The following is a 57,671-nucleotide window of genomic DNA, read 5'->3' on the forward strand; positions in this document are numbered from 1 at the left end:
CGACCGCAACCGCCGGCCCCTGACCGGCGGGGCCGGCCGGGCGGCGGGGGACGGGACTGCCGCACCGTCCTCGGGCGGCCTGCTCCAGTCCGCTGACCGCCGCGGCGTCCTCATGGGGCTGCTCACCGCCGGAGCGGCCGTCGTCGTCGGCAGCGTCATCGGCAACCGGGGTCAGGGCGGAACCACCCAGGACGTCACGCCCACCGGCAACACCGTCAACGCCACCATCACGGTGGAGGGCCTGCGGTTCGTGCCGGACACGGTCGATGTCACCCCCGGCGACCGGCTCGTCATCACCCTGGACAACACCGCCGACCAGGTCCACGACCTCGTCCTGGCCACCGGCCAGACCACCGGGCGCATCGCCGCCAGAGCCAAGGGCACCCTCGACGCCGGCATCGTCGCGGGTCCGATCGAGGGCTGGTGCTCCATCGCCGGCCACCGCGCCCAGGGCATGGTCTTCCACGTCACCGCGGGCGGGGCGGCCGCCGGCGCCCACCAGCACGGCGGTGGCCAGAGCAAGCCGGCCGGCTCCGGCAAGGACGCGGTTCCCGACTACTCGGCCCAGCTGCCTGCCGGCTTCAAGGCCTTCGACGCCGCCCTGCCACCGGCCCCCACCAGTCCCGACGGCGGCCCCATGACCCACCGGCACACCTTCACCGTCAAGGAGCAGGTCATGCCGGTCGGCGCCGGCGTCACCCAGCGGCGCCTGACCTTCAACGGGCAGGTCCCCGGCCCCGTCCTGCGCGGCAAGGTGGGGGACACCTTCGAGATCACCCTGGTCAACGACGGCACGATGAGCCACTCCCTGGACTTCCACGCGGGGATCACCCCGCCCGATCAGGCGATGCGCTCGATCAACCCCGGGGAGTCCCTCGTCTACACCTTCAAGGCCCAGCACTCGGGGATCTGGCTTTACCACTGCTCCACCTCGCCGATGAGCCTGCACCTGGCTGCCGGCATGCACGGGGCCGTCATCATCGACCCACCGGGGCTGCCGGCCGTGGACCGCGAGTACGTCATCGTCGCCTCCGAGGTCTACCTCGGCCCCGAGGGCGGCGAGCCCAACACGGACAAGATCGCCGCCAAGACCCCCGACCTCATGACCTTCAACGGGGTGGCCTTCCAGTACCACCAGCAGCCGCTCAAGGCCAAGGTCGGAGAGCGCGTGCGCTTCTGGGTCATGGCCGCCGGCCCCTCTCTTCCGACGTCGTTCCACACCGTCGGCCTGCAGTTCGACCAGGTCTTCTTCGAGGGGGCCTGGACCCTGGGCGGCCCGAACCGGATCGGGGCCGCCTGGTCCGGCGGCTCCCAGGCCCTCGGCCTGCAGCCGGCTCAGGGTGGATTCGTCGAGTGCGTTGCCTCCGAGCCGGGACACTACGTGTTCGTGACGCACTCCTTCGCCGACATGGAGAAGGGCGCTCACGGCGTCCTGGAGGTCAGCGCCTGAACCGTGGGCGCCTCAGACCAGGACTCGTAGCACCACCGAATGCCGCTTCGGCCCCGGGCGACTGTGCCCGGGGCCGAAGCCTTGCGATCTAGAAGTGGTGGACGGGTGGTGTTGTTGGAGCCGCGTGCTCAGGCGACGTCGGCGTGGACGATCTTGAGGTCCGGCTCCGCGTCGACGGGCTGAGCCGAGCTGATCTGGCAGCCGTCAGGACCGTTGGGCAGGAACTTGAGACGCTCGTAGGCGGCCGGGTCGGGGCCGACGACGGCCCGGAGGAAACCCTCGTGCATGGTGCACACCAGGTCGCGCGGCTGGTGGTTGCGGGTGATGAGCGGGCAGGAGCGCAGGACGACGCTGTCTCCGGAGACCTCCGGGGCGAAGCCCATGACCGCCAGGTAGGGGATGAGGGCGGTGACCCGGTCCACCTGCTCGCCGTCGACCGTGGGCTCAGCGATGGTGCCGGGGGTCAGCTCGGCCCACCGGCGACCGATCTCCAGAGCGGTGGCGCGGGCGTCCTCGCCCTCGCCCAGGGTGTCGGCGATCGCGTCGAGCAGCAGCAGGTAGGCGTCGACCATCTGCTGGGGGTCGGGTGCCGTTGAGGCGTAGCGCAGGGCCGGGCGGCCCCGCTTGCCCGTCGGCTTGGTGGACACCGTGACGAAGCCGGCGTCAACCAGGGCGTCGAGGTGCTCACGGACGGTGTTGTGGTGAAGGTTGAGTGCGCTGGCGACCTGAACGGCCGTCATCGCGTCGTTAGAAGCCTCCACGACCTCCAGGACGCGCCGGCGCGCCGCAGAGAGGTTGGCGCGTGCGGACAGGTCGCCCAGGGCGGGACGTGGAAGCGAAGGGGTCGGACGGTTGTGCATGTCCTGAGACTAACGCGCTTTCGCTTGTGGGAACCGTCAAAATCGGTGTGTAGTTGAATCCTGCAACGGCTACGTGATGTGACTTTTAGCACACCGTGTCCAATAGTGGCTCTGGCGGAACGTGAAAAAAGTCAGTATTGACGCCGTTTTTGCCGGGTCGTCGCCCTGTTCCAGGGCAAACGGCTCTCAGGGTTATAGGGCCTACTGTCGACGAAACTGTGACGTGCCCGGAAGGGCTCTGCGCGCCATCGGGAGTGCTTCAGGGGCGGGTGGGGTCCTCGGCCTCCAGTGAGGGGGCCAGCAGTCGGCGGAAGGACTCCACCCTCGCGCGCCGCTCCTCGCGGGCTGCCGAGGCTCCCGGTGCGTTCGGCCCGTCCGCTGCGCCAGTCCAGGCATCCAGGGCGCAGTCGACGACGCCGTCCTCGTGGGTGCACCCGCGCGGACAGTTCTCGGCCACGCGGGCCAGGTCCGGAAAGCCCCTCAGGACGTCGGCGCTGCCGACGTGGGAAACCCCGAAAGAACGCACGCCGGGGGTGTCGATGACCCAGCCGCCCCCGGGCAGTTCGAGGGCCTGAAGGCTGGTGGAGGTGTGGCGGCCCCGGCCGGTGACTTCGTTGACGTGTCCGGTGGCGCGGTCGGCCCCGGGCACGAGTGCGTTGATGAGCGTGGACTTGCCGACCCCGGAGTGGCCCACGAGGACTGAGACGGCGCCGTCGAGCAGCTGGCGGACCGCCTCGACGCCGTCGTCGGGCCGCTCGCCGCCGCTCTGGGAGGGGGCGGCTTCGGGCCCATGGGGGTTCAGTCGCGTGGCCAGGCAGTGCACGCCCAGGGGGCTGTAGAGGTCCGTCAGCGGAGCGGCGTCGGCCAGGTCGGTCTTGGTGAGCACGATGAGCGGCTCCATGCCGGCGTCGTAGGCGGCCACGAGGTATCGGTCGATCATGCGTGGGCGCGGCTCGGGGTCGGCCACGGCGGTGACGATGACGAGCTTGGCGGCGTTGGCGACGATCGCCCTCTCGGTGCCGGCGGCGTCCCCGTCCTCGGCGCTGCGGCGCAGCAGGGTGGTGCGCTCCTCGATGCGGACCATGCGCGCCAGGGTGCCCTTGCGGCCGCTGATGTCCCCGACGACGGCGACCCGGTCGCCGACGACGACCTTGCCCCGCCCCAGCTCGCGGGCCTTCATGGCGGTGATGTTGCCGCTGGAGTCCTCGGTGAGGCTTGGGTCATCCAGGCGGATCCGGTAGTGGCCGCGGTCGATACGGGTGACCAAGCCCAGGGCCGCGTCGGCGTGGCTGGGGCGCTGCTTGGTGCGCGGGCGCGAGCCCCGGCCGGGGCGGACCCTCACGCGCGGGTCGTCGGTGCCGATGTCGCGGCGGGCCATCAGGCACCATCTCCGGGGGTCTCCGGTTCACGGCGCGATGCGGTGGCGAGTCCGCTACCGCCCTCACCGGAGGTGGCCAGCATGGCGGCCCACAGGTCCGTGAAGCCGGGCAGCGTCTTGGAGGTGCACTCGACGTCGTCCAGGCTCACCCCGTCCACACTCAAGCCGATGATGGCGGCGAAGGTCGCCATCCGGTGGTCCGCGTAGGAGCGCAGCGCGGCACCGTGCAGCGGGGCGGGGCGAATGACGAGTCCGTCGTCGCTCTCCTCGGCGTCCCCGCCCAGGAGACGGATCTGGGTGGCCAGGGCCGCCAGACGGTCGGTCTCGTGCCCGCGCAGGTGCGCGATGCCGGTGAGGGTGCTGGTGTGGCCCTGCGCCCCGGCAAGCGCTGCCAGGGCCGCTACCGTGGGGGCCAGCTCGCCGACGTCGGACAGGTCCGTGTGGATCCCGGTCAGCCGCCCGGTGCCGTGGGCCGTGAGCAGTCCGTCGGTGAGTGTCACCTCTCCGCCCAGGCGGGGGAGGAGCTCGCGCCAGGCGTCACCGGCCTGGGTCGTGGCCGCCGGCCAGTGGGGGACGCTGACCCGGCCACCGGCCACGAGGGCGGCCGCCAGGAAGGGACCTGCGTTGGATAGGTCCGGCTCGATGGCCACCTCCCCGCCGCGCGGGCGACCGGGGTGGACCCGCCAGGTGCGCTCGCCGTCACCGGCCCCGAGGGCGGGCTCGTCCACGGCGATGCCCCGCTCGCGCAGCGTCGCCACTGTCATGCCCACGTGCGTCAGTGAGGGCACCGGCCCGGTGGGGGTGAGCTCCAAGCCGCCGGGCAGGAGTGCTCCCAGGAGCAGGAGGGCGGAGACGAACTGGGAGGAGGCCGAGCCATCGACCGCCACCCGGGCGCCCTCGGCTTGTAGGAGGGCGCCGTCGCCGGGGCCGACTCGGAAGGGCAGGAAGCCGGGCTCACCGAGGTGGGTGACGTCCGCGCCCAGGGTGGCCAGCGCGTCGAGCAGAGGCGCCATGGGGCGGCACCGGGCGGCTTCGTCCCCGTCGAAGACGACCGGGGCGTCAGCCAGCGCGGCCAGAGCGGGCACGAAGCGCATGACGGTCCCGGCCAGGCCGACGTCGATGCGTCCGACGCCGTCGGATCCGGTCTGCACGTGCAGCGGCAGGGGAGCCGGCGTGACGCGCAGGCGCGTGCCGGTCTCGTCGAGGTTCTCGAAGCGTGCACCGAGCACGCTCAGGGCAGCGAGCATGAGCTCGGTGTCGCGCGAGCGCAGGAGCCCGGTGAGCGTTGTCGGCGCATCGGCGATGGCGGCCAGCAGCAGGGCCCGCGCGCTCAGCGACTTCGACCCCGGCAGCTCCACGACGGTCTCGAGCGCCCCCGCCGCCACCGGCGCCCGCCAGGCTGCGGACTTGGAGAATGAATCCATATCCTCAGTATGCCAGAAAGGTGTAGTGTGTCAGTGTTCCGTGAAAAAGACTCAAAGGGGTGTCTTGCGTGTCGCTCGAAGATGAAGTCTCCAGGAAGTTGAACTGCATGCGGGAGAAGGAGGAGAAAGACCTTCAAGCCGCAGCTGATAGAAATGCTGCGGAAGCGAAGAGAAGAGGAGAGTTGAGAGGTCCATTAAAGGAGCTTGCTTCCTATTTAAAGAAGATCGAGTTTCCTGACTTACCTCTTTATGTGATGACAGAAAAGCGAAAGGGTTTGTTTGTTGGGGAGTATCGATACTATGAGTGTGTGGGTAATGGGTGGGCGTTCAGTCTACATGAGTATGACGTGGAATATGATTCTTTCAGGTGTGACCAATTCTTGTCTGTGGAAGGGGAGATGTTTACGGGAGGGGAGATGTGGTCGACGGAATTCCACTTCTGTGAGCCCTCGAAAGAGCCTAAGAGGACCGGATTACCTAACTCTATGCATCTCTGCTTCAGCTCTGGGAAGATGGTTGAGTCTCCTCTATGGGATATAGAGACTCTTCTGGGGAGGGGGAGTGACATTATTGCAAAAATAATTCACTCGCGACCTGGCATGCCTCCTGGGTGTAAGCCGGGAGTTCTTGGTTATTTGGGGAGTTACTGAAGCGTTCTTGATGAGCTCTCTCAGGGGTGTTTTGAGATTCCTGGAGGTTTATTTGTGGCGCCGGGTGGAAGGTTATTGTGTGCCTCGAAGGTTTGAGTCGGAGGGCCGAGGTGCGAATGTGGAAGTGGGATAAGAAGGGTCGGCGGGCTCGAATCGTCAGAAGCCTGCGTTATGTCGCCGGCGTGTCCACAGGAATGACATTGGACCCTCAGTCCACAGATTCGATCCAGCAGATCGTTGTGATTCCAACGATCTACCCGCCTGTCGCGCGTCAAGATCCTTCCAATGTTATTTCTGTGGACACCGAAGGGGCGACGCGCTCACCGCAGACCGAGGAATACTGCAGTCATGCAGCAGACAGAGGTGTATTCGCAGCATCTGTCGAAGGCGCTGCGACCTGCGCAGATGCTGGCGTCGGCCAGCTCTGCGAATAAGTCTCCTGATGTTCTTCGAGGGGGATTGAGTGTCCTCGCTGAGCTCGCCACATTTTATTGCAGGGCCTCGATGACCGCGTTGAGGGTGGTTGACGGCCGCATGGCGGCGTCGGTCAGGGCCGCATCCGGGCGGTAGTAGCCGCCGATGTCCACCGGGGAGCCCTGGACGGCCAGCAGCTCGGCCTGGATCGTGTCATTGAAGGCCTCGAGCTGCTGGGCGATCGGGGAGAAGACGGCGGCGAGCTCGGGGCTGGTCTCCTGCGCGGCCAGCTCGCGGGCCCAGTACAGGGCCAGCCAGGCGTGCGAGCCGCGGTTGTCGATCTGTCCCAGGCGGCGTGCCGGGGAGCGGTTCTCCTCCAGCAGCCGGGCCGTGGCGGCCTCCAGGGCGTCGGCCAGGATCTCGGCGCGCTCGTTGCCGCTGACCTGGGCCACGTGGTGGAAGGCCTCCGCCAGGGCCAGGAACTCACCCAGGGAGTCCCAGCGAAGGTAGTCCTCCTCGAGGAGCTGGCGCACGTGCTTGGGGGCCGAGCCCCCGGCGCCGGTCTCATAGAGGCCGCCGCCATTCATCAGCGGCACCACTGAGAGCATCTTGGCGCTCGTGCCCAGCTCGAGGATGGGGAAGAGGTCCGTGTTGTAGTCGCGCAGCACGTTGCCGGTCACCGAGATCGTGTCCTCGCCGCGGCGGGCGCGCTCCAGGGACAGGCGTGTGGCCGCCACCGGGTCCAGGACGCGGATGTCCAGGCCCTCGGTGTCCTCATCTGCCAAGTAACGATTCACCAGGTCGATGAGGACGGCGTCGTGCCCGCGCTCGGGGTCCAGCCAGAAGACGGCAGGGGCGCCGGTGGCCCGGGCCCGCGTGACCGCCAGGTGCACCCAGTCGCGCACGGGAGCGTCCTGCGTGGTGCAGGCCCGCCAGATGTCGCCGGTGGCCACCTCGTGGGACAGCAGCACCGCACCGGGCTCGGCGCCCGCCCCCTCGACCACGACGACCTCCACGGTGCCGTCGGCCGGGATGAGGAAGGTCTTGTCGTGGCTGCCGTACTCCTCGGCCTTGCGGGCCATGAGACCCACATTGGGCACCGAGCCCATGGTGGCCGGGTCCAGAGCCCCGTGGGCGCGGCAGTCATCGATGACGGCCTGGTAGACCCCGGCGTAGGAGGAGTCCGGGATGACGGCGAGCGTGTCCGCGGTCTGGCCGTCCGGCCCCCACAGGTGGCCGCCGGCCCGGATCATGGCGGGCATGGAGGCGTCGATGATGACGTCACTGGGCACGTGCAGGTTCGTGATGCCGCGATCGGAGTCCACCATGGACAGGCGCGGTCCGGCGGCCAGCTCGGCCTCGATGGCGGCGCGGATCTCCTCGCCCTGGGGCAGCGAGTCCAGGCCCGCCAGGATCGAGGCCAGCCCGTCCTCGGCCCGCAGACCCGCCTCGGCCAGGGCCCTCCCGTAGGTGGAGAAGACCCCCGGCAGGGCGGCGCGCACCGCGTGACCGAAGATGATCGGGTCGGAGACCTTCATCATCGTGGCCTTGAGGTGCACCGACAGCAGCAGGTCCTCATCCTTGGCGGCGGACACCTGCTGGGCGAGGAACTCATCCAGGGCGGCGGCACTCATGAAGGTGGCGTCCACGATCTCCCCGGCCGTCACCGGCAGTGACTCCCGCAGAACGATCGGCTCGCCGCCGTCGGCCGGGCGCAACCGGATCTGCAGGGTGCCGGCCTCGGGCACGACGACGCTGCGCTCATTGCGCCGGAAGTCCCCGGCCCCCATCGTGGCCACGCGGGTGCGAGACTGGGGCGACCAGGCTCCCATCGAGTGCGGGTGGGAGCGGGCGTAGGCCTTGACGGCCGCCGGGGCGCGCCGGTCCGAGTTGCCCTCACGCAGGACGGGGTTGACAGCGCTGCCCTTGACGGCGTCGTAGGCGGCGCGCGCCTCGTGCTCGGCGGGCGAAGCCGGGGAATCGGGGTAGTCGGGGATCTCGTGGCCCAGGGCCTGAAGCTCGGCGATGGCGGCCTTGAGCTGGGGCAGGGAGGCCGAGATATTGGGCAGCTTGATGATCGTGGCCGCCGGGGACTGGGTGAGTTCACCCAGGCGAGCCAGGTCGTCGTCGGCCAGGGAGAATGCCGCCAGGATGCGTCCCGCCAGCGAGATGTCCGCCGTGCCCACGCTCACGCCCGCCTGCTGGGCGAAGCCGCGCACGATCGGCAGGAAGGAATGGGTCGCCAGCATCGGGGCCTCATCGGTCCAGGTGTAGATGATGTCGGGCTGGGCGGCCTGCTCCGACTGGGGTGACTGGCTTGCCTGAGCCGGCTGGGCGGACTGGACGGTCATGAGTGCTCCCTAGCGTGTCGATGACGTGTCTGCGCGTGGTGGTCAGTGGTGCGGCGTGTCAGGGCGCCGCGACCGGTCGGAAGTGGACCGGGGCGAGAGTAGCCGCCGCCTGTGACGCCCAGGTGACAGGTGCCGGGGCGCTCCGGAAGGTGACGGTGACGAGCCGACATCGGACCCGTGCCCGGAGCCAACGGGTGACGATCCGGGGTCGACCAGAGTGACTCAGGCAGTCACGTAGCGCTGCTGAACGGCCTCGTTGGCGGCCTGCATCGCCTCGCGCTGCTGGCGGGCGTTGCGCACCTGCCAGGCCAGGGACGGCCTGCCCTGACGGTCGACGGCGGCCAGCGCGAGCCCGGCCCCCAGGGCGGCCCCGCGCAGCAGCCCGGAGAGGGCCTCCTTGCGGGCCTGCGTCCCCTTGACCGCCCAGACGGGGTTGTTGACCACGGTGAGGGGCACATTGAGGGCCGCCAGGATGGTGGCGTTCGTGCGGGGTGCCCGGCCGGTGGCCAGCCCCAGCCCGGCCACGAGGCTCACGGCACCCGAGGCGCGGGTGAGCAGCCGGGCGTCGGAGGCCAGCACGGGCGGCAGACCGACCCGCTCCAGCGTCGGGGCGACCTTCTCAAACTTCTCCACGTGGCGCGAGGGGCGCACCAGGGCGTCGAGTCCATCGACGATGAAGGGCGCGGCGAGCATGGGGCGGGCGAAGGAGCGCAGAATGTTCATGCCCCCATCCTGACCTACGCGGGCGGCTCGGGCCAGCGATATCGCTGCTCGAACGTGGTGCGTGCCTCGCTCAGGGCGGACGGGGAATGAAATCGGGGCGCCATCGTGTTGGCCGGGACATGAGCATCCAGCAGTCGATCGCGTCGCCGACGAGCCGGACCGCCCGCCGGCGGGGCGCACCGCCGAACGGGCCGCGCGGCCGCCGAGAGCGGCCCGACCGACAGGACCGGCGCCGCCTGCGCCGGGATCTGTCGGGAGGACCCGCCCCGATCACGGAGACGATGACCAAGATGATGACCGAGACGATGACCAAGGCTCGTGGCGTCGGTCGGGCCGAAGACTCCCTGGGCACGTTAGGCTCATGGCTGATGACGGACATCGACGACCACACTGATGAGATCACCCTGGATGAGGTGATCGATCCTGACGATGGCGCGCGCGATCTGGACCGGGCGCCGGCCGATGAGGACGAGGCCGCCCGGGCCGCCCGCTTCGAGGCCGAGGCCCTGCCCTACCTTGACCAGCTCTACGGCGCCGCCCTGCGCATGACCCGTAACCGGGCCGATGCCGAGGACCTCGTGCAGGACGCCTACGCCAAGGCCTTCGGCTCCTTCCACCAGTACCGGCCCGGCACCAACCTCAAGGCGTGGCTGTACCGGATCCTGACCAACACCTTCATCAACTCCTACCGCAAGAAGCAGCGTGAGCCGCTCCAGTCCGACGCGGAGACGGTCGAGGACTGGCAGCTGCACCGGGCCGCCTCCCACGACTCGGTGGGGCTGCCCAGCGCGGAGAACCTCGCCCTGGACGCCCTGCCGGACTCCGACATCAAGGACGCCCTGGGCCAGCTCACCGAGGACCGGCGCCTGGCCGTCTACCTGGCGGACGTGGAGGGCTTCTCCTACAAGGAGATCGCCGAGATCATGGACACGCCCATCGGGACCGTCATGTCCCGGCTGCACCGAGGTCGCCGCCAGCTGCGCGAGCTGCTGGCCGACTACGCCCGAGAGTACGGATACGGGGAGGAGGAGAAATGACAGACCGCATGGAATCGGGAACCCCCGGTGACAACAGCGCCGAGCCCACCAAGGACCCCAAGAGCGCGGACGGCTCCCAGGACTGCTCCTGCGCCGAGGCCCGCGCCCACCTGGAGGCCTTCCTCGACCGTGAGTGCACCGCCGACCTGGCCGAGCGCCTCGCCCAGCACGTGGCCACCTGCTCGCACTGCTCCCGCCTCGCTGACGCCGAGACCCACTTGCGGGAGATCCTGCGCTCGCGGTGCGCCGAGCAGGCCCCTCCCGAGCTGCGCGCCCGGGTCCTGGGGCGCCTGTCGGCCCTGCGCGCCACCGCGGTGAGCGTGACGACGACGTCGACCACGACTCGGACCCAGGCCTCCGCCTCCGGGCGGGTCGTGCGCGTCGTGGAGTCCCGGGTCGAGTCCTCCCGGACCGTCCGCTTCGAGCACGACTGAGGGAGCAGCCGGGCCCCGGCTGTGACGTGCGCCGACGTGTGGTCGCCTTCACCGGCTGGTCAGCGGCGCCAGACTGGCCCAGGCGCGCCGCCGTGTGCGAGAATCAGCGGCGTTCCGTGCCCCCTCGTGGGGCGAGTCAAGACACGAGGAGGCAGTGATGAGCAAGCGCGGTCGTAAGCGTCGTGCACGCGCCAAGTCCAGCGCCAACCACGGCAAGCGTCCCAACGCCTGAGCCGGGTAGCGCACTGAGCGCAACGCCCTGAGACATACAGACGTCGGCCGGTCACCACTCACGGTGACCGGCCGACGCCGTTCTTAAGCCGTCCCGCAACCGCCCTGGTCAGGCGCCGGTTCGCGCTCGCAGTTTGGGTCCTATGGCCTTGACGGTGATGAGACGCTGAGGTGTGAGCCACGGAACACGGCCTGATTCGTGGTGAGGGGTACTGTCCATCCTCTCACCGAGGAACCCGGTGGTGTCTCGTAGGTATGGCCTTGCCGGCTCCTCCTCAACGACGGCGGTGTGACATGAACCTGAGGAATCTGACAGCACCAGACCAGTGGACACTCTCTGACAACTCGCTCCTGCGGCGCATCCTCGTGTGCTTCCTGGGGGAGGTGATCACGGCGGTCGGGATCGCGATCTGCCTGGAGGGCAAGAGCGGCGTCGACCCGTTCACTGCCTTCCTGCAGGGCATCTCCCACGTCTCTGGGATCTCCTTCGCGGCGATCGTCCCGATCGTCAACATCATCATGCTGATCCTCGTCTTCCCCTTCGACCGGTCCATCTTCGGTCTGGGGACGGTCATCAACTTCACCGTCGTGGGCGTCCTCGTGGACTATTTCCGCCCGATCTACCGCAGCTTCTTCCACGTCGAGTACTCCGTCGGCAGCATGCTCCTCCACCTGGCGATCGGGCTGCCGCTGTTCTGCCTGGGAGTCTCCATGTACATCACCTGCGACCTGGGCCAGTGCCCCTATGACGGGATCGCTCCCTCGCTCAGGCGGCACTTCCCGCGCTACCGCTACCGCGCCTACCGGCTGGTCCAGGACATCATCACGATCTTCCTGGCCCTGCTCCTGATCAGGTTCGACCTCTCACTGGGCATCGTCGCCCTGGGCACGGTCATCATGGGCTTCTTCATCGGCCCCATCGTCGGTTTCTTCAACAACCACATCTCCAACCGCCTGGTGGGGATCAGCGGCGACATCTTCGCCGCCTCCGAGCCGTCGTCTGACGAAGGCTCCCCGGCGCCTGCCTGACCGGCGGGTATCGAGGCCTCAGGACTCGGGGCGTTCGACGCCGAGCCACTCGTACCAGCCGCGGTGCAGCACCAGCCAGGCCAGCAGACCGTACCCGGCCTGGCCCGGGTGCGTGCCGCCGGCGGCGGCGACGTCGGCTGTCCACTGCTCGTGGTTGCGCAGCGGCTCGAAGGCGTCCACGTAGGGCACGTTGCGCCGCAGGCACACCTCCTCGGCGGCCTGGGACAGCTGGGCGGTGGCGTCGGGGTCGGCCTCCGGCAGGGGAGGGGGCCCGACGACGAAGCACTCGCGGTGGTCGGAGGCGGCAGTGTCGAGGATATTGGCCAGGGCCAGGCGGGAGCGGGCGTAGGAGATGCCGGCGAGCACGTCGGCGACCCCCAGCCCCACGACGAGCCGGTTGATGCCGGTGTGCGTGGAGCGCCGGGCCACCTCGGGCCCCCAGCGGTCGGACATCTGCGCCGTCGTCTCACCGGGAACCGCCAGGGAGGTCCACAGGATGTCGGCGTCCCGGGGCGTGCGGGCCATGACCCGGCCCGTCCATCCCAGGGCGCGCCCGTCACCATGACCGGCCACCAGCTCGTCACCGATGAAGCTCAGCCTCGTCTCACGCATGACAGCGCCTCCTCATGCCTCATGATCCCTCATGCTGTCTTGACATTATCGTGATCTTGCGTTGTAACGGTGGAGGCTGACGGCATTTCGGCGGGGCTGACCCGGGACGGTCTGGTGGACCGGCCTCGTCTCAGTGGCGGGTGAAGGCCTGGCGGAGGATCTCCTCCTGCTGGGCGCGGTGGAGACCGGCGGTGCCCACCGCAGGGGCGGCGGCCTCGGGCCGGGAGACCAGCGTGGGCAGGACGCCACCGGTCAGGTCGGTCGGCAGGTTGAGCGCCAGGTAGGGCCACATGCCCTGGTTGGCGGGCTCGTCCTGGACCCACACGAGCTCGGCCCCGCTGAAGGGGGCCAGTGCCTCGGCGATGGCCGAGCTCTCCAGCGGGTAGAGCTGCTCGAGGCGGACGATGGCCGTTCTCGTGTCCCCGGTCTTGGTCCGGTGGGCCAGCAGGTCGTAGTAGACGCGACCCGAGCACAGCAGCACCCGGTCCACGCCCTGTTTCTGCGCCGAGGCCAGGACGGCGTCGTCGGTCTCCCCGATGACCGGCTGGAAGGTGCCGGAGGTGAAGGCCTCCACCGGGGAGCAGGCGGCCTTCAGACGCAGCAGCTGCTTGGGGGTGAAGACGATGAGCGGGCGGCGCGGGCGGGTGTAGGTGTGCTCGCGCAGCAGGTGGAAGTAGCTGGCGGGCGTGGAGGGCTGGGCCACCAGCATGTTGTCCTGGGCGCACATCTGCAGGTAGCGCTCGATACGGGCCGAGGAGTGGTCGGGTCCCTGCCCCTCCTGGCCGTGGGGGAGCAGCATGACCAGGCCGGAGCGCTGCCCCCACTTCTGGGCGGCGGAGGTGACGTACTCGTCGATGACGGACTGGGCGCCGTTGGCGAAGTCGCCGAACTGGGCCTCCCACATGGTCAGTCCCTCGGGGCGCTCCACGGAGTAGCCGTACTCGAAGGCCAGGGCGGCGTACTCACTGAGCAGGGAGTCGTAGATCTCCAGGGGCGCCTGGTCCGGGGTCAGGAAGCTCAGGGGCGTCCACTCCTGCCCGGAGGTGTGGTCGTGCAGGACGGCGTGGCGCTGGGCGAAGGTGGCGCGGCGGGCGTCCTCGCCGGCCAGTCGGATCGGCACGCCCTCCATGAGCAGGCTCCCCAGGGCGATGAGCTCCCCGAGCCCCCAGTCGATGCCGCCCTCGCGGGTGGCCTCGCGGCGCTTGGAGAGCATGGCCTGGAGCTTGGGGTGGACGGTGAAGGACTCGGGCCAGGCGACCTGGGCGTCGCCGATGCGCTCGACGACGTCGCGCGGCACGGCCGAGGTCCAGCCGAGCATCATGCCGGTACCCGCCCGCTGGGAGTAGGGGATCTCCAGGGAGGACAGGGGCACGCCCACCTTCGTGGGGTCCGATAGGTCCTGTGTGGAGGTGTCGGTGGCGTCCCCGGCGTCGTCGGAGCCCGTGCCCCCGGTGACCTGGATGCGGGCCTCGGTGAAGACCCGCTCCAGCTCGTCCTGGTAGCTCTTGGCGATCTCCTGGGCCTCCTGCGGGGTGATGTCGCCGCGCCCCACGAGGGCGGCGGTGTAGACGCCGCGGGTGGAGTCCAGCGAGTCGATGAGCCGGTACATGAGCGGCTGGGTCATCGAGGGGTCGTCGCCCTCGTTGTGGCCGCGCCGTCGGTAGCAGATGAGGTCGATGATGACGTCCTTGTGGAAGGTGCGTCGGTACTCGTAGGCGTGGCGGGCGGTGCGGGCCACCGTCTCGGGGTCGTCGGCATTGACGTGGAAGATCGGCACCTGCAGGCCCTTGGCCAGGTCGGTGGCGTAGATGGTGGAGCGGGCCGAAGCCGAGCCGGTGGTGAATCCGATCTGGTTGTTGACGACGATGTGGACGGTGCCGCCGGTGCGGTAGGCGGGCAGCTGGCTCATGTTGAGGGTCTCGTAGACCACGCCCTGGCCGGCGAAGGCGGCGTCACCGTGGACGAGGACCGGCATGACCGTGTAACCCTTCTCGCCCAGACCGATGCGGTCCTGCTTGGCACGCACGATGCCCTCGACGACGCCGTCGACCGTCTCCAGGTGGGAGGGGTTGGCGGCCAGGGAGACGCGGGTGGAGACGCCGTCGGTCCCGGAGAAGACGCCCACGGTGCCCAGGTGGTACTTGACGTCGCCGGTGCCGGCGCCCTCGATGACGCCGTTGCCCTCGAACTCGTCGAAGACCTGGCCGTAGGACTTGCCGGCGATGTTGGTGAGCACGTTGAGGCGGCCTCGGTGGGCCATGCCGATGACGACCTCGTCGAGGCCGTCGTGGGCGGCGGCGTCGAGCAGGCGGTCCAGGGCCACGATGAGGGACTCCCCGCCCTCAAGGCTGAAGCGCTTCTGGCCCACGTACTTGGTCTGCAGGAAGGTCTCGAAGGCCTCGGCCTGCTCCAGCTTGGTGAGGATCCGACGGCGCTCCTCGTCGGCGATGTCCTCCCAGTCGCGCTCAAGCCGCTCCTGCCACCAGGCGCGCTGGGCCGGGTCCTGGATGTGCATGTACTCCACGCCCACGGTGCGGCAGTAGGCGTCGCGCAGCATCCTGAGGATCTCGCGCAGGGTGGCCCGGTCGCGCCCGCCCAGGCCCCGGGTGGGGAAGGAGCGGTCCAGGTCCCACAGGCTCAGCCCGTAGGAGGTGATGTCCAGGTCGGGGTGGCGGCGCAGGCGGTAGGTGAGCGGGTCGTTGTCGGCGGCCAGGTGGCCGCGCTGGCGGTAGGCGTGGATGAGCTCGGCCACGCGCGCCGGCTTGCCGGTCTCCAGCTCGGGGTCGTAGGTGGTGTCGCGCACCCACTTGACCGGCTCGAGGGGGATGCGCAGGGACTCGAAGGCCCGGTTCCAGAAGCCGTCCAGTCCCAGGAGCTTGCGCTCCACCAGGCGCAGGAACTCGCCGGAGGCGGCGCCCTGGATGACGCGGTGGTCGTAGGTGGAGGTCAGAGTGACGACCTTGCCAATGGCCTGGCGGGCCAGGGTGTCGGGGCTGGCACCGGCGAAGGCGGCCGGGTAGTCCATGGCGCCGACCCCCACGATGAGCCCCTGGCCGGGCATGAGGCGCGGCACCGAGTGCAGGGTGCCGATCATGCCGGGGTTGGTCAGGGTCACGGTGGTACCGCGGAAGTCGTCAAGGTCCAGCTTGTTCTCGCGGGCCTTGGCCACGAGGGCCTCGTAGGCCTCCACGAACTGGGACAGGTCCATGAGGTCGGCCTGCTTGATGGAGGGCACCAGCAGACGGCGCTGCCCGTCGGAGCCGGGCACGTCGATCGCCAGGCCGAAGGCCACGTGGGCGGGCTCGTGCAGGACCGGCTTGCCGGCCTCATCGACCCCGTAGGAGACGTTCATCGAGGGCATCTCGGTCAGGGACTCGACGACCGCCCAGCCGATGAGGTGGGTGAAGGAGACCTTGCCGCCGCGGGTGCGGGCCAGGTGGGTGTTGATGATGGAGCGGTTCTCAATGAGGACCTTGGCGGGCACGGCCCGGGCGGAGGTGGCAGTGGGCATGGACAGGGAATCGTCCATGTTCTTAGCGGTGCGGGCCGCCGCACCCTTGAGCCTGGTGGTGCGGTCCTCGTAAGCGTCACCGTCCTGGTCGTGAGCGGGGTGGGCGGCCTGGCGCTGGGCGTAGGGGGAGGTCGGGGGTGCGGTGTCCGACGGCGGGGCCGGCGGCAGGTCGGAGCGCGTGACGTCCTGGACGGCGGAGGAGCGGCGCAGGGAGGAGGCGGCCTGGGGCGTGATGGTGGCCCGGCGTGGCCCACCGGCGGCCGACGACGCCGAGCCGTTGGAGGAGGCAGGGCCCGGTTGGTGCAGGCCGGCACTCGGATCGGTCTCGAAGAGCTCGCGCCACTGGGGACTCACGGAGGAGGGATCCGCCGACCAGGCGGCCCGCATCTCCTCCACCATCCACTCGTTGGCACCGAAGCCTGGGCTGATCTGGTCCTGCGTGGGCACGTCGGGTCTCCTCGGAGCTCGTCAGTCTCCCGTTCCGACACTGGGAGCCTCAGCGGGACCCCGGGGGAGGAACGGCGGTGTTCACCTGACATCCTAGAAGGTGAAGGGCGTCTCATGCGAGCAAACACGGGACCAAAGACACATGCGTGTCCTGATCCGCCACGCCGCTCTGCACCGGAGTTGTGGCGGGACCGGAGGAGGGGCGCGGTGGTACCGTTCGGTCACTATGCGATCGGCTTTCCGCCGGGCCTCAAGGCGCCGCACCCGCACGCACCGCGCCTCCTCGCCCGCCTCTGACCAACCCCACCCCGACTCGTCCGCCTCCAGCGTCCACGCCGAGCCCCACACGGGGGAGGGGCCCGCATGACCGACTGGCTCATGATCGCCGTCGGCGTGGTCCTCACCGTGGGCACCGCCCTGTTCGTGGCCGGTGAGTTCTCCCTGGTCGCCCTTGACCCCTCCACCGTCGAGACCCGCGCCGCCACCGGCGACAAGCGTGCCACCACTGTCCGGCGCGCCCTGGGGCGACTGTCCACCCTCCTGTCCGGAGCCCAGGTCGGTATCACCCTGACCACCGTGCTCCTGGGCTACACCATGCAGGCGGCCCTGGCGAACCTGCTCACCGGCCTCATGAGCCACTGGCTGGCCACCTCCGTGGCCACCGGCGCCGCAGTCGTCATCGCTCTCATCATCGTCAACGCCTTCTCCATGGTCATGGGCGAGCTCATCCCCAAGAACGCCACCCTGGCCGACCCCATGCGCGCCGCCGGCCTCGTGGCCCCCTTCCTCATGGGCTTCACCACCCTCCTCAAGCCCCTCATTGTCCTGCTCAACGGCGCCGCCAACGCCGTCCTGCACGCCATGGGCATTGAACCCGCTGAGGAGCTCAGCGGCACCCGCAGCGCCGGCGAGCTCGCCTCCCTCGTGCGCCACAGCGCCGAGGAAGGCACCCTCGATGCCTCCACCGCCACCCTGCTCACCCGCTCCATCGGACTGGGGGCCCTCACCGCCGTCGACGTCATGACCGACCGCGGCCGCCTTCACACCCTCGAGGCCGACGACTCCGCCGAGGACGTCGTGCACCTGGCCCGCGCCACCGGCCACTCCCGCTTCCCCGTCATCGGCCGCGACATCGACGACGTCATGGGCATCGTCCACCTGCGCCGCGCCATCGGCGTCCCCTACGAGCGGCGCGCCGACGTCCCCGTCGCCTCCACCTCCCTCATGACGCCCGCGCCCCGCGTCCCCGAGACCATGCCGCTGGCCAACCTCCTCGTCGAGCTGCGTGCCCAGGGCTCCCAGATGGCGATCGTCGTCGACGAGTACGGCGGCACCGCCGGCGTCGTCACCCTCGAGGACGCCGTCGAGGAGGTCGTCGGAGACGTCGCCGACGAGCACGACCGCCGCCGCGCCGGCGCCCACCTCGACCCCTCCGGCCACTGGGTCGTCCCCGGGTGGATGCGCCCCGACGAGCTCGCCACCCGCGCCGCCATCCAGGTCCCCGACGACGGCCCCTACGAGACCCTCGGTGGCCTGGTCATGACCGAGCTCGGCCGCATCCCCGCCGTCGGCGACGTCGTCGACCTGCCCCACGCCTCACTGACCGTCGACGCCATGGACGGCCGCCGCGTCACCCGCCTCCACGTGCGCCCCAAGGACCCCGAGGTCGCCCCCGGAAGTCGAGGACCAGAGGAGGAGCGCCGATGAGTACTCCGCTCGCCCTCCTGTACACCGTCATCCTCCTGGCCGGCAACGCCTTCTTCGTTGGCGCCGAGTTCGCCGTCACCTCCTCACGCCGCAGCCAGCTCGAGCCACTGGCCGAGGCCGGCGACGCCCGTGCCACCACCGCCCTGTGGGCACTGCAGAACGTCTCACGCATGCTGGCCACCGCCCAGCTCGGCGTCACCCTGTGCTCCACCGGCCTGGGCGTCGTCGCCGAGCCGGCCATCGCCCACGCCCTGGAGCCCCTGCTCGCGGCCGTCGGCGTCGGGCACGCCGGCTCCCATGCCGTCGCCGTCGTCATCGCCCTGGTCATCGTCGTGGGCCTGCACGTTGTCGCCGGGGAGATGGTGCCCAAGAACATCTCCATCGTCTCCCCGGAGAAGGCCGTGCGCTGGCTCGCCCCGCCCCTGGTGTGGTGCTCGCGCGTCTTCAGCCCCGTGGTCAACGCCCTCAACGGCTTCGCCAACGGGGTCCTGAGGGTCCTGGGCATCGAGGCCAAGGAGGAGATCGCCGCGGCCTTCAACGCCGAGGAGGTCGCCTCCATCGTCGAGCGCTCCACCGCCGAAGGCGTCCTGGAGGACTCCACCGGCCTGCTCAGCGGCGCCCTGGAGTTCTCCGAGGAGACCGCCGGCAGCGTCATGGTGCCCCTGAGCGAGCTCGTCACCCTGCCCCAGGACTGCACCCCGGAGGACGTGGAGCGGGCTGTGGCCTCCACCGGCTTCTCCCGCTTCCCGCTGGTGGCCGACCCGGCCGCAGTTGAAGAGGGGGAGGAGCCCGTCATCACCGGCTACCTGCACCTCAAGGACATCCTCTACGCCGACGGCGCCGAGCGCACCGAGCCGGTACCCGCCTGGCGCGCTCGCGCACTCGTGCCCGTCGGCTACGACGACGAGGTCGAGGAGGCGCTGGCGGCCATGCAGCGCTCGGGGGCCCACCTCGGGCACGTGCGCAACGCGCAAGGGCGCTTCATCGGGGTCCTCTTCCTGGAGGACATCCTCGAAGAGCTCGTCGGCGAGGTTAACGACGCCATGCAGCGTGAAGAGCACCAGCGCCGTGATTAAATCGTGATTTAACGGCCGGAATCGGCGGATTCCCACAACATGGGCCGCCTGGGGCGACCATTGTCGATCGCTGCTCCAGCGCTGGTGGCCAGGCGCTGATTCCTTCGTATGGCACGCGAATCCGGTTAGCGGCCGGCTGGTCGGATGGAACCCCTGGGGTTTGTGTGAGAAGTGCAGGTCACACAAAGGTGTGCTGGTTCTCCTGGCAAGACTCACAGCGGACCGCTACTGTTTTAACCGAGTACAACCCAGGCTGTCGCTCTGGCAGCCACCATGTCGCCACAGCCGGGAGACCGGCCGCAACGACTTCCCTATGACACTCAGCCACCTGGAGGCTTCCCGCGTGACCCCGCAGCCCATGAGTCGACGCCAGCGTCGCGAGGCGGAACGTGCTGCCGAAGCTGCTCGCCAGGTCGCTGAGGCGCAGGCCGGAACCGCCCCGTCGTCACCGTCGACGACGCACACCACCCACGTCGCCGGAGCCACTCGCCGCTCACGTCGAGACCTTCACACTCACCGCGCCGAGAACGCTGCCGCCTCCAGCCCCGTCACCGCTCCGAGCCCATCGGCTCTCCCTGACGTCCCGGTCGCCCCGCAGAAGCAGAACCACCCGCAGCGGCCCGTGGCGCCGGCAGCGCCTGTGACGCGCCCAGGGAGCGGTTCAGCGCCGTCGGTCCCCGCAGAGTCGGCGCAGCCCCAGCCCGTCGTACCGATGAGCCGTATGGCCCGCCGGCATCGGAGCACCATCGAAGAGCCCGAGCCCACCTCCCAGCAGCCCTCGCAGACGCCGGCGGCTCAGGCGCACGGCGCCGCATCTGCGGCCCCCTCCGTCTTCACCTCCTCGCCGCAGGTCACCGGTGACACTCGCCCCACCCGGCGCTCCCGCAAGGAGCTGCGCACCGCCCAGGCCTTCGAGGACCCCGAGCAGACGCGGGAGAATCCCGCTGTCCAGAGCCCCGTGCAGCCCCAGGCTCATCGCCCCGAGGGCCACTCCGAGCTCCACCACGACCAGCACCACTCGCATCGTGGCGACCAGGCCGCGCCCGCCGCGGCACCTTCAACGCCCTCGGCGCTGTCGCCCCTGGTTGCAGCCTCACTGGCCGAGTCCACCTCAGGGTTCGAGCCGGCAGCCGCTCACCCCGCCGGTGCCACGCCGTGGTGGGCCGCTAGTGGCACACCTCCTGCTTCGCCCAGCGACGCACAGCGTCACGGTCATCGGCACGCAGCCGCGCAGACCGCCTCCGCCGAGCCGGAGATCGGGGCGGCCTCCGAGCCCGCCTCCCGATCCGCGGGCCGTCGCCGGCAACGCGCCTCCGCCGCAGCCCCAGCCTCGACCGCCTCGGCCAAGCCCGTCGTCGCCGCCACGTCCCACCACACCGCCTCCTTCGACGTCCCTGGCGCGCAGGCGGACCACCCCGCCGTCCAGACGCCGCAGGCTGAGCCGTCAGCGCTCGCGGAGCAGGCTCCCTCCGCTCCCGAGACGCCCCACGAGATCCGCTTCTCGCAGCGGATTACGGACTTCCGAGGTGCCGAGACCATCGAGGTCCCCGAGGTCCGCAAGATCATGGCCGCCCGCAAGGCCGGGGTGCCGCTCGCGGACGAGGAGACCATCCGCGCCATCAAGGCCGCCCGGAGCACCAAGAAGACCAAGTCCGAGAAGACAGCCACCCAGGCCAAACGAGGCAAGGCGGCCGATGAGGCCGTCGCCCCGACGTCGTCGGCCCGGAGTACGGCAGTATCGAAGCCGGAGGCCCACCGCGACTCCTCGACCGGACCTGCCCCCGCCCGTCCCGCCCGCCGCCGCACCGGCTCCGGGATTCTGGGGCGCACCGCCGTCCTGTCGGTCCTGGCCGTCGCCACGGTGCTCGCCCCCCTGTCCAGCCACCTCGACAACACCCCACTGGCCTCGGCCGCCATGAAGATGCACTCCAACGGCTCCGCCACGCAGAGCCCGGCCGCCGGCGGCACAAAGGCATCCTCCGTGGCCAGCGCCGTGCTCGGCAGCGACGACCTGGACGAGGACTCCGACACCCAGCTGTCCAACGTGCCCGACGCCGCCACCCGGGCCCGGATCCGTGAGGCCTTCCAGAACGCCGCCAAGACCTGCTCCTCGGCCACAGGAGCCTCCGGCGACACCACCGCCTTCAGCTCCAAGCCGCAGCTGTTCTACCCGATGCTTCCGGGCACCTACGAGATCTCCTCCGAGTACGGGTACCGCACCCACCCCACCCTCGGCTACCGCAAGCTGCACGCCGGGCAGGACATGGCCGCCCCCGTGGGGACGCCCATCTACGCGGCCGCCGCCGGCACCGTCACCACCGCCGGCATGGTCGATGGCACCGGAACCATCACCATCAAGCATGAGATCGACGGCCAGGTCTGGTACACCAGCTACCTGCACATGTACGAGGACGGCATCCACGTCAAGGTCGGTGACACCGTCACGGCCGGTCAGATGATCGCCGGCGTGGGTAACACGGGCCGGTCCTCCGGTTCTCACCTGCACTTCGAGGTGCGCACCAAGGACGACACCGCCGACGAGTCCACCGTGGAGCCGTGGGGCTGGCTCAAGCAGCACAACGCCGTCGAGCTCACCACCAACTGCAGCTGAGGGAGACCCACTGTGCCGCCTGCCGCGTCACGAACCCGCCGTCCTGCCGTCATCGCCCACCGCGGCGGCGGACGCGAGGTTCCCGAGAACACCTGGAGCGCCGTCGAGCACGTGGCCGCGCTCGGGCTGGAGTGGATGGAGACCGATCTGCGGCTGACCGCCGACGGCGTCGTCGTGCTCAGCCACGACGAGGACCTGCGGCGTACCGCGAACGACCCCCGCACCGTGGGGGAGGTCATGTGGGCCGAGCTGGCCGACCTCGACTCCGGCGACGGGCGCGGCTTCGTCCGGCTCGACGACGCCCTGTACGCCCAGCCGGCGATGAAGTTCAACATCGACCTCAAGGACTCCTGCGTCGTCCAGGCGGCCCTGCAGACGGTGCGCGACGCCCAGGCCCTCGACCGAGTCCGGTTCGCCTCCTTCTCCGCCCGCCGGCTGGCCGTGCTGCGCCGCCAGGAGCCACGGGCCATGACCTCACTGGGCGTCAGTGACGTGCTCGGCCTCATGCTGCGCAGCGAGGCGGCCGTCCCCCTGCCCCAGACCCGCTGGGGCTGGACCCGCGGCAGGGTCGACGCCGTCCAGGTGCCGGAGAGCTACCACGGCGTTCCGGTGGTCACCCGCCGCTTCGTCGCCTCCGCGCACACCGCGGGCCTGGAGGTCCACGTCTGGACGGTGGACGACCCCGAGCGGATGCGCTACCTGGCCGACCTCAACGTGGACGCCATCATGACCGACGTCCCCAGCCTCGCCCTCAAGACCCTGGGGTGACGCTGGGCGAGGCGAGTCGCACCGCTGAGCAGCGGTGTACGGAATCTTGCCCACCTCTATCCTCGGTACTACCATAATGTCGTGAGGTTCGAGTTCAGCGATTCTGCGGACAAGCATGGCGTTCCCCGCTCCGATGCGGAGTACGCCGTCATGCATCACGTCGATTACGAGATCCTCCAACCCCGCCGTGCAGGTGAGCAGTCATTCATGTTCGTCGGTCTGCCCCACCCGCAGGCACTGCGTTACCTCGAAGTCGGCGTCGCCGTTGACGGTCGTGGTCGACGCACCATCTTCCATGTCATGGAGGTCACTGATCTCTACCGTCACCTTGTTCCACCCGCCGACCACTGACCGACCAGATAGAGCCGCTATGTCTCCTGATTCCACACGCGCCCCTTTCACTGATGCTGAGCAGGCCTACTACAACCAGCTCGACGAGGACGTCACCGCAGGCCGTATCCCCGCCGTCGGACGCGGAACCCGCCGCGACGGCTCACGCATCAGCGACACCGACCTCGACGCCATCCTCCGTGGCCGCCCAGGCCTCGGACAGTCCCACGCCACCGGCCGCGGACGCTCCCCGCGCCGCCAGGTCCGCCTACCCGAGCACACCAACGCGGCTCTTGACGCCTACATCGAGAAGCACGGCACTACCGCCAGTGCCGTCATTCGCGATGCCGTTGAGGCTTATCTTTCCCATGAGAACACGCCAGCCGCATGATGACCGGTCTGAGCCATGGACACACTGTTGCCCCGTTGTCATGCCTCGAATACATGAGCAAGCCCCCGTCGCGGGTGGCGACGGGGGCTCGGAGGTGGTGCCCCGGACAGGATTCGAACCTGCGACCTTCTGCTCCGGAGGCAGACGCTCTATCCACTGAGCTACCGGGGCCCGAGGCGTGACTGTACCAGCGTCCCGGTCCCGGAGCGAAACCGGCGCGAGACATGCGACATGTCCCACGATGCCCGGCAGCCGCCGGGCTCGCTCGTGATCCGGCCCGCCCGTTGACGGTACGCTGACGCGCGTGACTCCAGAAGAGCTTGCCGCAGCCATCCGCACCGTCCTGGAGGAGGCCTCCGCCGAGGGCTCCCTCGCCCTGCCCGCCGCAGAGATTCCCGACCCCCGCGTCGAGCGCCCCCGCAACCGCGACCACGGTGACTGGTCCACCAATGTGGCCATGCAGCTGGCCAAGAAGGCCGGCACCAAGCCGCGCGATCTCGCCGAGCTCCTCGTCCCGCGTCTTGAGGCCCTCGACGGCATCGCCTCCGTGGAGGTCGCCGGCCCCGGCTTCCTCAACATCCGCCTCGACGCCGCCAGCGCCGGCGAGCTCGCCCGCTCCATCGTCGAGGCCGGTGAGGCCTACGGCCGCAACGACTCCCTGAGCGGCCAGCACATCAACCTCGAGTACGTCTCGGCCAACCCCACCGGGCCGGTCCACCTGGGTGGCGCCCGCTGGGCCGCCGTCGGCGACTCCCTGGCCCGAATCCTGTCCGCTTGCGGCGCCCAGGTCACCCGGGAGTACTACTTCAACGACCACGGCACCCAGATCGACCGCTTCGCCCGTTCCCTGCTGGCCTCCGCGCGCGGTCAGGAGACCCCCGAGGACGGCTATGGCGGCGCCTACATCAGCGAGATCGCCCAGCAGGTGACCGCCGACGAGCTCGCCGCCGGCCGCCCCGACCCGGCCACCCTGCCCGACGCCGAGGCCACCGAGGTCTTCCGCTCCCGCGGCGTCGACCTCATGTTCGCCGCCGTCAAGGCCGAGCTGCACGCCTTCCGCTCCGACTTCGACGTCTTCTTCCACGAGGACTCCCTGCACACCTCCGGCGCCGTCGAGCGTGCCATCGCCCGGCTGCGCGAGCGCGGTGTCATTGAGGAGCGCGACGGCGCCACCTGGCTGCGCACCACCGACTTCGGGGACGACAAGGACCGCGTCCTCATCAAGTCTGACGGCAACGCCGCCTACTTCGCCGCCGACCTCGCCTACTACCTGGACAAGCGCGAGCGCGGCGCCGACTGCGCTATCTACCTGCTCGGGGCCGACCACCACGGCTACATCGGCCGGATGATGGCCATGTGCGCGGCCTTCGGGGACACTCCCGGCACCAACATGCAGATCCTCATCGGCCAGCTCGTCAACCTCGTGCGCAACGGCGTCCCGGTGCGCATGTCCAAGCGCGCCGGCACCATCGTCACCCTGGAGGACCTGGTCGACGCCGTCGGCGTGGACGCAGCCCGCTACGCCCTGGCCCGCTCCTCGATGGACTCCATGATCGACATCGACCTGGACCTGTTGACCTCCTCCACCTCCGACAACCCCGTCTACTACGTCCAGTACGCCCACGCCCGCACCCGCAACGTGGCCCGCAACGCCGCCGAGCACGGCGTGAGCCGCGACCCGAACGAGGCGCCCTTCGAGCCCGGCGCCCTGGACGATCCGGCCGACACCGCCCTGCTGGGGGTCCTGGCCCAGTTCCCCGCCACCGTGGCCCAGGCCGCGCAGCTGCGCGAGCAGCACCGCGTGGCCCGCTACCTCGAGCAGCTCGCCGCCGCCTACCACGCCTGGTACGGCGCCACCCGCGTCACCCCCCGTGGGGACGACGCCGTGGACTCCGGGCACGTCGCCCGCCTGTGGCTCAACGACGCCGTCGGGCAGGTCCTGGCCAACGGGCTCGACCTGCTGGGTGTGAGCGCCCCCGAGAGGATGTGAGAGTCGATGACTGACCAGATTCCCGCCGGAGAGCCGCCCCTGGGGTCGCTGGCCTGCCCCGAGCCCGAGGACCGTCCCGACCTGTGGCCCACCACGGCACGGCGCACGGACGACGGCGAGCTCGTCCTAGGCGGACTGACCGTCTCCGAGATCCTCGCCGAGGCCCCCAGCCCCGTCTTCGTCCTGGACGAGGCCGACCTGCGCGGGCGCGCCGCCTCCTGGGCCGCCGCCATGCATGAGGAGTTCTGGCCCAGCTACGGCATGGCCGGGGGAGAGGCCTTCTACGCCGGGAAGGCCTTCCTGACCACCAAGGTCGCCCAGTGGGTCCTCGAGGAGGGCATGGGCATCGACACCGCCAGCCGCGGCGAGCTCGCCGTATCCCTCGCCGCCCTGCAGGAGGTGGACGGTGAGGAGGCCACCACGGACGCCACCCGTCTGGGCCTGCACGGCAACGGCAAGACGCAGGCCGAGATCGCCGTCGCCCTCACCCACCACGTGGGTCACCTCGTCCTCGACTCCCTCGAGGAGGTCGAGCTCGCCGTCCGCGCCGTGCGCGAGCTGCGCGCCAGCAGCGTCTACGGGCCCGAGGAGACCGGCAAGGTCATGGTGCGCCTGACCACCGGCGTGCACGCCGGTGGCCACGAGTACATCTCCACCGGCCACGAGGACCAGAAGTTCGGCCTCTCCGTCCACGGAGGCGCTGCCCGTCAGGCCATCGACGCGATCATCGCCGCCCCCGAGCTCGAGCTGCACGGGCTGCACTCCCACATCGGCTCCCAGATCCTGGACCTGGCCGGCTTCCGGGAGGCCGTCGGCATCGTCCTCACCCTGCGCCACGAGGTCGCTGTCGACACCGGGCACCTGTGCCCGGAGGTCGACCTGGGCGGTGGCTACGGCATCGCCTACACCGGGGCCGACCCGGTGCCGCCCAGCCCGGCGCAGGTCGCCCGCACCCTGGCCGAGGCCGTGCGCGAGACCTGCGAGCGTCTTGGAGACGAGGTCCCCACCGTCTCCATCGAGCCCGGCCGCGCAGTCGCCGGCCCGACGACGGTCACCCTCTACACCGTCACCGGCCTCAAGCGCGTCGAGCTGGGGGAGGGGGCCTCGCGCCTCTACGTCAGCATTGACGGCGGCATGAGCGACAACATCCGCCCCGCCCTCTACGAGGCCGCCTACACGACCCTGATCGCCAACCGCCGCCCCGACCCGCAGGCCGGGCTGGTGCGCAGCCGGGTGGTGGGCAAGCACTGCGAGTCCGGCGACGTCGTCGTGCGCGACGTGGACCTGCCCGCCGACCTGGCCGTCGGTGACGTGCTGGCCGTACCCGCCACCGGCGCCTACGGGCGCTCCATGGCCTCCAACTACAACCTCTTCACCCGCCCCGGCGTGCGCTGGGTGCGTGAGGGTGAGTCGGGCTGGGTCCTGCGACCCGAGACCATCGAGGACCTTGTACGCCTGGAGGGCTGAGGTCTCCTATCGGTCGCTCGCTGAAGCGCCGTCGTGCCAGGAACAATTCCTGCAACGACGGCGCTTCTGTATATGTTCTGATAAAACGATGAGGTGATCCTGAGGGCGACAACAATCTTAAAGATTGCTGGGTGTAGCCGCTTCAAAGGTGGGGTGGATGTCGATTGTTTTGGAGGGCTGACACAACTGAAGCGTGGCTTGCCTGATAGGGGAGACACAGGGGTGGCATGGCTCGACGACAGATTCCTTGTAGGAAACCTACAATGTGGCAGGCTGATGATTGTCAGAATAGGCAGATTCGGATGTGACGAGACTGTGACGTCGCGCGTGTTTTGAGTGTTCCCTGTTCCCAATCAGTCGGTTTGTGACACAGTGGTCTTGGTCATCACGGGGCGGCCTTTCCCTCTCCTGAACAGACGGTGGGAACGTTCGGTGATGTTTCACAAGGCAGACCCTTGTCATCTATGCCAGGAATCCGGAGAACCCATGAACACAATGTCCACGGGCGCCGCCTCTCGGCCGGCCCTCACGCGAGGGGCGGTGAGGGGGGCCGCCGCCATCCTCACTCTCTTCCTTGTCGCGATCTTGTCTCAGTTCGCCCCTCAGGCGAGCGCTGAGCAGAACAAGAGCGTCAACGTCACCAACCTGTCTCTGACACGGGTGGACGGCAACAACGTTGAGCAGGACGGACAGCTCAACACCTACGACCTCGCCCGTCTCAGCTTCGACTGGAGCGGCGTCGACGCCAACCTCAAGAGCGGCGACTCCTTCACGATCGGTCTGGGTGAGTACTTCACCAACCTGCAGAACAACGAGACCCACCCCATGACCGTCGAGTACGGCGGCAAGGATGTCGAGGTCGGTACCTGCACCCTGACCGTCAAGGACGTCACCTGCACCTTCAACTCCAAGGTTGACGAGCTCAAGGCCGCCGGCTTCCACAACTTCAAGGGTTCCGGCTCCGCCCTGGTGTCCGTCGCCAAGGCCACCGACGTGCAGTCCGTTGACTTCACCGTCAACGGCGTCACCACGACCGTCACCCTGCCCGGTGGCGGCGGCATCGGCGGCCCCAAGGAGAGCGACTGGGAGCTCACCAAGTGGGCCTCCAGCTTCTACAACAACTACAAGGAGCTGACCTGGGGTGTGAACTTCGGGACCAACCAGACCACTGGTGGCAAGCTCGGCAAGACCTTCGACGGCTCCCGCCAGAGCATCGTCTTCACCGATACCCTCGGTGGCGGCATGACCTTCAACCAGGCCGACGCCACCCGCACGGTCCTCAACCTGCGTCCTGCTGACGGCAAGTCCATCCCGCTGACCAACGCCGCCGGCCAGGACTCCACCACCCAGTACGGTGACTACGACGTCAAGGCCACTTACTCCGAGGACGGCCGCACCGCCACCTACGAGGTGACCGGTCCGTTCCAGAACGGCACCAACTTCACCCTGGAGTACCCCGTCTCCTTCGTGGACGCCAACGGCAAGGCCGTCGCCGCCTCCCGAGGCACCTCCTACGAGAACACCGTGAACCTCAACGGTACGGACCTGACCAGCACCCAGAAGCAGTCCTACGTCCAGTACTTCGACATCTCGGTCCAGATGGAGCCCGGCTTCGGCAGCTTCAACGTGACCAAGGTCGTCGAGGGCGATGCTGCCGCGAAGGCCGCCGGCTCCAGCTTCGTCGTCGACGTCGCCTACGAGCTGCCGGCCGCTGCCAGCTCCTACCCGGACTGGAAGGCTCCCGAGGGCCAGAAGGCCACCGGCGAGGGCCGCACCGGAACCTCCTCCGTCACGGTCAAGCCCGGTGAGCCGGTCACCTTCGACGGCACCTTCCCCGTGGGCACCAAGGTCACGCTCACCGAGGACACCTCCAAGGCCCAGCCCGCCGCCTCCGGCTTCAGCTGGGGCGAGCCGGTCTTCACCATCGACGGCCAGAAGACCAACACCTTCACCATCCGCGACCAGGAGATCGTCAATGTCTCTCTGACCAACACGACGACGACCACCTCGACGCCGCCGACGACCACGCAGACCCCGCCCACGGTGACCACTCCGCCGGCGACCCCGCCGACCACCACGCAGGCCCCGCCCACGGTGGACAACCCGCCGGCGACCCCGCCGACCACCACGCAGCAGCCGCCGAGCACCCCGGGTGCTCCGGTGCCGCCCACCTCCACCCCGAAGACACCGAACGGTGGCACCCCGCCGCTGGCGCACACCGGTGCTAACGCCGTTGCGCTCGTGCTGCTCGCCGGCGCCGGCCTGGGTGGCGGTGCCCTGCTGGTGGCTCGTCGCCGCAACGCCTCCTGAACGCGGGTGACCGCTTCTCGAGCCTGAACGCTCTGTCAGCAGAGCCCATCCAGTGGCCCCTCTCCGGTTCAGCCGGGGCGGGGCCACTGGCCGTCTGCGCCCTGGGGTCCCGCCCCGACGGTCCGGCTCGGTGGATCTGCCGAAAGCAGGAGAGCCCCATTCGATCGTCTCGGCCGTGGGGAGGAGGAGGCCGCCCCGCCAATCATTCTCTCGAGGGGCGCTTATCGCGTGGCTGTTTTCTAGCCTGAAGGCATGAGCGCAACAACCTCCTCCTCTTCGTCCTCACTGACCTCCTTCCTCTCCTCCCTGGAGCAGCCGCCTCCGGCCTGGGGGTACTCCGACAGCGCGGCCGCCCCGGTATCCCTGGGACTGGGGCGGGTGATCGGCCGACTGCTCAAGCAGATCATCTGGCGTCGCTGAGAACTCCGCCCCGTCTGCGCGCAGCCTCAGGCCAGCGCCGGAGGCACCCCTGCCGGCCTCATCGCACTGGGGATCACAGAGCCGGTCGTGTGTCCACAGGCGGACATGCAAGCGCTCCACGGCCGATGCCCCTTATGCTGGCCCGCAGTGATGGCCAGCGCCGGTGGGCGGTCGGTTGACCGTGCCAGCCGATCGGCCCCATCGCATGACGCAGTCGAAGTGCCCACGCGCGGCACGCAACACAGCACACACAGCAAGGTGGTCATCCCGTGGCTCAGGACCTCTCACCCGCCCAGCGCACACTGACCGTCGGCGTCCTCGGCGCCGGGACCGTCGGCAGCCAGGTCATTCGCCTCCTCACCGAGCAGGCCGACGACTTCGCCGCCCGCTCCGGCGCACGTCTTGAGATCACGGGCGTCGCCGTCCGCGACGTCAACGCGCCGCGTGACTTCGCCGTCCCCCAGGACCTCCTCACCGATGACGCCACCGCCGTCGCCACCGGCAACGACCTGGTCATTGAGCTCATCGGCGGGATCGAGCCGGCCAGTACCCTCATCCTGGCCGCCTTCAAGGCCGGGGCCAGCGTCATCACCGGCAACAAGGCCCTCATCGCGGCCCACGGCCCCGAGCTCTACACCGCCGCCGCGGCCGCAGGCACCGACTTCTACTACGAGGCCGCTGTCGCCGGCGCCATCCCTGTGGTCTACGCGCTGCGCGAGTCCATGGCCGGTGACCGCGTCACCAGCGTGCTCGGTATCGTCAACGGCACCACTAACTACATCCTCGACGAGATGAGCACCAAGGGACTCTCCTTCGAGACCGCCCTGGCCACCGCCCAGGAGCTCGGCTACGCCGAGGCCGACCCCACCGCCGACGTCGACGGCCTGGACGCCGCCGCCAAGGCCGCCATCATCGCCTCCCTCGCCTTCCACACCCGCGTGGGCCTCGACGACGTCTCCGTCGAGGGCATCCGCGAGGTCACCGCCGACGACATCCGCGAGGCCCACGCCTCGGGCTGCGAGCTCAAGCTCCTCGCCATCGCCCAGCGCCGCGACGACGAGCACGCGCAAGGCGTCTCCGTGCGCGTCCACCCCGCCCTGGTCCCCAACGACCACCCGCTGGCCAGCGTTCACGGCGCCTACAACGCCGTCCTCGTCGAGGCCGAGAGCGCCGGGCGCCTTATGTTCTACGGTCAGGGAGCGGGAGGAGCCCCGACCGCCTCAGCGGTCCTGTCCGACGTCGTCGCAGCCGCCGCCCACCGGGTCCACGGCGGCCAGGCCCCCCGCGAGTCCTCCTACGCGAGCCTGCGGGTCCTCGGCCCCGAGGCCGCCGTCACCCGCTACCAGATCCAGCTGCGCTCAGACGACGCCGTCGGCTCCCTGGCCGCGATGGCCTCCGTCTTCGCCGAGAACGAGGTCTCCATCAACTCGGTGCGTCAGAGCGCCTACGTCACCTCCGACGGCAGCCACGATCAGGCCGTCGTCACCTTCGTGACCCACCCTGCCCCCGTCTTCCACCTCGACGCCGCCGTCGAGGGCCTGCGGGACTCCGACCGGGTCGCCGAGGTCGTCTCCATCCAACGCGTCGAGGGCGAGTGACATGCGCATCGTCTACGAGCGCGCGGCTGTCCGAGTCCCGGCCACGACGGCGAACATGGGGCCGGGCTTCGACTCCTTCGGCATGGCCTTCCGCTACTACGACGAGGTCTCGGTGCGGCCGATCACCGGCACCACCCGCGTCATCGTCGAGGGCGTGGGTGCCGAGACGGTCCCCACCGATGATGACAACCTCGTCGTGCAGGCGCTGCGAGCCGGTCTGGACGCCGTCGGCGCCCCACAGGCCGGCTTCGAGATGCGCTGCGTCAACCGGATCCCCCACGGCGGGGGCATGGGCTCGTCCGCCAGTGCCGCCGTGGCCGGACTCATGCTGGCGCGCGGCCTCATCGCCGAGCCCGAGGCCCTCAGCGATGACCGGATCTTCGCCCTGGCCACCGACTTCGAGGGCCACCCCGACAACGTCGCGCCCGCCGTGTTCGGAGGCGCCACTGTCGCCTGGGTCGAGCGCGGGGGACGCCCGCGCATGGCGCCCATGCCCCTGGACGCCTCCCTCGGGGTGAGCCTGCTCATCCCGCCGGCGACGACGCGCCTGTCCACCAAGGAGGCCCGTCAGGTCCTGCCGGTCTCCGTGCCGCGCGAGGACGCCCTGTTCAACACCTCCCGGGCCGCCGTGCTCATGCTGGCGCTCGCCGGACGTCCCGACCTGCTCATGGCCGGAACCGAGGACCGCCTCCACCAGGAATACCGGCGCGGAGTCCTGCCCGCCTCGATGGCCGTCATGGACTCGCTGCGCGAGCAGGGCTACCCGGCCGTCATCTCCGGCGCCGGTCCCACGGTGCTGGTCCTGTCCACCCTGGCCGACCAGACCCGCTTCGCCCTGGAGAACCACGGCTGGAGCGTACTCAGCCCCGGAATCGACACCCGTGGGGCGGTCCTGACCTCCTGATCTGAGCGGGTGGCTTCTTCATCCGCCTCCCTGATCGCGGGCGTCCTCGGACTCGAGGACGCCCGCGATCCGCGTCCGTCTCGAATCCCCGGTGAGGCGGCAGAGCCCTGCTTCCACGTGGGACGTGCACCACATCTGGGTAGTTGAGAAATAAACTATGGGCTTCTCCAGTTCTCTCAGTACACAAGAAATCATTGAAATCCAGTGTTGAGAATAGGGAGGACGTCCGATGCAGTTTGGAATCTTCACAGTTGGAGACATCACGACTGATCCGGCTACTGGCAAGGCTCCCAGTGAGCATCAGCGCATCAAGAACACAGTCGAGATGGCGGTCCTGGCCGAGCAGGCGGGTTTGGACTTCTTCGCTACCGGGGAGCACCACAACCCACCCTTCGCGCCGTCGTCACCCACGACCCTGCTGGCCAACATCGCCGCCCGCACGGACAAGCTTCTCCTGAGCACTGCGACCACCCTCATCACGACCAATGACCCGGTGCGTCTGGCCGAGGAGTACGCCTACCTCCAGCACCTCTCCGACGGGCGCGTCGACCTCATGATGGGGCGTGGCAACACCGGGCCGGTCTACCCCTGGTTCGGCAAGGACATCCGCAAGGGCATCTCGCTCGCGGTGGAGAACTACGACCTGCTGCGCCGCCTGTGGCGCGAGACCAATGTGGACTGGGAGGGTGAGTTCCGCACCGCGCTGCAGGACTTCACCTCCATGCCCCGCCCGCTCGACGGCGTCCCGCCCTTCGTGTGGCACGCCTCCATCCGCTCGCCCCAGATCGCCGAGCAGGCCGCTTACTACGGAGACGGATACCTCCATAACAACATCTTCTGGCCCATCGACCACGTCAAGAAGATGGTCGACCTCTACCGAGAGCGCTTCGCCTTCTATGGTCATGGCCGGCCCGAGCAGGCGATCGTGGGCTTGGGTGGACAGATCTTCGCTGCCAGGAGTGAGGCCGAGGCCATCGAGCGATACACCCCCTACTTCCGCAACACCTACGTCTACCAGGGGGCGTCGCTGGAAGAGATGACACAGCACACGCCTCTCGCGGTCGGCACGCCTGAGCAGATCGTGGAGAAGTACCTGACCTACCGGGACGCGATCGGCGACTACCAGCGTCAGGCCTTCAACCTGGACCTGGGCGGCGTCCCGCACAAGGAGATCATGAAGCAGATCGAGTACCTGGGTTCCGAGATCGTTCCGGCGCTGCGCGCCGAGCTGGAGTCCACCAGGCCCGAGGGGGTTCCCGACGCGCCGCTCCACCCGCGCCACCGGGCCCTGCTGGAGGGGGCCGAGCCGCCGGCTGAGGAGCCCTTCTCCTTGTCCAACGAGTTCGACCCGCTCACGGGCCGGAAGGTGAGGATCTGAGATGGCATGGGAAACCCGTGACACGACGAGTGACAGGCAGGAGATGGATGACATGACCGCTGATACGACCGCGCCCGTCGCCCCTTCCGGGGGCACCCAGTCCCTGGCCGGATCGCCGACCTATGACGCCTACGCCAATACCCAGATGGGGCGTTTGAGCCGGATCGTGGCTCTGCACGCCGGGGTCTCGGAGCCCTCGACCTCCCAGATGCTCGCCGAGCGGCTGGCTGAGTCGACCCGCAAGGCCCTGGAGTCCGACTCCCGCCTGGCCAGCATCGAGGTCATCGGGCTCAGGCCCCTGGTCAAGGACATCGCCCTGGCCAGTGTGGGTGGGCCGGTGTCCGCCGACCTGCAGAAGGTGATCGATGCCCTGTCCACCGCCGACGGCGTCATCCTGGTCAGCCCGGTCTTTCAGGCCTCCTACTCCGGACTGTTCAAGTCCGCCATGGATGTGCTGCCGACCGGCACGCTTGAGGGCGTCCCCGTCCTGCTGGGGGCGACGGCCGGCACTGCGCGGCACAGTCTTGTGACCGAGATGGCGCTGCGGCCGCTGGTGGTCTACATGAAGGCCCTTCCGACGCAGACCGCCGTCTTCGCGGCCAGTGAGGACTTCGGTGCGGCCTGGCAGAGGCCATCATCCTCGGAGAGGCCCGAGTCGCCCTTGAGCGAGCGCGTGGCCCGGGCGGGACGGGAGCTGGCCACGCTCATGGAGCGCTTCCCGCGCCAGGCACCGGTTGACCCGTTGGCCGACTTCGCGCCCATGGAGACGCTTCTCGCAGGTCGTTGAGGTCGTGAGCCTGGGAGCTTGAAGGGCAAGAGTCGACTGGGTTGTGTCCGAGTCGATCATTCCGGTGGGGCTGATCGTGCGTACGGTCGGCCCCGCCGGCGTCACGGCGACGGCGAGAAGTGTCATGGATGGAATATGGATGGAATAACGGCTGCATCCCCGGCGTTGCTCGCCAGTGTTCCGTTAGGTGCTGCTTCTCCGGGCTGCTATGATGACGCTGTCGGCCGCACGGATCGCACCACGCCGCTGACCGTACCAGCCCCGGACCTGAGGCTCAGGTCTCAGCAGAAGCCGGCAGTGCATGACCCACCCCCGTGAATGATTCCGGGGAAGTCTCCCCAGTTGAACGTTTCCTTTGTCGGAGCGTTATCACACCGTTAGGACACTCGTGACCGAGACCTCCAGCGCCCAGCCCTCGCTTTCCACCATGCGTCTGGCCGAGCTTCAGTCGCTCGCCGGCTCCATGGGCCTCAAGGGCACCTCCCGTATGCGTAAGAGTGAGCTCGTCGCCGCCATCCGTGAGGCGCGCGGCTCCTCCGCCTCCACTCCCGACTCCCACAGCACGTCGAAGAGCTCGCCCGATGCCGGGGCGACCAACGCCGCTGACTCCTCCTCCGCCTCAGCGGCCAGTGAGCCCGCACCGGAGCAGCCCCCGGCCGCGGCCTCCGGGCGCTCCCGCCGTCGTCGCGCCACCGCGGCCTCCGGGGCCCCCGAGGAGCGCCAGTCCGCGCCGGCCCTCGACCTGGGCCTCGATCTGGCGGCTCGCTCCGGCTCCTCCAGCAGCGACTCGGACAGCGGCTCCGGCCGTGACGAGGAGCGCCCCGCACGCAGCCGGTGGCGCGAGCGCGCCGAGCGCTCCGAGACCACTGAGAGCGATGACCGTGACTCCTATGGCCGCTCGGAGCGCGGCGAGCGCTCCTCGCGCGACCAGTTCCGCCGCGGCCGCCGGCGCGCCCAGGCCTCCGCCGGCGCCCCCGAGAACCAGGAGCGCGCCTCGCGCGAGCCCCGTACCGACTCACCCGAGGACCACGCCGATGCCAAGGCCGCCCTCATGCGGGACCTGGCCGACGCCACCGGGACCTCCGTCGTCGAGCCCCAGGAGCGTTCGCGCCGGGGCCGTGACGGCAATGACGAGTCCGACGGCTACGACGAGGAGCGCGGTGGGCGCCGTCGTCGGGGCCGCAAGCGCGGACGCGACCGCTTCGACCGTGATGACCGTGACTCCGGCCGTGAGGGCCGGGACGGATCCGCCGGGCGCGGCAACCGCAACCAGCCGCGTGAGGACGAGGTCCTCCTGCCGGTCGCCGGCATCCTGGACGTCACCGACAACCAGCACGCCTACCTGCGCACCTCCGGGTACCTGCCCGGCCCCAAGGACGTCTACGTCTCCAACCAGCTCATCAAGGACAACGGGCTGCGTGCCGGCGACGCCGTGACCGGCTGGGTCCGCGAGGGCGGAGAGTCCTCCACGCCCCACCAGGGCGGGCGCAACAACCGCCGTCAGAACCAGGCCGGCCGGGTCAAGTACAACCCCATGGTCAGCGTCGAGACCGTCAACGGCATGGACGCCGAGCGCTCCAAGCGCCGCCCCGAGTTCGCCAAGCTCACCCCCCTCTACCCCCAGGAGCAGCTGCGCCTGGAGACCACGCCCAAGGCCGTCACCCCACGGATCATCGACCTGGTCTCGCCCATCGGCAAGGGGCAGCGCGGGCTCATCGTCTCCCCGCCCAAGGCGGGTAAGACGATCGTCCTGCAGCAGATCGCCAACGCCATCAGCGTCAACAACCCCGAGGCCCACCTCATGGTCGTGCTCGTCGACGAGCGCCCCGAGGAGGTGACCGACATGCAGCGCACGGTCAAGGGCGAGGTCATCGCCTCCACCTTCGACCGCCCCGCCTCCGACCACACGATCGTGGCCGAGCTGGCCATCGAGCGCGCCAAGCGCCTCGTGGAGCTGGGCCAGGACGTCGTCGTGCTGCTGGACTCCATCACGCGGCTCGGGCGCGCCTACAACCTGGCGGCCCCGGCCAGCGGCCGGATCCTCTCCGGTGGTGTGGACGCCTCCGCCCTCTACCCGCCCAAGCGCTTCTTCGGGGCGGCCCGCAACGTGGAGAATGGCGGCAGCCTGACTATCCTGGCCACGGCCCTGGTGGAGACCGGCTCCAAGATGGATGAGGTCATCTTCGAGGAGTTCAAGGGGACCGGAAACATGGAGCTGCGGCTGTCGCGCCAGCTCGCCGACAAGCGCATCTTCCCGGCCGTGGACGTGGCGGCCTCCGGCACTCGCCGCGAGGAGCTGCTCATCGACCCCGCCCAGCTCAAGATCATGTGGCGCCTGCGTCGCCTCTTCGCCGGGCTGGAGCAGCAGCAGGCCATCGAGCTGGTGCTCTCCAAGCTCAAGGACACCCAGTCCAACGCCGAGTTCCTCATGGTGCTGTCCAAGACCACCCCGGCCGGCACGTCCTTGGCCGACGGCGAGGACGAGTAACGCAACCGGCCAGGTGCCCGGTCTCACGCGGTAAAGCCGTTGCATGGGCCGGCGGCCGGTGGCATAGTCTGCTGCTGGCCTCCGGTTCACCCTCGCTCCCGCGTGGGACCCGGGACCCTCTGACGCTTAAGGAGAAACCTATGAAGCAGGGCATCCACCCCGACTACGTGGCCACCACGGTCACGTGCACCTGTGGCAACACCTTCGAGACCCGTTCCACCGTCACCTCCGGTGAGATCCGCGTGGACGTGTGCTCGGCCTGCCACCCGTTCTACACCGGCAAGCAGAAGATCCTCGACACCGGTGGCCGCGTCGCCCGCTTCGAGGCCCGGTACGGCAAGCGCAGCAAGTAGCCGCGTCTCACGACGCCGGCGGCCGGCTCCCAGAGTCGCCGTCGGCGTCGTTTGCATATCGCACGAGTGCCGCTGGTGCCCGTCAGCACGACTCCTAGCCAGTGAAGGAACCCGAGTCCATGAGTGAGGACTTCTCCGCCGCAGAGCCGCTCCTGGCCGAGTACGCGGATATCGAGGCCGAGATGGCCGGGCCCGCGGCCTCCGACCCCGGTGCCATGCGTCGGCTGGGGCGCCGCTACGCCGAGCTGGGCAGGGTCGCGGCCGCCTACCGGGCATGGCAGGCGGCCAGTGCCGACCTGGCCGACGCCCGCGAGCTGGCCGCGGAGGACGAGGACTTCGCCGCTGAGGTGCCGGCCCTGGAGGCCGCCGAGGCCGCTGCCGGCGAGCACCTGCGCGAGGTCCTCGTGCCCCGGGATCCTGACGACTCCCGCGACGTCATCATCGAGGTCAAGGCCGGTGAGGGCGGTGAGGAGTCGGCGCTGTTCGCCTCCGACCTGGCCCGCATGTACTCCCGTTACGCCGAACGGCAGGGCTGGGCCGTGGAGGTTCTGGACGCCACCGACTCCGACCTGGGCGGCTACAAGGACGTGCGCCTGGCCATCAAGGCCCGCGGACCCGTGGAACCCCAGGACGGGGTGTGGGCGCACCTGAAGTACGAGGGCGGTGTCCACCGCGTCCAGCGAGTCCCGGTCACCGAGTCCCAGGGCCGCATCCACACCTCCGCGGCCGGCGTCCTGGTCATGCCGGAAGCCGACGACCCCGGTGAGCTCCAGATCGACGCCGCCGACCTGCGCATCGACGTCTTCCGTTCCTCGGGGCCTGGGGGCCAGAGCGTCAACACCACGGACTCGGCCGTGCGCATCACGCACCTGCCCACGGGGATTGTCGTGTCCATGCAGAACGAGAAGTCCCAGCTGCAGAACAAGGAGGCGGCCATGCGGGTCCTGCGGGCCCGGCTCCTGGCCGAGCGCGCGGCGGCGGCCGCCGCCGAGGCGGCGCAGGCCCGTCGCAGTCAGGTGCGCACTGTGGACCGCTCCGAGCGCATCCGCACCTACAATTTCCCTGAGAACCGGATCGCCGACCACCGCACCGGCTTCAAGGCCTACAACCTCGATGCCGTTCTTGACGGTGATCTCGGTCCAGTGATCGCCTCGGCCATCGCCATGGACGAGGCCGAACGATTATCCCAGGTGGGTGAGGGCAGTGGTTCCTGAGTTGTGCGGCGGCGCGCCGGCGGGTGCGGTGGACCGCTACGGGCTGCGGGCGCTGGTGCGTCAGGCTGCCGGTCGGCTGGCTGCGGCCGGCGTGACCAGCCCTCAGGTCGATGCCCGCATCCTGGCCGAGCACCTGCTGGGGCGGGCCCTGCTGCTGGCCGACGGCGCCGACGGCGACTTCCCGGCCGCCTATGACGCGCTGGTGCTGCGCCGCGAGTGCCGTGAGCCCCTCCAGCACATCATCGGGCGCATGTGGCTGCGGGGCGCCGAGCTCATCAGTCGTCCCGGCGTGTTTATCGTGCGCCCGGAGACCGAGGTGGTGGCCGGGGCCGCCATTGAGGCGGCCCGCGAGGTCATGGACGGCGGCGGGGGAGTGGTCCTGACCGCCGACCTGTGCACCGGCTCGGGTGCGATCGCGGCCTGCGTCGCCAAGGAGGTGCCGGGTGCCCGGGTGGTCGCCGTCGAGATCAGTGAGACCGCGGCGTCCCTGGCCCGCGAGAACTGTGAGCGGCTGGTGCCCGGTCGCGTCGAGGTGATCCACGCCGACGCCACCGACCCGCTGGTCCTCCACGACCTCAACGGGCAGGTCGACGTCGTCGTCTCCAACCCGCCCTACGTGCCGGCCGGCGCCGTGGAGGACACTGAGACGGAGCAGCACGAGCCCACGGTGGCGCTCTACGGCGGGGGGCCCGATGGGCTGGAGATTCCGATTGACGTCCTGGTGCGCTCGGTTGCGCTGCTGCGCACCGGCGGGGTGCTCGTCATGGAGCACGACCACGAGCAGGGGGCGCTGCTGCGCGCCGCCGCGCTCGGAGCCGGGTTCAAGCAGGCCGAGACCGGCCAGGACCTCACCGGCCGCGACCGCTACCTGCGCGCCGTGAGATAGGTTCTTCGGTAGGTGAAGCAAAGGTGGCCGGGCCGCCTACCGCCTCGGCGGCCGGAGTGGTTGGTTCTCTGGTCATCGTTCCGCGGTTCTGAGAGAATAGTTCTGTGGCGGTGAAAGTGGCGATCGATACCAAGGCGCTGTCGGAGGCATGCGCCCGGTTTGGTGTTGTTCGGTTGCGCGTCTTCGGGTCAGTGCTTACCGAGCATTTTGATCCCCAAACCAGTGATATCGACTTTCTTGTCGACTTCCAGACGGGTCGGGAGGATCGATTCGCGGATTTCTTCGGCCTGCAGGATGAGCTGACGAGGATCTTCGGAAGAAAGATTGACCTGGTCATTGCTGACTCAGTCAAGAATCCTTACTTCAAGTCCTCGGTGCTGAGGGGTGCTGAGGACGTCTATGCGGCCTGAGTAACGGTGTTGGAGTTGGCCTGATCTCGGCGCCTCGGGTACGTGTGATGGCAGCGTGATGCTCGCTCATGGAGGGGTGTGCGACCGGGGTCAGGAGTTACGACCGCCTGCGGAGGATAGCTGATCCGCCGACTCGTGGATCACCGTCGTGGCGTCCTCCAGGAACTCAATGAGCTGATTGACCCGGCTCTCGGGCCAGCCGTCCACCAGTGCCGTCAGTTTCCGGTTGGCGGGCAGGAATATCTCGGCGAGGCGATCAGCGCTCGTGGCGTGGATGGTGAAGGAGCGCAGGTCCGTCTCACTGGGGCGACGCTCAACCCAGCCATCGCGGACGAGTCGCCGCAGCACGCTCGTCATCGTTGTTGTCCCCATCCGGGTGCGGCGGGCGAGGGCAGTGGGGGTCTGCGGGCCGTCGCGGTGCAGGGCGTCGAGTACCGCCAGGTCGCTGTCATTGAGCCCGGTTTTCGCGGCGACAGCGCGGTTGCTGGCGGCGAGCTCGCTGTTCATGGCGCGCAGCGCCCGGATGAGACGCTGATCGTGAATCCCTCCGCTCAAGCGGCCCTCCTGATCGGGGTGAACATAGGTGAGTGTCAGGATAGATCGATGACGAGCTTGCCGCGGACGTGGCCCTTTGCCAGCTCGGTGTAGGCGGCGCGAATCTGCTCCAGTGTGAAGGAGTAGGTGCGAGCAAGCTCAACCTTGATGGCGTCATCCGCCACCAGCTCTGCCACCTCCTCGAGGTCGCCACGTCCACTGCTGTGCCGTGAGCCGGTGAACTGCGCACCCCTGACGATCGCCGCGGGTGAGGGAACCAGGGTGCCGATGGAACGGCCCGTCAGTCCGAGATCGCGACCAAGCCGTACGTAGGTGCCGCCGTAGCAGTCCAGGAGCTTGGTGACGGGGGAGGGAGCCGCGTCGCGAACCCGGCTGGTCAGATTCTCGCCGTAGGTGACTGGAATAGCGCCCAAGGAGCGGAGATAGTCCATATTGCGCGCGCCGGCGATTCCGATGACGGTGGCGCCTCGGCTCGCGGCCAGCTGAGAGGCGAGCGAACCCACACCGCCCGCGGCGGCACTGATGACAATGACATCGCCCTCGTGCACGTTCAGCTGCTTGAATGCGCCGCACGCGGTTTGCGCAGCTACGCCAAGGCAGGCCGCCTGCGTGAAGGACAGTGGAGCCGGCTTCTTGACGACGTCGTCGGCGGGTGCCACCAGCTCGGTGGTGAGTGCTCCGCGGGTGTCGGCCTGACCGGGCGCACTTCGCAAGGTGCCCAGCACGGCATCGCCCACGGCGAGGTCGGTGACGTTCGCACCGACGGCATCAATGACGCCTGCGAAGTCGCGGGCCACGCCCCTGGGGAAGCGAGCGGATGCGCCCTCCAGCCAGCGTCGAGGATGAAGGATGCGCTGAACCCGTTCAAGCCTTCGCAGATCACCTCGGAAGGTCTTGAAGTCGAGGGGGTTGAGCCCGACGGCGCGCACCGCGATGCGTACCTCTCCGTCGCCGGGTGCCTGCGGCGGGCGCTCGGCCTCCTCCAGGACCTCTGGTCCGCCGAACCGGCGATACTCGATTGCTCGACTCATGGAAGCCTCCTCGGACTCACTCGACAGCGAGATGCTGCGCTCACATCCATCTACTACGTGGAACGTATAGTACGAGCTTCGTACTAGTTGAGCAAGGAAGCGTCCTTGGGTGGGTTCAGTGCTCCCTTCGGGGAGAGGTCGCTCAGGGAGACCTGCTCCCAGGCGTTGGCCATCGCATCGGGCACGAGCCCGGTGATCCGCATGACCTCCGCTGTGAAGGGAACCGTGTGAATGCCTGAGGCGGTGGTGACGCCTCGGTCGGCCTCCGTCCCGTTGTCAGTGCATGGGCGGGGAAAGCGGGACATGTCGGTGGCCTGGCCTAGGCTTGGCCTCACGATGAACGCGATGAACTCCCTCTTCGGCGCCCTGCCCATGCCCGGCTCCGGCGGTGCGGCCACGCCGCCGCCCGAGGCCGCGCTGCCCGCCCTTGTCCCCGCTGCAGGCTCCTTCGACGATGACTCCTGGGCTGAGGTCGAGGCCCCGGAGGAGGACTGGGGTCCCGAGGACGCCCCACCGCCTGAGGACGAGTCGGCCGCAGCCCCCACCTGGGAGGAGCGTCAGGACGAGGTCTCCGCTCTGGTCGCCCGCGCCCAGGCCAATGCCGCCGCGGCCCGCGCCCGAGCCGACGGCGCCGCGCCCTCGGGTCGGCCCACCGGCCCGGCCTGGGGCGTCACAGTCTCAGACCCGGCCGAGCTCATCCGTGGCCTCAACCCCGCCCAGGAGGCCGCCGTTACCCACGCCGGCGCCCCCCTGCTCATCATCGCCGGTGCGGGCTCGGGCAAGACCCGGGTCCTCACCCACCGCATCGCCCACCTCATCGCCACCGGACGCGCCCGCCCCGGCGAGATCCTGGCCATCACCTTCACCAACAAGGCCGCCGCCGAGATGCGCGAACGCGTCACCGCCCTGGTGGGCCCCGCAGGCGAGCGCATGTGGGTCTCCACCTTCCACTCCGCCTGTGTGCGCATCCTGCGCCGCGAGCACGAGGCCGCCGGTCTGCGCTCCACCTTCTCCATCTACGACGCCGCCGACTCCACCCGCCTCATCACCCTCATCGTGCGCGAGCTGGGCATCGACCCCAAGCGCTTCACCCCCAAGACCTTCGCCCACCGCATCTCCGACCTCAAGAACGAGCTCATCACCCCGGCCCAGTTCGCCGAGCGCGCCGTCACCTCCAACCCCCTCGAGCGCCACCTCGCCGAGGTCTACCGCGCCTACGCCCAGCGCCTGAGCGCCGCCAACGCCCTGGACTTCGACGACATCATCATGCGCACCGTCTCCCTGCTCCAGACCCGCCCGGCTGTGGCCGAGATGTACCGGCGCCGCTTCCGCCACATCCTGGTCGACGAGTACCAGGACACCAACCACGCCCAGTATGTCCTCGTGCGCGAGCTCGTCGGTGGGCCCGGCACCTCCGGGGCCGGCTCGGCCCTGCCGCCGGGCGAACTCACCGTCGTCGGCGACTCCGACCAGTCCATCTACGCCTTCCGCGGCGCCACCATCCGCAACATCGAGGAGTTCGAGGAGGACTACCCCTCGGCGCGCACCATTCTGCTGGAGCAGAACTACCGCTCCACCCAGAACATCCTCTCGGCCGCCAACGCCGTCATCTCCCGCAACAGCGGCCGGCGCGAGAAGAACCTGTGGACCGCCGCCGGAGACGGCGCCCCCATCACCGGCTACGTCGCCGACTCCGAGCACGACGAAGCCCGCTGGATCAGCCAGGAGGTCGACCGCCTGGCCGACGAGCACGGCGTACGCCCCCGCGACGTCGCCGTCTTCTACCGCACCAACGCCCAGTCCCGCGCCCTCGAAGAGGCCTTCATGCGCGCCGGCCAGCCCTACAAGGTCATCGGCGGCACCCGCTTCTACGACCGCCGCGAGATCAAGGACGCCATCGCCTACCTGCGCGCCGTCGACAACCCCGACGATGACGTCAACCTGCGCCGCATTCTCAACGTCCCCAAACGCGGCCTGGGGGACAAGGCCGAGGGCGCCCTGGCCGAGCACGCCGCCCGCTACGCCGTCTCCTTCGGGCAAGCCGTCGCCGACGCCGCCGGAGCCCCCCGTGAGGCCCAGACGGACGGAACCGAGAACACCGACGGGCAGGACACCTCCACCACCGGGGCCGGTGAGCCGCCCGAGGTCGAGGGCCTGACCACCCGGGCCCGCAACCAGGTGCGCGGCTTCCACGAGCTGCTCACCACCCTGCGCCACATGGTCACCGCCGGCGACGGCGTCGCCGACGTCCTCGACTCCGCCCTGGACGCCTCGGGCTACCTCGCCGAGCTGCGCGCCAGCGACGACCCCCAGGACGCCACCCGCGTGGAGAACCTCGCCGAGCTCCACTCCGTGGCCAGCGACTTCCAGGCCGCCAACCCCGACGGCACCCTGGCCGACTTCCTCGAGCGCGTCTCACTCGTGGCCGACTCCGACCAGCTCCCACCCAGCGCCGACCTGGAGGACGAGGAGGCCCGGCAGGCCGAGGAGCAGGGCCAGATCACCCTCATGACCGTCCACACCGCCAAGGGCCTGGAGTTCCCGGTCGTCTTCGTCACCGGCATGGAGGACGGCACCTTCCCCCACGCCCGCTCCCTGACCGAGGAGACCGAGCTCGCCGAGGAACGGCGCCTGGCCTACGTGGCCCTCACCCGCGCCCGCGAGCGCCTCTACCTCACCCGCGCCGCCGTACGCTCGGCCTGGGGAGCCGCCAACGCCATGCCCGCCTCCCGCTTCCTCGACGACGTACCGGACGAGACCATCGACTGGAAGCGCCTGACCTCCTCCATGGAGGCGCTGCGCGGCGGCGGCACCGGCTGGGGCAGCAGCTGGGGCGAGGGCGGCTTCGGCTCGGGCGGGCGGCGCTCAGGCTCCTCCCGGCAGAGCTCCTACTCCGACGACGATGACTTCGCCCCGCCCGTGGGCGCAGGCACCAAGCGCTCGGGCAAGCTGGGGCGCGTGGAGACCGCCCAGGACCGGGCCGCCAAGCGCGCCTCCGCCCGTCTCGAGGCCCGCGGCAAGCAGATCGCCCCCTCACCGGCCGGCGCCGCCTCGGAGGACCTGCCCGCAGCCGTCGCCGGGCTGAGGACCGGCGACCAGGTGCGCCACGACTCCTACGGGGTGGGCACCGTCGTCGGCCTGGAGGGCAAGGGGCGGTCCCTGACCGCCCGCGTCGAGTTCGTCATCGACGGCGCCCCCACCACCAAGCGCCTCATCCTGCGCTACGCCCCCGTCGCCAAGATCTGACGAAACCATCCGCCATCAACCTCCCGCGGTATCGGAAACCGAGCTGAAGGCAGTGGGCGCCGGTTCCTCCTGGCGGGGGAGGTGTGGCGACCGGCAGGTGGGCAACACTGTGGTCATGAACGCCCCGGCCTCCTTCCCGACTTCATCAGCGGAGCCGCGGGCTCCTCGCCTCCTGGACCGGCTCGTCCCGGTCAGTCCCCAGTGGCGCATTCCTCCGCGGAAGGCGGAGCGCCTCGGCTGGCTCCAGCTCCTTCTGGGGATCCTGGTCGTCCTCGGCGCTCAGATGATCGTCGGGCTGCTGGCGGTGGCGACTGGACTCGTGCGACACGGGGGCGGGGCGGCAGCCCGGCCGGGTGTCGCGTTCATCGTCGCGATCAGTGCCGTGCCCCTGACCGTGCTCGGGTACTGGCTGCTGGTGCGCTTCGTCGGTGGCCGGCCCGTCATTGAGCTGGGCGGGCGCGGGGCGGCACTGCGTGAGCTCCTGGTCGGCCTGGCCATGGGTGCGCTGCTCATGGGTGCCGTCATCGCGGTCCTGGCCCTGCTCGGTTCCTATCACGTGGTGGACGTCGGTTGGAGCACGGGGATCCTCGTCGGCCTCCAAGCCGGTATCGTCGCCGGATTCACCGAGGAGATCCTCGTCAGAGGTGTCATGCTCCGCCTCATCGAGGGGTGGGTGGGGACCTGGTGGGCGCTGGCCATCACCGCGGCGTTCTTCGGCGCCGCCCACCTCGGCAACCCTCAAGCCACCGTCTTCGGTGCGGTGGCGATCGCACTGGAGGCGGGCATCCTGCTGGGCGCCTGCTACCTGCTCACCCGTCGCCTGTGGCTGGCGATCGGGCTGCACGCCGCCTGGAACTTCGTCCAGGGCGGCATCTTCGGCTCCGACATCTCCGGCACCGGGTCGGGACGCGGACTCATCGAGGCCCGCTTCACCGGCCCCGACCTGCTGACCGGCGGAGCCATGGGGATCGAGGCCTCCGTCGTCGCGGTCGTGCTGTGCACCGCGGCCGGCGTAGCCATGCTGCTGGCGGTCCGCCGGCGCGGGCTCGTCGTCCCGCCCTGCTGGCGCCGCCCGCCTCAGGCCACACTGGACGGTACGCAGCCGGCCTAGGATCCGTCACGAAACCAGGACGGAGCACTGTGTGTTCGTACCATGGCGCGCGCGGTCGTACCCTCTACCCCTCGAACGCGAGGCTCAAGGTACGACCGCGACGTCGAGCACCTCGGGCGGTGACGGCGTGAGCCGACCGCAACCGGATCAGCTACGGCTCGGCACCAGGCGCACGGGGCGCCGCTCGGCCCGGAAGTCGTTGACCGGGGCCTCGGAGGCGTAGCCCAGGGCGAAGCCCGTGATGAGGCGGTAGTCCGACGGCGCCTCGAACTCGGCGTCGAAGGGACGGCGCCAGGTAGCCAGGACCCCCAGGGGGCAGGAGTCGACGCCGTGGGCCTTGGCGGACAGGAACAGGGTCTGCAGCATGATCCCGGCGTCGAGCGCCGCGAAGGGCATAAGGCCCTTGTGGACCAGGACGAAACCGATGACCGGGGCGCCGAAGGCCTCACAGTTGCGGCGGGCGGCCGCGTCACGGGCCTCGCGGTCCTTGCGGGCGATACCCATGTGCGCGTACAGCCGGCCACCGACCGCCTGGGAGTGGGGCAGCAGATCCGCGGGGTAAGGCGCCCAGGTCGGGTAGTCGCCGTCGGGCGCCTTGCCGCTCAGGGCCAGGCGGGCCATCGCCCCGCGCTCCTTGTGCTGGACGGGGAGCGTGGTATCGAACTCCTCGACGTAGGCCGTCCGCAGGCGGTCCGCCTGCTCACCAGTGGCCAGCGCCACCATGAAGGGGCGGGTGTTCGACCAGCTCGGCGCCTGGCGGGCGTCCTCCAGGATCTCCTCGATGACCTCAGGCGGTACAGGATCGGCCCGGAAGTCCCGCACGGAGTGCCGGGAAGCGGCCAGGTCGGAAAAGGTCTCGGGGTTCATTGCGGCGTCTCCTTGGACGGGTGCTGATGGCGTGGGCCGAAGGTGGAGTCGTCCAGCTGGCGCAGGACCCGGGCCGGGTTGCCCACCGCCAGGCTGCTGGCAGGAATGTCCTTGGTGACCACCGAGCCCGCGCCGATGACGCAGTTGTCCCCGATGGTCACACCCGGGCAGACGATGACCCCGCCGCCCAGCCACACGTTGTCCCCGATCGTGATGGGGTCGGCCGCCTCCAGGGAGCAGGCGCGCGGCGTCGGCTCCAGGGGATGGACCGGCGTGAGCAGCTGGACGTTCGGGCCGATCTGACAGTGCGCGCCGATACTGATCCGGGCGACGTCGAGGGCCACGAGCCCGTAGTTGACGAAGGTCCCCTCACCCACGGCGATGTTGTCCCCGTAGTCCACGCGCACCGGCGGCAGCAGGTGTGCCTTGTCGCCCAGCCCCGGGATCGCGGAGCGCAGCAGATCCCAGCAGTCCTCCTCACCCTCGGCGAAGGCCCGCTCGAAGCGGTGGAGCATCTTGCGGGCGTGGGCGGCGATCCTGGCGTTGTCCGGGTCGTCGGCGACGTACCAGTCACCGGCGAGCATGCGCTCGCGGTTGGTGCGCTCATCGCCCACGAAGTAGGGCTCTGCCTCCGGGAAGCGTGGGGCGGGACTCTCACTCATACCCAGCAGCCTAACGGCGGCCCGACACGCCCGTCGGCCGGTTCGAGCCGACCCGCCGGAGTCGGCGCTCAGAGCCTGTTCAGGAGTGGGGGAGCACCTCGGCCACGGCCGCCCGCAGCGTCTCCGGCAGGCCCAGGGCCTCGAGCTCACCCAGCAGGGCGGTTCCGCTCAGGCCCCGCTGCACCGCGTCCCAAGCCAGGTCCTTGGCCATGTACTCCACGCGCGCGGCGTCCAGGATTGCGTGGACCTCATCGCGCCAGTCGGCTGGGGAGTGCTTCGTGCCGCGGAGGACCAGCTGGACGCCGTCGATGAGTTCCTGGCGGCTCAGCTCCTCCAGGTGCACCAGCGTCCCGGCCCCCAGGGTGAAGCCGTCACCGCTGACCTCCTCGGTGGCCAGCCGGCGCGCCCGCTCACCCACCCCCAGCCAGGCGCCGGCCACCTGGCCGGCCAGGAGTCGCACCGTCACCAGCCGCGAGGCCGGCACGACCTCGGCCGCCCCCTCCAGGCGGATACGCAGCACCACGTCGGCGCCGTCCTCCTCCTCGGCCTCGGGCCAGGTCAGCGCCATGTGGGTGCGGGCGATCTGGTCCTGCCCGGGCTGGGCCGAGCCGTCGTCCTCCTCCAGGGTGAAGCTCCCCGAGCCCCCGGGCACGACGACGATCTCCAGTTCGCGCGGATTGTCCCCGGCCGCCTCCGTCAGGTTCCCGGCCAGAGGGATGACGGAGCCGGCCCGGGCCAGTACCCCGATCCTGTCCAACGGGCGCGACAGGCTCAGCATGCGCCCGCGCCCACCGGTGGTGGCCTCATAGCGGCGCCCCGTGGGCAGGTCGTACCAGACGCCGTCGGGCAGCCAGGTCAGCTCCCGCCCCAGGCCGGTGGCCACATCGAGCGGGGAGGTGAAGGGCACCACCAGCAGGTCCCCGAAGCAGAAGCTGCCCCGGTGCTCGTAGGCGGCCAGCTCGCGCGGGTGGTCGTGGTAGACCGGACGCACCGGAGCGATGCCTTCACCCGCCGAGCGGCGCGCCCACGTGTACAGGTAGGGCACCAGCCGGTGACGCAGCTGCAGGTGCGCCTCCATCGTGGCGCGCGCGTCACGCGAGTAGCGCCACGGCTCCTTGGAGGTGAAGCCCGAGTTCGACGAGTGCAGGCGGTTGATGGGGGAGAAGCAGCCCAGCTGGAACCAGCGCGCCGCCATCGTGTCGTCGCTGCCGCCCAGCATGTGCCCGCCGATGTCATTGGACCACCAGAAGTAGCCGATGTTGGCGGCCGTGGCCGTGAAGCGCGGCTGGAAGCGCAGGGAGTCCCAGCTGATGATCGTGTCCCCGGAGAAGCCCACCGGGGTGCGGTGGCTCGAGGCGTCGGCGAAGCGCGAGAAGGTCACCGGGCGGCGCCGCTCCACGCCACCGTCGGCCGCCGGGCGCTCGCGGCCCGAGTCGAGGTAGTGGACGTGGTTGAGCATCCACAGCGGGTCCAGGCCGGGAACCGTCGTGGAGCCGCCCTGCTGCCAGTCCAGCCACCAGAAGTCCACGCCCTCGTCCTCCAGGGGGTGGTGGAGGCGCGAGAGGTAGGAGCCCACGAAGTCCCGGTCGGCGATGTTGAAGGGCACGTCCTCCCCGGTGCTCGCATCCAGGCCCAGGTCGGCGCAGACCTCCTCATAGGCCTCCTCGTGGCGGCGCACCCCCTGGGCCGGGTGCACGTTGAGCGTGGTGAGCATGCCCCGCTCGTGCAGGCCGGCCAGGAAGGCCGCCGGGTCCGGGAACAGCTCCCGGTTCCAGGTGTAGCCGGTCCATCCCGTGCCGATCGCCGGGTCGATATCGGTGACGTGCCAGTCCATGTCAATGACTGCCACGGAGAAGGGCAGCTCCTCGGCGGCGAAGCGGTCCATGAGCGCCAGGTACTCCTGGTCGCTGTAGGGGTGGTAGCGGCTCCACCAGTTGCCCAGCAGCGCCCGCGGGATGAGGGGGCTCGGCCCGGTGAGGCGGAAGAAGTCCTGCAGCGCCTCCTGGTAGTCCTGGCCGTAGCCGAAGACGTAGAGGTCCTGCGCCCCGTCGGCCAGGCGGTTGCCGGGCTCACGGGGCTGAACCCACTCGTCCTGGGTGAGCAGCAGCGAGGCCGAGTCGTCCAGGGCGGTGATGCCGTTGAGACTCAGCAGGCCCGGACCGAGGGCGACGGCGCCGTCGGCCTCATCAAGGGTGCGGGTGGTACCGCCCAGGTTCGTCGGGAAGGTCTCGGCCGGGTCCCACACGTCGCCGTGGTGCCAGGTGCCGCCGTGGGCGTGCAGCGCCGTCGAACGCAGCCTGACGCTGAGCCCGGCGGGGGAGAATCCCAGAGAGGGCACATGGGTCAGGTGCAGGTGCTCGGTGATGATCTCCAGGCGGTCCTGGCCGTGCACCACCCGGAACGACGGCGTCTCACCCAGGTCGCGGTTGACGACCAGCTGGGTGGCGGCGTCAGTGAAGACGCCCGTGGGGGAGTGCTCCATGCGGATGAGCCGAGAGGTGAGCACCGTGAACCGGTAGCCGGACTCCTCCGACGAGGTCCCGGCGATGACCGCCTCAGGGCGGGCGGCGGCCGGGCGCGGAGTGTCAGGGGCATCGCGGAGAGGAGAAACCAACGGTCGGCCTTTCACAGCAGGAGTCGTCACGGGGAGCGGTGGGAGAGGCGGCGCCCCGAGTGAGGCGCGAGAATTCATCTTAATCGGCCCTCCTCCCGGGCGGGTTCTGACACAATCGGTACCGGCCCGCAAGACCCCGTCAGCGCTGGCGGCGGAGCAGGGGTAGCCCCTCATGCACCCGGCCCGCCCCGCTTTCCTCGCATCCCCTGTCCGGTAGGAAGGAAGTCGCCCGTGACCTCTCCCGCGCCCTTCGTTGTCTCTGCCCACCACGTCGGCGACGATCCGGACTGGTGGCGCCGCGCCGTCGTCTACCAGGTCTACCCCCGTTCCTTCGCCGACTCCGACGGCGACGGGATCGGTGACATCCCCGGCCTGACCAGCCGCCTGGACCACCTCGACGAGCTGGGTGTCGACGTCGTGTGGCTCAGCCCCGTCTACCGCTCCCCTCAGGACGACAACGGCTACGACATCTCCGACTACCAGGACATCGACCCCCTCTTCGGATCCCTGGCCGACCTGGACGCCCTCATCGAGGGACTGCACTGTCGCGGCATGCGCCTGGTCATGGACCTCGTCGTCAACCACACCAGCGACGAGCACCCCTGGTTCGCCGCCAGTCGCTCCTCCAAGGACGACCCCAAGCGCGACTGGTACATCTGGCGGCCCGCCCGGCAGGTCGACGGGCTCGCCCCCGGGCAGCCGGGCACCGAGCCCACCAACTGGGGATCGGCCTTCTCCGGGTCGGCCTGGGCCTGGGACGAGGGCACCCAGGAGTTCTACCTGCACCTCTTCTCACCCAAGCAGCCCGACCTCAACTGGGAGAACCCGCAGGTGCGCCGCGCCGTCCACGAGATGATGACCTGGTGGCTGGACCGCGGCGTCGACGGCTTCCGCATGGACGTCATCAACCTCATCTCCAAGACCTACCCGATCACTGACGCGCCCCAGGGTGAGGGTGACCTCTACGGCAACGCCTTCGCCGCCGTCGCCAACGGCCCCCGCATCCATGAGTTCCTGCACGAGATGAACCAGCAGGTCCTCGCGCCGCGGCCCGGCCACGTCCTGACCGTCGGAGAGATGCCCGGGGCCACGAGCGCCGAGGCCGCCCTCTACACCGACCCTGCCCGAGGTGAGCTCGACATGGTCTTCCAGTTCGAGCACGTCAGCCTCACCGACGGGCCCGGCGGCAAGTTCGACCCCCAGCCCCTCGAGCTCGTCACCCTCAAGCAGAACCTGGCCCACTGGCAGGCCGCCCTCGCTCCCGACACGACCCCCACCGGTGCCGTGAGCGCGGAGAAGGGATGGAACTCCGCCTACTGGGACAACCACGACCAGCCCCGCGCCGTCTCCCGCTTCGGCGACGACGACCCCGCCTGGCGCGTCCGCTCGGCCAAGACCCTCGCCACGATCCTCCACACCCACCGCGGCACCCCCTACATCTACCAGGGCGAGGAGCTGGGCATGGCCAACACGGTCTTCCGCTCCATCGATGACTACCGGGACCTGGAGTCCGTCAACCACTTCCACGAGCGCGTGCGCGCCGGCGACGACCCGGCCGCCGTCCTGGCCGGCATCGCCCCCGTCTCCCGGGACAACGCCCGCACCCCCGTCCACTGGGACAGCAGCGAGAAGGCCGGGTTCACCACCGGCGAGCCCTGGATCGCCCTGGCCCCCGACCACGGCACCGTCAACGCCGCCGCCCAGGTGGGAGTACCTGGCAGCGTCTTCGAGCACTACCGCCAGCTCATCGCCCTGCGGCACGACGATGACGCCCTCGCCCTGGGCACCTTCCGGCTCCTGGCCGCCGACCACCCCACCGCCTGGGTCATCCTGCGCCAGTGGCGCGCCCCCGAGACGCAGGGCGGCGGCATCGAGCAGCTGCTGCTCATCGCCCAGTGCGCCCGCGAGGACCTGCCCCTGACCGGGCAGGGCGGCCTGCTGACGGCGCTCGCGGCCGAGGGCCTGCAGTTAGAGGAGTGGAGCGGGGTCGAGCAGGTGCTGCGCGCCGCCGACCCGGACGTCCAGCCCGGCTCTGCCCACGCGGGCCTGCCGGAGGCGCTACCGGGATGGGACTCGGTCCTGCTGCGCCGTCGGGCCTGAGGAGGTCGGGCGCGCTCTGTGCCTACCCGACGGCCCCAACTGGAATAGTGCTGGCCGGCCGGTCGTTGGCCTCGGTGGACACACCCGCGGATTTCGGAAGTAGGGGAGCACCATGGAGTTCAGCCAGGTCGTCGCCAATCGTCACTCGGTACGAGACTTCACCGACCAGCCCGTCTCCCGGGAGGATCTGGTCGACATTGTCCGCACCGCCCAGCAGGCGCCGTCGTGGGTGAACTCCCAGCCCTGGCGGGTCTATGCGGCCACGGGAGCCACGCTGGCCGGGATCAAGAAGCGCCATGCTGCGGACGTCGCTGCCGGCAGGAAGGGAAACGCTGACCTCCCGGTGAAGCCTCGTACAGAGCGGTCTGCGACCACCCAGGAGAACATGGCCGCGCTCGGAGAGCAGATCGGTGCGCAGCTGGGTGATGGCGTCCAGGAGTTCCAGGCATCGCAAGGACGGCTGTTCAACGCTCAGGCAGCCCTGTACGTGACGATCCCGGTCGAATCCACCCTGTGGTCCTTCCACGACCTCGGGGCCTTCTCCGCCATGCTCGTCCTGGCGGCTGCCGACAAGGGCCTTGGCGCCATTAACGCCTACGCCCTGGTCATGTACCCGGACGAGGTGCGCGAGGCCATGGGGATCGGAGCCGATGAGATCGTCGCGATCGGGATCGCGCTGGGCCATCCCGCAGACTCGGCGCTGGCGGCCTTCGCCCCCAGCCGCGTCGACGTCAACGAGATCCTCACGATCAAGGACTGAGCGCAGAGGGCTGCTTGCCTCGTCGGCCCAGGAGGAGGATGAGGGAAGCGGCCACGGCCGCGCCGGTGAGCAGGATCGCCGCGTTGAGCCACGAGATCTCGAAGTCGGGCAGGTTCTCGCTCTGGAGCTGGCCGATGAACAGTCCCAGCGCGTTTCCGCTGACGTGCAGGCCCAGGGCGAAGAACACCGACCGCAGCCGCACCACCGACCAGCCGGCGAGCAGCCCGAAGAGCACCTTGTGGAGGATCTGCCAGGCGTAGCCCTTGAGGCTGGTGTCGGAGGTCAGCCAGGTCGGCAGGTGCAGTGCGGTGAAGGACGCCGTCGTCATCAGCACAGCAGCCGTTGCCCCGAAGCGCTCGTGTATCGGTAAGAACAGGGTGCGCCTGAGGGTGATCTCCTCGGGGACCGCGTTGTAGACGACGCCGACTGTCAGGGCGAAGACCAGTGCGTGAAGCACCGTGGAGGCGGTGATCTCCGGCTTCCACAGCGGGCCGGTACCCGTCGGCCCCATCCAGGTGTGCAGGCCGCCGAAGGCGACTCCGCCCAGCGCGCCAGCGGCGAACAGGACGGTTCTGCTGCGGATGCCGCCGCCGGTCAACAGGTCGCGCCAGTCTCGGCCGGACAGTCCGAACCACAGGGCGAGCCCGCCGACGTGAAGGAGGACGAGCATGAGGATCCACGGCCCCTTCAGGAGCGCCAGGGCGGTGCCCAGCGCTGGGGACCCGGAGATCAGAACGAGCGACACGGCGACGATGCCGCCCGAGGTCGGCGGCCGCTCGGTGCCGTCACCGGCGCGCCACGTGCGGCGAGGAGATGCGGCATGGCGAGGCGGGGCGTTGTCGTGATGACGGCGCATGAGGCTCCGATAGGCAACATTATCTACTGACGCAGATATGTTAGTGCGATTAAATTAATGAAGCAAGAATCCTATTAGTTTAATTTGAGAATGTTGAATAAGTGACTTAAGTCTGAGCTTATGTGGACTGTCTACTTGTGTTACAGTTCCGATTAAGGGAGATTGAAAAGGGGGGTGGGGTGTGATTGTAGGCGGCTGCGATTTCCTGGTGCGGTGGTTGTATTGCTTGGAGAGGTGAATGTTATTTTGATGCAGACTTAAAGGTCGCTTCCTTTCGTGGTCGCGACTTCGATTCGTTGGGAACTGAATTGATGTCTTGTTGTGTTTGGGGTGCTGGTTTCTTGGTCATGTATTTTCAGCGATTAGATTTGAGGTGTGAGTAAGTGTTTAATGTCGAAGATGTGGCCGTCAATCACTATGTTGACTGGGATTGGCGCGCGGTACTCGCTGTGACGATCGTTGGGCTGGTGTTCGCGGGCTTTTCCTGCTGGCTTTCCTTTTATTTCAAACAAATATATTGGCCTACCTGGCTATCAATTTCTGCTCGTGTCCTCCCTCAGTATGTTGCAGTCCTCTGTGTGTGGCTGGGGGTTTCCAGGCTTGAGTCGGGACGATCGGCGTTTTGGGTGTATCTGCTTCTTGCTGCGCTCTTGTTGTGCGCGTTTTGGCGTTACTCCCTGGACGAGGATTCATGGTTGGCTCGTGGTATTGTATTTGGTGGGGCGCTTGTGTTGACTGCATTGGCGGCCTTGTCGGAGGTGCTTCGACGGGCGGCGGCCACTATTCCTATGTCAGTATCAAGCTTTATTTTTTTAATTCTTGCGGCCTTAGGTTTTATGATCGTGGCCGCTAATCGGCAATAAGGGTTATGGTGTCTATATTGTCTGTGGTTTGTGAAACACGCGAGTTAAATTGCCGAAGTAAGCTGGTGCGGTCAGCACTGTGGCGGCGAGGACGACGGCGAACAGGGCCACCAGCGTCCAGGCTCCGGCGCGGGCCAGCTCCCAGGTGAAGACGATCCCGAAGACGGGGGCCCTCTGAGTGGTGGCGAGGACGGCACCTGCCCCCGCCAGTGCCAGGACCGGCACGCTGGCCTCCACCCCGCAGGCGTGGAGCGCGATCGCCAGGGCGGCTCCGGCGCTCGAGCCCGCGGCCAGGGAGGGGGCCAGCCGGCCGCCGGTGGCGCCGGCGGCGAGCGTGAGACCGGTGAGGACCGGCTTGAGGGCCACGATGCCCACCAGCAGGACTAGGCCCGCTCCCGCAGCGCTGTTCGAGGCCCCGGGAAGGCCAGTACCCAGAGCCATCTCCATGGCGTCACGGCCATTGCCGACGATCGCCGGGACCCACAGGCTCGCCAGCCCGGTGACCAGTCCTGCCGTACCGATCGCCGCCGGCAGCCACCGGGGGACGCGCACCCGGTGCGCCAGCATCCACGACCACAGTCGCCTCGCCCCCACGCCGAGTACCGCGGCCACGGGAACGAGCAGGACCAGCCCGAGGACGGTCCCCGACGACAGACCCGGTGAGGTGACCTCGAAGGTGGGGCGCCCGTGGGAGTGCAGCCAGGAGACGAGCGTAGCGATGAGGCACACCGGCACCGCCACGAGGGCACCGCGCCGTCGCATCCCGGCGACCATGACGAGCTCGACGGCGTAGGCGGCCCCACCCAGCGGCGCGTTGTACATAGCCGCCAGCCCCGCCCCGGCGGCGGAGGCAATGAGGATCGCGCCCTCACTCCTGCCGATCCCCAGGCGGGCGGCAAGCCTGGCCGCCACCGCCCCGGCGGCCAGACGCGGAGCGCCCTCGCGGCCCACCGAATTGCCCGCACCGACCGTGAGGACCTGGGTGACGGCGTCGAGGAAGGGCCGCGCCAGCCCCATCCGGGCAGCCGCCTGACCGCTGCGGTCCGCGACGGCAGACTCCACGTCGGCCACCCCGCCGGTGGCGCGCAACCACCACCACAAGCCGCCTGCGACAAGGCCGCCCAGGGCCGGGGCGAGCGCGCGCCGCCAGGGTGGGGCGGCAGCCAGGCGTTCCAGGAGCCCGCCGTGGGAGACGCCGTAGAACAGTGACTCGAAGAGCCCCAGGAGCAGTGCCATCGCGACTCCGATGAGACCCGCGGCCACGCCCGCCACGGCGGCAGCCACCAGGAACCGGGGTCGTATCAGCGCGCGCACGCCAGGCACCATACCCGGCCGCTCGGCTCCCGGGGCCAGTGGGTCAGCTGGCCGCGTCGTCGACCGCCTCACCGAAGTCGGGCACGTCCTGAAGCGTCAGGGTCCCGATGTCCTGGCTGACCAGGCCCACGGCGGGGCGCAGGCCCAGCCACCACTGGTGACGGGGGCGACGGTGGTCGCGGTCGAGGTCGTCGTTCATACGGTCCAGCGGGTGGTCGGAGACCTTGCCCCGAACCAGTCCCACGTAGGAGGCCGTCGGCTCGCCGCGCTTGAGGGCGCAGGCCAGCAGCTCCAGGGAGTGGGCGACGAGCTTGGTCGCCATGATCCGGTCGAAGGCCGTGGGGCTGCCGCCCTGCTGCTGGTGACCCAGGATCGCCTCGCGCACGTCGTAGAGGCCCTTGCCCTCCTCGGCGAAGATGTGGGCCAGGACGTCGGTGGTGTAGTTGACACTGGCCCGCTCGTTGCGAATCACCAGGTAGAGGCTGCGTCCCGAGCGGAAGGACTCCACCATCCGCTCGGAGTCGGCGGCCAGGCCCGCCAGCGTGATGCCCTCCTCGTTGAGGTAGACCTTCTCCGCGCCGGTGGCCAGGCCCGACATCAGGGACAGGTAGCCGCACTTGCGGCCCATGACCTCGGCGACGAAGCAGCGGTGGGAGGCCGCCGCGGAAAGCTTGATGGAGTCCAGTGCCACCACCGCGTTGTTGAGAGCCGTGTCGGTGCCGATGCTCAGCTCGGAGCCGGGCAGGTTGTTGTCGATGGAGGCCGGCACGCACACGATCGGGATCTGGAAGGCAGGGTAGCGGTCCCGCTCGGTGACTAGGCGGTAGGCGCTCAGGTAGGCGTTGTAGCCGCCGATGACCAGCAGCGCGTCGATCTCATGGAGCTCAATGGCCCGCCCCAGCGCGTAGAGCTGCTCAATGGTGGGCACCTCGCGGCGCGTGCCCAGCTGGGCGCCGCCGTCACCGACCCAGCCCTCGACGTCGGCCCACGTCAGCTCGCGGACGTCGCCGTCGAGCAGGCCGGGGAAGCCGCCGTAGACGCCCAGCATCGTGAAGTCGTGGTCGATGCCCAGGCGCACGGCCGCGCGCGCCGCCGTGTTCATCCCCGGGGCCAGGCCGCCGGCGTGGATGATGGCGACCCGCTTGGGGCGGTCGGAGGCCGACGGCGTCGAGCCCGCGTCAGTGGCCGGCTCGGCGGGAGGCGTGGACATGGTTTCGAACAGCTCGAGCATCCTGCCGAAGCTCGCCCCGCGGGCCTGGATCGCCCCGAGGTAGTCGTGGGCGGCCACGAGATCCTTGACGGCGCGCGTAGCCGCGATCTGCTCCATCATCGGCAGGCGGTGGATGCGGTTGTGGCGCTCGGCGATGATGACCGGCTCGCTGCCCGGCTCCATGGACACCACCTCGCGGGCGGCAGCGCAGCCCAGCAGCGTGGACATCCAGCGGTCGTAGGCGCTGGGGCGGCCACCGCGCTGGACATGCCCCAGGATGGTGACGCGGGCGGCCTCACCCAGCTTGTCGGCGATGACCTGGCGGACGTCGTCGGCGGTGATGCGGTTGCCCTCGCGGTCGGTGGCGCCCTCGGCGACGATCACCATGGACTCGCGGCGCCCGGCCTCTCGGCCCGCCTTGAGCTTGGAGCACATGTCCTCCTCCCAGTCCTTGCCCGGGGGGAGCTCGGGGACCAGGACGTAGTCACAGCCCCCGGCCACAGCCGCCATAAGGGCCAGGTAGCCGCAGTGGCGGCCCATGACCTCCACGACGAAGGTGCGCTGGTGGGAGGCGGCCGTCGAGGAGATGTCGTCAATGGCCTCCAGGATGCGGTGGAGGGCGGAGTCGGTGCCGATAGTCATGTCGGCGCCCACCAGGTCGTTGTCGATGCTGCCCACCAGGCCGGTCACCATGAGGACGGGATGGGCGGCGGCCGTCTGCGCACTGATGTCACCGGTCTCGACGAGCTCCTCCAGCAGGGAGGGCCAGTTCTTGCGGAACTCGTTGGTGCCGGTCAGGGAGCCGTCGCCGCCGATGACCACGAGCCGGTCGATGCCGTGCTC

The 57,671-nt window shown here is 69.5% G+C and carries 46 protein-coding genes and 1 tRNA gene (1 of these 47 running past the window's edge); 30 read left to right on the forward strand and 17 right to left on the reverse strand.

Annotated elements, in window-relative coordinates; all coding sequences use genetic code 11:
• On the forward strand, nucleotides 1-1,450 hold a 1,450-nt coding region (locus HMPREF3165_RS03705), incomplete at its 5' end, for a multicopper oxidase domain-containing protein (protein WP_256274914.1).
• 128 nt (nucleotides 1,451-1,578) lie between these two features.
• On the opposite strand, the gene HMPREF3165_RS03710 is transcribed toward HMPREF3165_RS03705, so the two are convergent.
• The 3 genes from HMPREF3165_RS03710 to aroA form a co-directional block, all read right to left on the reverse strand.
• Nucleotides 1,579-2,310: a helix-turn-helix transcriptional regulator gene (locus HMPREF3165_RS03710; RefSeq protein WP_070510916.1), complete on the reverse strand. Its 732-nt coding sequence runs from the start codon at nucleotides 2,308-2,310 to the stop codon at nucleotides 1,579-1,581.
• A 259-nt stretch (nucleotides 2,311-2,569) separates the two neighbouring features.
• Nucleotides 2,570-3,688, reverse strand: a complete 1,119-nt coding sequence (gene rsgA, locus HMPREF3165_RS03715; RefSeq protein ID WP_070510918.1) for a ribosome small subunit-dependent GTPase A — start codon at nucleotides 3,686-3,688, stop codon at nucleotides 2,570-2,572.
• The gene (gene aroA, locus HMPREF3165_RS03720) at nucleotides 3,688-5,112 is read right to left on the reverse strand and encodes a 3-phosphoshikimate 1-carboxyvinyltransferase (RefSeq protein WP_070510920.1); all 1,425 of its coding nucleotides are present in this window, start codon (nucleotides 5,110-5,112) and stop codon (nucleotides 3,688-3,690) included. The genes rsgA and aroA overlap by 1 nt, the downstream gene beginning before the upstream one ends.
• Before the next feature lie 68 nt (nucleotides 5,113-5,180).
• On the opposite strand from aroA, the gene HMPREF3165_RS13195 reads away from it, so the two are divergent.
• Nucleotides 5,181-5,762, forward strand: a complete 582-nt coding sequence (locus HMPREF3165_RS13195; protein WP_141745004.1) for a hypothetical protein — start codon at nucleotides 5,181-5,183, stop codon at nucleotides 5,760-5,762.
• Nucleotides 5,763-6,250: 488 nt separating this feature from the next.
• Here the strand turns inward: HMPREF3165_RS13195 and HMPREF3165_RS03725 are convergent, their stop codons facing one another.
• Both HMPREF3165_RS03725 and HMPREF3165_RS03730 read right to left on the reverse strand, forming a co-directional pair.
• Nucleotides 6,251-8,527, reverse strand: a complete 2,277-nt coding sequence (locus HMPREF3165_RS03725; RefSeq protein WP_070510921.1) for an NADP-dependent isocitrate dehydrogenase — start codon at nucleotides 8,525-8,527, stop codon at nucleotides 6,251-6,253.
• A 222-nt stretch (nucleotides 8,528-8,749) separates the two neighbouring features.
• Nucleotides 8,750-9,250, reverse strand: coding sequence for a DoxX family protein (locus HMPREF3165_RS03730; RefSeq protein WP_070510923.1), 501 nt, complete (start codon nucleotides 9,248-9,250; stop codon nucleotides 8,750-8,752).
• A gap of 368 nt (nucleotides 9,251-9,618) precedes the next feature.
• Here HMPREF3165_RS03730 and HMPREF3165_RS03735 point away from each other — a divergent pair, with 368 nt between their 5' ends.
• The 4 genes from HMPREF3165_RS03735 to HMPREF3165_RS03745 all read left to right on the forward strand — a co-directional run bounded on the left by HMPREF3165_RS03735 (nucleotide 9,619) and on the right by HMPREF3165_RS03745 (nucleotide 11,981).
• Nucleotides 9,619-10,287 (forward strand): sigma-70 family RNA polymerase sigma factor, encoded by a 669-nt coding sequence (locus HMPREF3165_RS03735; protein WP_010613374.1) that lies wholly within the window; start codon nucleotides 9,619-9,621, stop codon nucleotides 10,285-10,287.
• Nucleotides 10,284-10,721, forward strand: a complete 438-nt coding sequence (gene rsrA, locus HMPREF3165_RS03740) for a mycothiol system anti-sigma-R factor (protein WP_070510925.1) — start codon at nucleotides 10,284-10,286, stop codon at nucleotides 10,719-10,721. The genes HMPREF3165_RS03735 and rsrA overlap by 4 nt, the downstream gene beginning before the upstream one ends.
• Nucleotides 10,722-10,878: 157 nt before the next feature.
• Nucleotides 10,879-10,953, forward strand: coding sequence for a 50S ribosomal protein bL37 (locus HMPREF3165_RS14005; protein WP_370538935.1), 75 nt, complete (start codon nucleotides 10,879-10,881; stop codon nucleotides 10,951-10,953).
• 293 nt (nucleotides 10,954-11,246) lie between these two features.
• Nucleotides 11,247-11,981, forward strand: a complete 735-nt coding sequence (locus tag HMPREF3165_RS03745) for a YczE/YyaS/YitT family protein (protein ID WP_040321417.1) — start codon at nucleotides 11,247-11,249, stop codon at nucleotides 11,979-11,981.
• A gap of 18 nt (nucleotides 11,982-11,999) precedes the next feature.
• On the opposite strand, the gene HMPREF3165_RS03750 is transcribed toward HMPREF3165_RS03745, so the two are convergent.
• Complete coding sequence (locus HMPREF3165_RS03750) at nucleotides 12,000-12,593, reverse strand: GDSL-type esterase/lipase family protein (RefSeq protein WP_003785741.1); 594 nt, start codon at nucleotides 12,591-12,593, stop codon at nucleotides 12,000-12,002.
• 130 nt (nucleotides 12,594-12,723) lie between these two features.
• Nucleotides 12,724-16,551 carry a multifunctional oxoglutarate decarboxylase/oxoglutarate dehydrogenase thiamine pyrophosphate-binding subunit/dihydrolipoyllysine-residue succinyltransferase subunit gene (locus HMPREF3165_RS03755; RefSeq protein WP_070510927.1) on the reverse strand — a complete coding sequence of 1,276 codons (3,828 nt, stop codon included), beginning with the start codon at nucleotides 16,549-16,551 and terminating at the stop codon, nucleotides 12,724-12,726.
• A gap of 363 nt (nucleotides 16,552-16,914) precedes the next feature.
• On the opposite strand from HMPREF3165_RS03755, the gene HMPREF3165_RS03760 reads away from it, so the two are divergent.
• The 6 genes from HMPREF3165_RS03760 (at nucleotide 16,915) to HMPREF3165_RS03780 (ending at nucleotide 23,434) form a co-directional block, all read left to right on the forward strand.
• A complete protein-coding gene (locus tag HMPREF3165_RS03760) occupies nucleotides 16,915-18,258 on the forward strand; it encodes a hemolysin family protein (RefSeq protein WP_070510929.1) in 1,344 nt (447 codons plus the stop codon).
• Nucleotides 18,255-19,334, forward strand: a complete 1,080-nt coding sequence (locus HMPREF3165_RS03765; protein ID WP_070510931.1) for a hemolysin family protein — start codon at nucleotides 18,255-18,257, stop codon at nucleotides 19,332-19,334. The genes HMPREF3165_RS03760 and HMPREF3165_RS03765 overlap by 4 nt, the downstream gene beginning before the upstream one ends.
• Before the next feature lie 343 nt (nucleotides 19,335-19,677).
• Nucleotides 19,678-21,945 carry a peptidoglycan DD-metalloendopeptidase family protein gene (locus HMPREF3165_RS03770; RefSeq protein WP_256274927.1) on the forward strand — a complete coding sequence of 756 codons (2,268 nt, stop codon included), beginning with the start codon at nucleotides 19,678-19,680 and terminating at the stop codon, nucleotides 21,943-21,945.
• 12 nt (nucleotides 21,946-21,957) lie between these two features.
• Complete coding sequence (locus HMPREF3165_RS03775; protein ID WP_070510935.1) at nucleotides 21,958-22,713, forward strand: glycerophosphodiester phosphodiesterase family protein; 756 nt, start codon at nucleotides 21,958-21,960, stop codon at nucleotides 22,711-22,713.
• Between the two features lie 81 nt (nucleotides 22,714-22,794).
• Nucleotides 22,795-23,064 carry a hypothetical protein gene (locus HMPREF3165_RS12725; RefSeq protein ID WP_020991713.1) on the forward strand — a complete coding sequence of 90 codons (270 nt, stop codon included), beginning with the start codon at nucleotides 22,795-22,797 and terminating at the stop codon, nucleotides 23,062-23,064.
• A gap of 19 nt (nucleotides 23,065-23,083) precedes the next feature.
• The gene (locus tag HMPREF3165_RS03780) at nucleotides 23,084-23,434 is read left to right on the forward strand and encodes a ribbon-helix-helix domain-containing protein (protein WP_020991712.1); all 351 of its coding nucleotides are present in this window, start codon (nucleotides 23,084-23,086) and stop codon (nucleotides 23,432-23,434) included.
• Between the two features lie 95 nt (nucleotides 23,435-23,529).
• Here the strand turns inward: HMPREF3165_RS03780 and HMPREF3165_RS03785 are convergent.
• Nucleotides 23,530-23,605: transfer RNA gene (locus HMPREF3165_RS03785), tRNA-Arg, on the reverse strand.
• 133 nt (nucleotides 23,606-23,738) lie between these two features.
• On the opposite strand from HMPREF3165_RS03785, the gene argS reads away from it, so the two are divergent.
• The 13 genes from argS to HMPREF3165_RS03845 all read left to right on the forward strand — a co-directional run bounded on the left by argS (nucleotide 23,739) and on the right by HMPREF3165_RS03845 (nucleotide 39,639).
• On the forward strand, nucleotides 23,739-25,424 hold the full coding sequence (gene argS / locus HMPREF3165_RS03790) for an arginine--tRNA ligase (RefSeq protein ID WP_003786839.1): 1,686 nt from the start codon (nucleotides 23,739-23,741) through the stop codon (nucleotides 25,422-25,424).
• Between the two features lie 6 nt (nucleotides 25,425-25,430).
• Entirely contained in the window at nucleotides 25,431-26,891 is a 1,461-nt protein-coding gene (gene lysA, locus HMPREF3165_RS03795) for a diaminopimelate decarboxylase (RefSeq protein WP_003786835.1), read from the forward strand.
• A 486-nt stretch (nucleotides 26,892-27,377) separates the two neighbouring features.
• Nucleotides 27,378-29,201, forward strand: a complete 1,824-nt coding sequence (locus tag HMPREF3165_RS03800) for a DUF7926 domain-containing protein (protein ID WP_070510937.1) — start codon at nucleotides 27,378-27,380, stop codon at nucleotides 29,199-29,201.
• Nucleotides 29,202-29,453: 252 nt separating this feature from the next.
• Complete coding sequence (locus tag HMPREF3165_RS13415; RefSeq protein ID WP_003786832.1) at nucleotides 29,454-29,621, forward strand: hypothetical protein; 168 nt, start codon at nucleotides 29,454-29,456, stop codon at nucleotides 29,619-29,621.
• Between the two features lie 269 nt (nucleotides 29,622-29,890).
• On the forward strand, nucleotides 29,891-31,219 hold the full coding sequence (locus HMPREF3165_RS03805; protein ID WP_070510939.1) for a homoserine dehydrogenase: 1,329 nt from the start codon (nucleotides 29,891-29,893) through the stop codon (nucleotides 31,217-31,219).
• A gap of 1 nt (nucleotide 31,220) precedes the next feature.
• Nucleotides 31,221-32,123: a homoserine kinase gene (thrB, locus tag HMPREF3165_RS03810; RefSeq protein WP_020991711.1), complete on the forward strand. Its 903-nt coding sequence runs from the start codon at nucleotides 31,221-31,223 to the stop codon at nucleotides 32,121-32,123.
• A gap of 229 nt (nucleotides 32,124-32,352) precedes the next feature.
• A complete protein-coding gene (locus HMPREF3165_RS03815) occupies nucleotides 32,353-33,501 on the forward strand; it encodes a CE1758 family FMN-dependent luciferase-like monooxygenase (RefSeq protein WP_070510941.1) in 1,149 nt (382 codons plus the stop codon).
• 1 nt (nucleotide 33,502) lies between these two features.
• Nucleotides 33,503-34,288: a CE1759 family FMN reductase gene (locus tag HMPREF3165_RS03820; protein WP_083303184.1), complete on the forward strand. Its 786-nt coding sequence runs from the start codon at nucleotides 33,503-33,505 to the stop codon at nucleotides 34,286-34,288.
• Nucleotides 34,289-34,676: 388 nt separating this feature from the next.
• Nucleotides 34,677-36,776 carry a transcription termination factor Rho gene (gene rho / locus HMPREF3165_RS03825; protein ID WP_070510943.1) on the forward strand — a complete coding sequence of 700 codons (2,100 nt, stop codon included), beginning with the start codon at nucleotides 34,677-34,679 and terminating at the stop codon, nucleotides 36,774-36,776.
• A 140-nt stretch (nucleotides 36,777-36,916) separates the two neighbouring features.
• A complete protein-coding gene (rpmE, locus tag HMPREF3165_RS03830; protein ID WP_003782958.1) occupies nucleotides 36,917-37,129 on the forward strand; it encodes a 50S ribosomal protein L31 in 213 nt (70 codons plus the stop codon).
• A gap of 119 nt (nucleotides 37,130-37,248) precedes the next feature.
• Entirely contained in the window at nucleotides 37,249-38,343 is a 1,095-nt protein-coding gene (gene prfA / locus HMPREF3165_RS03835) for a peptide chain release factor 1 (protein ID WP_070510945.1), read from the forward strand.
• Complete coding sequence (prmC, locus tag HMPREF3165_RS03840) at nucleotides 38,333-39,229, forward strand: peptide chain release factor N(5)-glutamine methyltransferase (RefSeq protein WP_009747883.1); 897 nt, start codon at nucleotides 38,333-38,335, stop codon at nucleotides 39,227-39,229. Before prfA ends, prmC begins: the two co-directional genes overlap by 11 nt.
• Nucleotides 39,230-39,333: 104 nt before the next feature.
• Nucleotides 39,334-39,639 (forward strand): nucleotidyltransferase family protein, encoded by a 306-nt coding sequence (locus HMPREF3165_RS03845; RefSeq protein WP_070510947.1) that lies wholly within the window; start codon nucleotides 39,334-39,336, stop codon nucleotides 39,637-39,639.
• Nucleotides 39,640-39,729: 90 nt separating this feature from the next.
• Here HMPREF3165_RS03845 and HMPREF3165_RS03850 read toward each other — a convergent pair whose 3' ends face one another.
• The 3 genes from HMPREF3165_RS03850 to HMPREF3165_RS03860 all read right to left on the reverse strand — a co-directional run bounded on the left by HMPREF3165_RS03850 (nucleotide 39,730) and on the right by HMPREF3165_RS03860 (nucleotide 41,530).
• The gene (locus HMPREF3165_RS03850; RefSeq protein WP_003786809.1) at nucleotides 39,730-40,194 is read right to left on the reverse strand and encodes a MarR family winged helix-turn-helix transcriptional regulator; all 465 of its coding nucleotides are present in this window, start codon (nucleotides 40,192-40,194) and stop codon (nucleotides 39,730-39,732) included.
• 35 nt (nucleotides 40,195-40,229) lie between these two features.
• Nucleotides 40,230-41,225 (reverse strand): NADP-dependent oxidoreductase, encoded by a 996-nt coding sequence (locus HMPREF3165_RS03855; RefSeq protein ID WP_070510949.1) that lies wholly within the window; start codon nucleotides 41,223-41,225, stop codon nucleotides 40,230-40,232.
• Between the two features lie 83 nt (nucleotides 41,226-41,308).
• On the reverse strand, nucleotides 41,309-41,530 hold the full coding sequence (locus HMPREF3165_RS03860) for a hypothetical protein (RefSeq protein ID WP_070510951.1): 222 nt from the start codon (nucleotides 41,528-41,530) through the stop codon (nucleotides 41,309-41,311).
• 31 nt (nucleotides 41,531-41,561) lie between these two features.
• On the opposite strand from HMPREF3165_RS03860, the gene HMPREF3165_RS03865 reads away from it, so the two are divergent.
• Nucleotides 41,562-44,471, forward strand: coding sequence for a UvrD-helicase domain-containing protein (locus HMPREF3165_RS03865; RefSeq protein ID WP_070510953.1), 2,910 nt, complete (start codon nucleotides 41,562-41,564; stop codon nucleotides 44,469-44,471).
• A gap of 115 nt (nucleotides 44,472-44,586) precedes the next feature.
• Nucleotides 44,587-45,582, forward strand: coding sequence for a CPBP family intramembrane glutamic endopeptidase (locus HMPREF3165_RS03870; protein WP_070511067.1), 996 nt, complete (start codon nucleotides 44,587-44,589; stop codon nucleotides 45,580-45,582).
• Between the two features lie 147 nt (nucleotides 45,583-45,729).
• Here the strand turns inward: HMPREF3165_RS03870 and HMPREF3165_RS03875 are convergent, their stop codons facing one another.
• From HMPREF3165_RS03875 to HMPREF3165_RS03885, 3 genes are all read right to left on the reverse strand, one after another.
• Nucleotides 45,730-46,449, reverse strand: a complete 720-nt coding sequence (locus HMPREF3165_RS03875) for a nitroreductase (RefSeq protein WP_070510955.1) — start codon at nucleotides 46,447-46,449, stop codon at nucleotides 45,730-45,732.
• The gene (locus HMPREF3165_RS03880) at nucleotides 46,446-47,111 is read right to left on the reverse strand and encodes a sugar O-acetyltransferase (protein ID WP_070510957.1); all 666 of its coding nucleotides are present in this window, start codon (nucleotides 47,109-47,111) and stop codon (nucleotides 46,446-46,448) included. Before HMPREF3165_RS03880 ends, HMPREF3165_RS03875 begins: the two co-directional genes overlap by 4 nt.
• A gap of 79 nt (nucleotides 47,112-47,190) precedes the next feature.
• The gene (locus HMPREF3165_RS03885; RefSeq protein ID WP_070510959.1) at nucleotides 47,191-49,725 is read right to left on the reverse strand and encodes a TIM-barrel domain-containing protein; all 2,535 of its coding nucleotides are present in this window, start codon (nucleotides 49,723-49,725) and stop codon (nucleotides 47,191-47,193) included.
• Between the two features lie 231 nt (nucleotides 49,726-49,956).
• On the opposite strand from HMPREF3165_RS03885, the gene HMPREF3165_RS03890 reads away from it, so the two are divergent.
• Both HMPREF3165_RS03890 and HMPREF3165_RS03895 read left to right on the forward strand, forming a co-directional pair.
• Nucleotides 49,957-51,825 carry an alpha-glucosidase gene (locus HMPREF3165_RS03890; protein ID WP_070510960.1) on the forward strand — a complete coding sequence of 623 codons (1,869 nt, stop codon included), beginning with the start codon at nucleotides 49,957-49,959 and terminating at the stop codon, nucleotides 51,823-51,825.
• A gap of 112 nt (nucleotides 51,826-51,937) precedes the next feature.
• Nucleotides 51,938-52,585, forward strand: coding sequence for a nitroreductase (locus HMPREF3165_RS03895; RefSeq protein WP_070510962.1), 648 nt, complete (start codon nucleotides 51,938-51,940; stop codon nucleotides 52,583-52,585).
• Here the strand turns inward: HMPREF3165_RS03895 and HMPREF3165_RS03900 are convergent.
• A complete protein-coding gene (locus tag HMPREF3165_RS03900; protein WP_070510964.1) occupies nucleotides 52,575-53,441 on the reverse strand; it encodes a CPBP family intramembrane glutamic endopeptidase in 867 nt (288 codons plus the stop codon). The genes HMPREF3165_RS03895 and HMPREF3165_RS03900 overlap by 11 nt on opposite strands.
• 383 nt (nucleotides 53,442-53,824) lie before the next feature.
• Here HMPREF3165_RS03900 and HMPREF3165_RS13200 point away from each other — a divergent pair, with 383 nt between their 5' ends.
• Nucleotides 53,825-54,304: a hypothetical protein gene (locus tag HMPREF3165_RS13200; protein WP_141745005.1), complete on the forward strand. Its 480-nt coding sequence runs from the start codon at nucleotides 53,825-53,827 to the stop codon at nucleotides 54,302-54,304.
• Nucleotides 54,305-54,316: 12 nt separating this feature from the next.
• Here HMPREF3165_RS13200 and HMPREF3165_RS03905 read toward each other — a convergent pair whose 3' ends face one another.
• Both HMPREF3165_RS03905 and HMPREF3165_RS03910 read right to left on the reverse strand, forming a co-directional pair.
• Nucleotides 54,317-55,618: a chloride channel protein gene (locus tag HMPREF3165_RS03905; protein ID WP_070510966.1), complete on the reverse strand. Its 1,302-nt coding sequence runs from the start codon at nucleotides 55,616-55,618 to the stop codon at nucleotides 54,317-54,319.
• A 43-nt stretch (nucleotides 55,619-55,661) separates the two neighbouring features.
• A protein-coding gene (locus HMPREF3165_RS03910) for a 6-phosphofructokinase (protein WP_176746993.1) crosses the window boundary here: on the reverse strand, nucleotides 55,662-57,671 show its 3' portion. 366 nt of this gene lie beyond the right edge of the window; the window shows 2,010 of its 2,376 coding nt (coding positions 367-2,376); its start codon lies off the right edge, out of view; it ends in the stop codon at nucleotides 55,662-55,664.

The organism is Actinomyces sp. HMSC08A09 (genome assembly GCF_001807465.1).
Taxonomy (GTDB): domain Bacteria; phylum Actinomycetota; class Actinomycetes; order Actinomycetales; family Actinomycetaceae; genus Actinomyces; species Actinomyces oris.

Excerpts from the sequence above, each read along its gene's own strand:
- HMPREF3165_RS03765 (WP_070510931.1), top strand. The coding sequence starts at position 18,255 with ATGAGTACTCCGCTCGCCCTCCTGTACACCGTCATCCTCCTGGCCGGC.
- HMPREF3165_RS03760 (WP_070510929.1), top strand. The coding sequence starts at position 16,915 with ATGACCGACTGGCTCATGATCGCCGTCGGCGTGGTCCTCACCGTGGGC.
- aroA (WP_070510920.1), bottom strand. The coding sequence starts at position 5,112 with ATGGATTCATTCTCCAAGTCCGCAGCCTGGCGGGCGCCGGTGGCGGCG.
- HMPREF3165_RS03735 (WP_010613374.1), top strand. The coding sequence starts at position 9,619 with ATGACGGACATCGACGACCACACTGATGAGATCACCCTGGATGAGGTG.
- rsgA (WP_070510918.1), bottom strand. The coding sequence starts at position 3,688 with ATGGCCCGCCGCGACATCGGCACCGACGACCCGCGCGTGAGGGTCCGC.
- HMPREF3165_RS03800 (WP_070510937.1), top strand. The coding sequence starts at position 27,378 with ATGAACACAATGTCCACGGGCGCCGCCTCTCGGCCGGCCCTCACGCGA.
- HMPREF3165_RS13415 (WP_003786832.1), top strand. The coding sequence starts at position 29,454 with ATGAGCGCAACAACCTCCTCCTCTTCGTCCTCACTGACCTCCTTCCTC.
- HMPREF3165_RS03780 (WP_020991712.1), top strand. The coding sequence starts at position 23,084 with ATGTCTCCTGATTCCACACGCGCCCCTTTCACTGATGCTGAGCAGGCC.
- thrB (WP_020991711.1), top strand. The coding sequence starts at position 31,221 with ATGCGCATCGTCTACGAGCGCGCGGCTGTCCGAGTCCCGGCCACGACG.
- HMPREF3165_RS03820 (WP_083303184.1), top strand. The coding sequence starts at position 33,503 with ATGGCATGGGAAACCCGTGACACGACGAGTGACAGGCAGGAGATGGAT.
- HMPREF3165_RS03815 (WP_070510941.1), top strand. The coding sequence starts at position 32,353 with ATGCAGTTTGGAATCTTCACAGTTGGAGACATCACGACTGATCCGGCT.
- HMPREF3165_RS03865 (WP_070510953.1), top strand. The coding sequence starts at position 41,562 with ATGAACGCGATGAACTCCCTCTTCGGCGCCCTGCCCATGCCCGGCTCC.
- HMPREF3165_RS03880 (WP_070510957.1), bottom strand. The coding sequence starts at position 47,111 with ATGAGTGAGAGTCCCGCCCCACGCTTCCCGGAGGCAGAGCCCTACTTC.
- HMPREF3165_RS03875 (WP_070510955.1), bottom strand. The coding sequence starts at position 46,449 with ATGAACCCCGAGACCTTTTCCGACCTGGCCGCTTCCCGGCACTCCGTG.
- HMPREF3165_RS03750 (WP_003785741.1), bottom strand. The coding sequence starts at position 12,593 with ATGCGTGAGACGAGGCTGAGCTTCATCGGTGACGAGCTGGTGGCCGGT.
- rpmE (WP_003782958.1), top strand. The coding sequence starts at position 36,917 with ATGAAGCAGGGCATCCACCCCGACTACGTGGCCACCACGGTCACGTGC.
- HMPREF3165_RS03870 (WP_070511067.1), top strand. The coding sequence starts at position 44,587 with ATGAACGCCCCGGCCTCCTTCCCGACTTCATCAGCGGAGCCGCGGGCT.
- HMPREF3165_RS03895 (WP_070510962.1), top strand. The coding sequence starts at position 51,938 with ATGGAGTTCAGCCAGGTCGTCGCCAATCGTCACTCGGTACGAGACTTC.
- lysA (WP_003786835.1), top strand. The coding sequence starts at position 25,431 with ATGACTGACCAGATTCCCGCCGGAGAGCCGCCCCTGGGGTCGCTGGCC.
- HMPREF3165_RS03745 (WP_040321417.1), top strand. The coding sequence starts at position 11,247 with ATGAACCTGAGGAATCTGACAGCACCAGACCAGTGGACACTCTCTGAC.
- prfA (WP_070510945.1), top strand. The coding sequence starts at position 37,249 with ATGAGTGAGGACTTCTCCGCCGCAGAGCCGCTCCTGGCCGAGTACGCG.
- HMPREF3165_RS03855 (WP_070510949.1), bottom strand. The coding sequence starts at position 41,225 with ATGAGTCGAGCAATCGAGTATCGCCGGTTCGGCGGACCAGAGGTCCTG.
- rsrA (WP_070510925.1), top strand. The coding sequence starts at position 10,284 with ATGACAGACCGCATGGAATCGGGAACCCCCGGTGACAACAGCGCCGAG.
- HMPREF3165_RS03725 (WP_070510921.1), bottom strand. The coding sequence starts at position 8,527 with ATGACCGTCCAGTCCGCCCAGCCGGCTCAGGCAAGCCAGTCACCCCAG.
- HMPREF3165_RS03730 (WP_070510923.1), bottom strand. The coding sequence starts at position 9,250 with ATGAACATTCTGCGCTCCTTCGCCCGCCCCATGCTCGCCGCGCCCTTC.
- HMPREF3165_RS03710 (WP_070510916.1), bottom strand. The coding sequence starts at position 2,310 with ATGCACAACCGTCCGACCCCTTCGCTTCCACGTCCCGCCCTGGGCGAC.
- HMPREF3165_RS03860 (WP_070510951.1), bottom strand. The coding sequence starts at position 41,530 with ATGTCCCGCTTTCCCCGCCCATGCACTGACAACGGGACGGAGGCCGAC.
- HMPREF3165_RS03900 (WP_070510964.1), bottom strand. The coding sequence starts at position 53,441 with ATGCGCCGTCATCACGACAACGCCCCGCCTCGCCATGCCGCATCTCCT.